General features: G+C 67.4%; 33 protein-coding genes and 1 pseudogene. 22 read left to right on the forward strand and 12 right to left on the reverse strand.

The window, feature by feature from the left end:
• Both KDJ86_RS04725 and KDJ86_RS04730 read right to left on the reverse strand, forming a co-directional pair.
• Positions 1-920, reverse strand: a 920-nt coding sequence (locus tag KDJ86_RS04725) for a thiamine pyrophosphate-binding protein (RefSeq protein ID WP_291743541.1), incomplete at its 3' end; no start/stop codon positions are given.
• 171 nt (positions 921-1,091) lie between these two features.
• Entirely contained in the window at positions 1,092-1,472 is a 381-nt protein-coding gene (locus KDJ86_RS04730; RefSeq protein WP_291743542.1) for a hypothetical protein, read from the reverse strand.
• A 115-nt stretch (positions 1,473-1,587) separates the two neighbouring features.
• Between KDJ86_RS04730 and KDJ86_RS04735 the strand changes: the two genes are divergently transcribed.
• From KDJ86_RS04735 to malQ, 6 genes are all read left to right on the forward strand, one after another.
• Complete coding sequence (locus KDJ86_RS04735) at positions 1,588-2,490, forward strand: hypothetical protein (RefSeq protein WP_291743543.1); 903 nt, start codon at positions 1,588-1,590, stop codon at positions 2,488-2,490.
• Between the two features lie 248 nt (positions 2,491-2,738).
• Complete coding sequence (locus KDJ86_RS04740; protein WP_291743544.1) at positions 2,739-4,763, forward strand: alpha-1,4-glucan--maltose-1-phosphate maltosyltransferase; 2,025 nt, start codon at positions 2,739-2,741, stop codon at positions 4,761-4,763.
• Positions 4,760-8,110 carry a maltose alpha-D-glucosyltransferase gene (gene treS, locus KDJ86_RS04745; RefSeq protein WP_291743546.1) on the forward strand — a complete coding sequence of 1,117 codons (3,351 nt, stop codon included), beginning with the start codon at positions 4,760-4,762 and terminating at the stop codon, positions 8,108-8,110. The genes KDJ86_RS04740 and treS overlap by 4 nt, the downstream gene beginning before the upstream one ends.
• Positions 8,100-10,319 carry a 1,4-alpha-glucan branching protein GlgB gene (gene glgB, locus KDJ86_RS04750; RefSeq protein ID WP_291743548.1) on the forward strand — a complete coding sequence of 740 codons (2,220 nt, stop codon included), beginning with the start codon at positions 8,100-8,102 and terminating at the stop codon, positions 10,317-10,319. The genes treS and glgB overlap by 11 nt, the downstream gene beginning before the upstream one ends.
• 18 nt (positions 10,320-10,337) lie before the next feature.
• Entirely contained in the window at positions 10,338-12,422 is a 2,085-nt protein-coding gene (glgX, locus tag KDJ86_RS04755) for a glycogen debranching protein GlgX (protein ID WP_291743550.1), read from the forward strand.
• Complete coding sequence (gene malQ / locus KDJ86_RS04760) at positions 12,419-14,308, forward strand: 4-alpha-glucanotransferase (protein WP_291743552.1); 1,890 nt, start codon at positions 12,419-12,421, stop codon at positions 14,306-14,308. Before glgX ends, malQ begins: the two co-directional genes overlap by 4 nt.
• 87 nt (positions 14,309-14,395) lie before the next feature.
• Here the strand turns inward: malQ and KDJ86_RS04765 are convergent, their stop codons facing one another.
• From KDJ86_RS04765 to KDJ86_RS04795, 7 genes are all read right to left on the reverse strand, one after another.
• Positions 14,396-14,710, reverse strand: coding sequence for an L-rhamnose mutarotase (locus KDJ86_RS04765; protein WP_291743554.1), 315 nt, complete (start codon positions 14,708-14,710; stop codon positions 14,396-14,398).
• Positions 14,707-15,498: an acetoacetate decarboxylase family protein gene (locus tag KDJ86_RS04770; protein WP_291743556.1), complete on the reverse strand. Its 792-nt coding sequence runs from the start codon at positions 15,496-15,498 to the stop codon at positions 14,707-14,709. Before KDJ86_RS04770 ends, KDJ86_RS04765 begins: the two co-directional genes overlap by 4 nt.
• Positions 15,495-16,535: a Gfo/Idh/MocA family protein gene (locus tag KDJ86_RS04775; RefSeq protein WP_291743557.1), complete on the reverse strand. Its 1,041-nt coding sequence runs from the start codon at positions 16,533-16,535 to the stop codon at positions 15,495-15,497. Before KDJ86_RS04775 ends, KDJ86_RS04770 begins: the two co-directional genes overlap by 4 nt.
• Positions 16,532-17,251: a FadR/GntR family transcriptional regulator gene (locus KDJ86_RS04780; protein ID WP_291743559.1), complete on the reverse strand. Its 720-nt coding sequence runs from the start codon at positions 17,249-17,251 to the stop codon at positions 16,532-16,534. The genes KDJ86_RS04775 and KDJ86_RS04780 overlap by 4 nt, the downstream gene beginning before the upstream one ends.
• A 202-nt stretch (positions 17,252-17,453) precedes the next feature.
• Entirely contained in the window at positions 17,454-18,458 is a 1,005-nt protein-coding gene (locus KDJ86_RS04785) for an ABC transporter permease (RefSeq protein ID WP_291743561.1), read from the reverse strand.
• Positions 18,459-18,471: 13 nt separating this feature from the next.
• The gene (locus KDJ86_RS04790; protein WP_291743562.1) at positions 18,472-20,013 is read right to left on the reverse strand and encodes a sugar ABC transporter ATP-binding protein; all 1,542 of its coding nucleotides are present in this window, start codon (positions 20,011-20,013) and stop codon (positions 18,472-18,474) included.
• A gap of 321 nt (positions 20,014-20,334) precedes the next feature.
• The gene (locus KDJ86_RS04795) at positions 20,335-21,516 is read right to left on the reverse strand and encodes a sugar ABC transporter substrate-binding protein (RefSeq protein WP_291743563.1); all 1,182 of its coding nucleotides are present in this window, start codon (positions 21,514-21,516) and stop codon (positions 20,335-20,337) included.
• A 124-nt stretch (positions 21,517-21,640) separates the two neighbouring features.
• Here KDJ86_RS04795 and KDJ86_RS04800 point away from each other — a divergent pair, with 124 nt between their 5' ends.
• The 14 genes from KDJ86_RS04800 (at position 21,641) to KDJ86_RS04865 (ending at position 36,780) form a co-directional block, all read left to right on the forward strand.
• On the forward strand, positions 21,641-22,288 hold the full coding sequence (locus KDJ86_RS04800) for an SGNH/GDSL hydrolase family protein (protein WP_291743564.1): 648 nt from the start codon (positions 21,641-21,643) through the stop codon (positions 22,286-22,288).
• 165 nt (positions 22,289-22,453) lie between these two features.
• Entirely contained in the window at positions 22,454-23,620 is a 1,167-nt protein-coding gene (locus KDJ86_RS04805; RefSeq protein WP_291743565.1) for an ABC transporter substrate-binding protein, read from the forward strand.
• Positions 23,617-24,465: an IclR family transcriptional regulator gene (locus tag KDJ86_RS04810; RefSeq protein ID WP_291743566.1), complete on the forward strand. Its 849-nt coding sequence runs from the start codon at positions 23,617-23,619 to the stop codon at positions 24,463-24,465. Before KDJ86_RS04805 ends, KDJ86_RS04810 begins: the two co-directional genes overlap by 4 nt.
• A 55-nt stretch (positions 24,466-24,520) precedes the next feature.
• On the forward strand, positions 24,521-25,552 hold the full coding sequence (locus KDJ86_RS04815) for a sugar ABC transporter substrate-binding protein (protein WP_291743567.1): 1,032 nt from the start codon (positions 24,521-24,523) through the stop codon (positions 25,550-25,552).
• A gap of 76 nt (positions 25,553-25,628) precedes the next feature.
• Positions 25,629-26,609, forward strand: coding sequence for an ABC transporter permease (locus KDJ86_RS04820; protein WP_521085257.1), 981 nt, complete (start codon positions 25,629-25,631; stop codon positions 26,607-26,609).
• On the forward strand, positions 26,599-28,122 hold the full coding sequence (locus KDJ86_RS04825) for a sugar ABC transporter ATP-binding protein (RefSeq protein ID WP_291743570.1): 1,524 nt from the start codon (positions 26,599-26,601) through the stop codon (positions 28,120-28,122). Before KDJ86_RS04820 ends, KDJ86_RS04825 begins: the two co-directional genes overlap by 11 nt.
• Entirely contained in the window at positions 28,106-29,104 is a 999-nt protein-coding gene (locus KDJ86_RS04830; protein WP_291743572.1) for an ABC transporter permease, read from the forward strand. The genes KDJ86_RS04825 and KDJ86_RS04830 overlap by 17 nt, the downstream gene beginning before the upstream one ends.
• Before the next feature lie 11 nt (positions 29,105-29,115).
• Complete coding sequence (locus tag KDJ86_RS04835; protein WP_291743574.1) at positions 29,116-29,901, forward strand: SDR family NAD(P)-dependent oxidoreductase; 786 nt, start codon at positions 29,116-29,118, stop codon at positions 29,899-29,901.
• 11 nt (positions 29,902-29,912) lie between these two features.
• Entirely contained in the window at positions 29,913-31,133 is a 1,221-nt protein-coding gene (locus tag KDJ86_RS04840; RefSeq protein ID WP_291743575.1) for a CaiB/BaiF CoA transferase family protein, read from the forward strand.
• Positions 31,134-31,140: 7 nt separating this feature from the next.
• Complete coding sequence (locus KDJ86_RS04845; protein WP_291743588.1) at positions 31,141-31,929, forward strand: enoyl-CoA hydratase/isomerase family protein; 789 nt, start codon at positions 31,141-31,143, stop codon at positions 31,927-31,929.
• Positions 31,930-31,943: 14 nt separating this feature from the next.
• Complete coding sequence (locus tag KDJ86_RS04850; protein WP_291743576.1) at positions 31,944-32,975, forward strand: aldose epimerase family protein; 1,032 nt, start codon at positions 31,944-31,946, stop codon at positions 32,973-32,975.
• Positions 32,975-34,771 carry a CoA-transferase gene (locus KDJ86_RS04855; RefSeq protein WP_291743577.1) on the forward strand — a complete coding sequence of 599 codons (1,797 nt, stop codon included), beginning with the start codon at positions 32,975-32,977 and terminating at the stop codon, positions 34,769-34,771. Before KDJ86_RS04850 ends, KDJ86_RS04855 begins: the two co-directional genes overlap by 1 nt.
• Positions 34,768-35,592 (forward strand): SMP-30/gluconolactonase/LRE family protein, encoded by an 825-nt coding sequence (locus KDJ86_RS04860; protein WP_291743578.1) that lies wholly within the window; start codon positions 34,768-34,770, stop codon positions 35,590-35,592. The genes KDJ86_RS04855 and KDJ86_RS04860 overlap by 4 nt, the downstream gene beginning before the upstream one ends.
• A 132-nt stretch (positions 35,593-35,724) precedes the next feature.
• Entirely contained in the window at positions 35,725-36,780 is a 1,056-nt protein-coding gene (locus KDJ86_RS04865) for a calcium-binding protein (protein WP_291743580.1), read from the forward strand.
• Positions 36,781-36,820: 40 nt separating this feature from the next.
• Here the strand turns inward: KDJ86_RS04865 and KDJ86_RS04870 are convergent, their stop codons facing one another.
• The 3 genes and pseudogenes from KDJ86_RS04870 to KDJ86_RS04880 form a co-directional block, all read right to left on the reverse strand.
• Entirely contained in the window at positions 36,821-38,059 is a 1,239-nt protein-coding gene (locus KDJ86_RS04870) for an enolase C-terminal domain-like protein (protein ID WP_291743582.1), read from the reverse strand.
• A gap of 270 nt (positions 38,060-38,329) precedes the next feature.
• Positions 38,330-39,124 (reverse strand): annotated as a pseudogene (locus KDJ86_RS04875) (SDR family NAD(P)-dependent oxidoreductase).
• On the reverse strand, positions 39,121-39,852 hold the full coding sequence (locus KDJ86_RS04880; protein ID WP_291743583.1) for a FadR/GntR family transcriptional regulator: 732 nt from the start codon (positions 39,850-39,852) through the stop codon (positions 39,121-39,123). The pseudogene KDJ86_RS04875 and the gene KDJ86_RS04880 overlap by 4 nt, the downstream one beginning before the upstream one ends.
• 269 nt (positions 39,853-40,121) lie before the next feature.
• Here KDJ86_RS04880 and KDJ86_RS04885 point away from each other — a divergent pair, with 269 nt between their 5' ends.
• The gene (locus KDJ86_RS04885) at positions 40,122-40,913 is read left to right on the forward strand and encodes an SDR family oxidoreductase (protein ID WP_291743585.1); all 792 of its coding nucleotides are present in this window, start codon (positions 40,122-40,124) and stop codon (positions 40,911-40,913) included.
• Positions 40,914-40,996: 83 nt separating this feature from the next.
• The coding region (locus KDJ86_RS04890; RefSeq protein ID WP_291743587.1) for a dihydroxyacetone kinase subunit DhaK at positions 40,997-41,199 on the forward strand (203 nt) is incomplete at its 3' end.

Consider the following 41,199-nt stretch of genomic DNA (forward strand, 5'->3'; position numbering starts at 1 on the left):
AGCTCCTCGGCGCCGGGATGGACATGGACGAGCGTCTGGCCGGGCTCGGGAATGTCGATATGGTGGTAGCCGCCGGAGGGTATCTCGCTCATCCGGCCGCCGACGAGGAGCAGGAGATCCGATTCCTTGAGCCGCTGGACGAGAGCCGGATTGAAGCCGAGGCCGAGGTCGCCGGCATAGTTCGGGTGCTCGTTGTCGAACAGCGCCTGGCGGCGGAAGGAGCAGGCGACCGGCAGACGGAATCGCTCGGCGAAGCGGCGCATCCCGGCGACGGCGGTCTCGCTCCAGCGCGATCCGCCGAGGATGACGAGGGGGCGCTTCGCCGCCCATAGCAGCTTCTGGAGCTGGGCCATCTGGGTGAGGCCGGGATAGGTCTCGACCTGGACCCAGGGCGCGGTGTCGGTGACCTCGGCGCGGTCGCGCAGCATGTCCTCCGGAAGCCCGAGCACCACCGGTCCCGGCCGGCCCGACGTCGCCTCGTGGAAGGCGCGGCTGAGGAATTCCGGTATCCGTTCGGCCCGGTCGATCTCGGCCGCCCATTTCGACACCTCGCCGAAGAACGACCGGAAGTTCATCTCCTGGAAGGCCTCGCGCTCGCGCATGTGGCGGGCGATCTGGCCGAGGAGGAGGATCACCGGCGTCGAATCCTGCCGCGCGATATGGAGGCCGGCCGAGGCGTTGGTGGCGCCGGGCCCGCGCGTCGCCATGACGATGCCGGGACGGCCGGTCAGCTTGCCCCAGGCATCGGCGGCCATCGCCGCGCCGCCCTCCTGGCGAAAGGTGGTGACCTTGATCGGCGTGTCATAGAGCGCGTCGAGCAGGGCGAGATAGCTCTCGCCGGGCACGCAGAAGGCGCGCTCGACGTCGTTGAGAACGAGGGCATCGGCCAGGATCTGGCCGCCGGTCCGGGTGGCGGTCATGGGGTCGATATATCCGGTTTCAGGCGGCGTTTCGAGAGCCGCGGGCCGGCAGGGAGAAAGTTATCGTACAAATCCCAGGTCCATGGACGGGCGCCAGGCGGTGACGCCGGCCCGGCCCCAATGGCGATGGTCTAGGGCCGGTTGGGGGCCTCTCCGGTGAGGAAGCGGCGATCAGGCGTCTTCGACCGTCACCACGGTGAAGGTGTGCAATTCGCCGTCATCGTCGCGGATGGAAAGATATTCGCCGGGCAGGAAGCTGTGGCTCGACAGCTTGAATCCGGATTCGTCGCCCTCGTCGCCGTCGATATCATAGGTGAAGCCCCATGAGCCGCCGGGCCGGTGTACGAGATGGCCGACATCGTCTTCCTCGCCGGCCCAGAAGCGGACGACGCGACAGCGGTCGCGATGCTTCTTCCAGCCCTCCGCGTCGAGATGGCCCTCGGCGTCGAGCGGCGCCGTGAAGCGATAGCCGTGGCGGTCGCTGCCATTCGGGAAATCCTTGGTCCGGGCGAGGTTGAGGCGGATCGTCTTCAGGGAATAAGGGTCGCTCATCATTCCTCCAATTTGCTTTGCGACAGCTTAGCAGACCGGCCGGGCCTTTCCACTTCGGGGTTTCCCGTAGCAGGTGGCGCGCATAGAGTATGATTCCGCCGATCGGAGGAAGGAATTGTCCGTCGCTGCGACGATCATCAGCGGGCTTGCCGGCCTGCTTCTGCCGCTCGGCATGGCCACGGGTGCCGCCGCGCAATCCGACTATGCCGAATATCCGACGACCGAATTCGCGGACGGTGCCGACACCGCCTCCGTGACGGTCGGTCCGGTGACGGCGACGATCACCCTCGAGCGGCGGCCGCGGGTCGACCCGGATTTCGACACCCCGGTGCTCACCGTATCGGTCGATGGCCGCGAGGCGCTGGAGGTCGTCGGCGTCGCCTCGGGCTTCGATTTCCCGGCAACGGAAGCGAGCATCGCCGACATCGACCCCGGCAACGGGACGCCGGAGGTGCTGTTCGCCAGCTATTCCGGCGGGGCGCATTGCTGCACCCAGGTGATCGTCGCATCCGAGGTCGACGGCCGCTGGGTGGCGATCCCGATCGGCGAATTCGACGGCGAGGGCGGCTATCTCCAGGACGCCAACGGCGACGGCGTCGCCGAGATCGTCACCTACGACAATCGCTTCCTCTACGAGTTCGGCTGCTATGCCTGCAGCGCGGCGCCGTTGATGATCATCGGGGTGCGCGACGGCCGGGCCTTCGACTTCTCGGCCGAGCCGGCCTTCCGCGCCGCCCATCGCGACTGGCTGCGCCAGCTCGAGGAGGGGGTCGACGCGGCCGATCGATGGACGTCGCCGGGCTTCCTTGCCGGATGGGTGGCGGCGAAGATCAGGGCCGGCGAGGGCGACGACGCCTGGCGGCAGTTGAATGCCAACTGGGACCTCGCTTCCGACCAGGGCGAGGAGGTCTGCCTCAAGCCAATGGATATCGAGGATTGCCCGAAGCCGAGCCGCGTGGTGCTCAGCTTCCCGGAACGTCTCAAGCTCTTCCTGAAGCGCACCCGGTATCTCTCCTGATCGTCTCCGGTCTCGCGGGGGCGCACGGCCTTTCGCCTATCGGCGCACCATGCCCGACATCCAGGGCGGCCACGGCGAGGCGAACCCGGCTCGTCGGCGGGCGAAGGTATCGCCGGGGAGTTCGATGGCCTTGCCTTTGGCCGCGATCGTTCCACCTTGAACGGCCATGCGGATTCAGCCAGCATGAGGTTATGGGCAGTGCTCCGAAGACCGCCAATGTCAGCAGGAAGAGGGACGCGGCATCGACCGTGAAGCGTCCCCGCCGCGCCCGTCCCGAAGCGCCCGCGGTCGACCTTGGTTTGGCGGAGCTCGCGGCCAATCGCGTCGCCATCGAGGCCGTTTCGCCCGAGATCGATGCCGGCCGCTTCCCCGCCAAGGCGGTCGCCGGCCACCCCTTCGTCGTCGAGGCCGACATCTTCTGCGACGGCCACGATTCGATCGCGGCCGCCCTGCTCATCCGCCGCGCCGACACCACCGGGTGGCGCGAAATCCCGATGAGTCCCATCCACAACGACCGCTGGCGCGGGACGACCGTCGTCGAGGACAACGCCCGCTACGTCTACACGGTCATCGCCTGGCGCGACCTGTTCGAAAGCTGGCGCGAGGAGGTCACCAAGAAGCACGCCGCCGGTGTCGATATCGCGCTGGAGCTGACCGAGGCGCGAAACCTGCTGGTCCACACCCGCGACGCGGGTGATCGCGGCAGCGCCGCCGACCGCGAGGGGCTCGAGGCCCTGATCGCGTCCATCGACGCCACCGACGGCAAGGCCGGGCGGCTCGATATCCTGCTGTCGGCGGAGGCCGCGGAGCTGATGCGCCGGGTGGCGATCAGGACCAACCTTTCCCGCCACGAGCGCGAGCTGCCGCTCACCGTCGATCGCGAGGCGGCGGCCTTCAGCGCGTGGTACGAGCTGTTTCCCCGCTCGATGTCCGACGATCCGGGGCGTCACGGCACCTTCGACGACGTCGTCGCCAAGCTCGCTTACGTCCGCGATATGGGCTTCGACGTGCTCTATTTCCCGCCGATCCATCCGATCGGCACCGCCTTCCGCAAGGGCAAGAACAATACGCTGGAGCCGGGGCCGGACGACCCCGGCAGCCCCTATGCCATCGGCTCGCCCGACGGTGGGCATGAGGCCATCCATCCCGAGCTCGGCAGCTTCGAGGATTTCACCCGGCTGATCGCCGCGGCCCGCGACCACGGGCTCGAGATCGCGCTCGACTTCGCCATCCAGTGCTCCCCCGACCATCCCTGGATCAGGCAACATCCCGAGTGGTTCGACTGGCGGCCGGACGGCACGATCAAATATGCTGAGAACCCGCCGAAGAAGTACCAGGACATCGTCAATGTCCACTTCTACCGGGAAGCCTTCCCCGCCGTCTGGTACGCGCTCCGCGACATCGTCCTCTTCTGGGCCGGACACGGCGTCCGTATCTTCCGCGTCGACAATCCGCACACCAAGCCGTTTCCATTCTGGGAGTGGATGATCGCCGACGTCCAGGCGAAGCATCCCGACGTGATCTTCCTCGCCGAGGCCTTCACCCGGCCGAAGGTGATGAAGCGGCTCGCCAAGATCGGCTTCACCCAGTCCTATTCCTACTTCACCTGGCGCAACACCAAGGCGGAGCTGACCGACTACCTGACCGAGCTGACCCGGACCGAATGCCGCCACTACATGCGGCCGAATTTCTTCGTCAACACGCCCGACATCAACCCGGTCTATCTGCAGACCAGCGGCCGGCCGGGCTTCCGGGTCAGGGCGGTGCTCGCCGCTGCGCTCGGCGGTAGCTACGGCGTCTACAGCGGCTTCGAGCTCTGCGAGGGGACGCCGATCCCGGGCAGGGAGGAATATCTCGATTCCGAGAAATACGAGATCAGGGCATGGGACTGGGACCGCCCCGGCAACATTCGCGCCGACATCGCGCTGCTGAACCGGCTGCGCCGCGAGAGCCCGGCGATGCGGGATTTCACCAACCTCGCCTTCCACAATGCCTGGAACGACAACATCCTCTATTTCGCGCGCTCGACGCCGGCGAAGGACGATTTCCTGCTCTTCGCCGTCAACCTCGACCCGCATAACGGACAGGGCGCCGATTTCGAGATCCCGCTGTGGGAGTTCGGCCTTCCCGACGAGGCCGCGATCGACGCGCGGAATCTCGTCACCGGCGAGGATTTCGTCTGGCATGGAAAGACCCAGCATATGTGGCTCGATCCGGATGCGTTTCCCTACCTGATCTGGCGCCTGCTGCCCTTCGACGGAGCGCGCGCATGAGCATCGGCAAGGCGGGCGCCGACCGCGCCGCGGCAGTCAGGCGGGGGGACGGTCGCATCGATCGGACCAGGAGCGACTGGTACAAGGACGCCGTCATCTACCAGCTCCACATCAAGGCCTTCTTCGATTCCAACGGCGACGGGGTTGGCGATTTCGGTGGCCTGATGCAGAAGCTCGACTATGTCGAGAGCCTCGGCGTCGACGTTATCTGGATCCTGCCCTTCTACCCGTCGCCGCTTCGTGACGACGGCTATGACATCGCCGATTATCGCTCGATCAACCCGACCTACGGGACGATGCGCGACTTCCGCCGCTTCGTCTCCGAAGCCCATCGCCGTGGCATTCGCGTCGTCACCGAGCTGGTCATCAACCACACCTCCGACCAGCATCCCTGGTTCCAGAAGGCGCGGCATTCCAGGCCCGGCTCGGCGGCGCGGGACTTCTACGTCTGGAGCGATACCGACGAGAAATACCAGGGTACCCGGATCATCTTCATCGACACCGAGAAGTCGAACTGGACCTGGGACTCGGAGGCCCAGGCCTTCTTCTGGCACCGCTTCTATTCCCACCAGCCCGATCTCAATTTCGACAACCCCAAGGTCCTCGCCGAGGTCAAGCGGCTGATGCATTACTGGCTCGACATGGGAGTCGACGGGCTGCGGCTCGACGCCATCCCCTATCTCGTCGAGCGGGAGGGCACCAACAACGAGAACCTGCCCGAGACCCATGCCGTCCTCAAGGAGATCAGGGCGGAGATGGACGCCCATTATCCCGATCGCATGCTGCTCGCCGAGGCCAACCAGTGGCCAGAGGATACCCGCCCCTATTTCGGCGAGGGCGACGAGTGCCACATGGGCTTCCACTTCCCGCTGATGCCGCGGATGTACATGGCCCTCGCCCAGGAGGACCGCCACCCGATCACCGACATCATCCGCCAGACCCCGGAGATTCCGGAATCCTGCCAGTGGGCCATCTTCCTGCGCAACCACGACGAGCTGACGCTGGAAATGGTGACGGCGGAGGAACGGGATTACCTCTGGCGCACCTATGCCCGCGATTCCCGCGCCCGCATCAATCTCGGCATCCGCCGCCGGCTGGCGCCGCTGCTCGACAACGACCGGCGCAAGATCGAGCTGATGAACGCGCTGCTCCTGTCGATGCCGGGCACGCCGGTGATCTATTACGGCGACGAGCTCGGCATGGGGGACAATTACTTCCTCGGTGATCGCGACGGCGTCCGCACGCCGATGCAATGGTCGGGCGACCGCAATGGCGGCTTCTCCCGCGCCAACCCGCAGCAGCTCTACCTGCCGCCGATCATGGACCCGGTCTATGGGTTCGAGGCGGTCAATGTCGAGGCGCAGCAGAACGAGGCGGCCTCCCTGCTCAACTGGATGCGGCGGCTGATCGCGGTTCGCAAGCAGCACAAGGCCTTTGGCCGCGGCACGCTGAACATCCTCTATCCGAGCAACCGCAAGGTCCTCGCCTATGTTCGCGAATATGACGGCGAGCGGATCCTGTGCGTCGCCAACCTCTCGCGACAGGCGCAGGCGGTCGAGCTCGACCTGTCCGCCTACAAGGGCTCCGTCCCGGTCGAATTGACCGGCGGGGCGCCTTTCCCGCCGGCCGGCGACCTCCACTACATGCTGACCCTGCCGGGCTTCGGCTTCTTCTGGTTCCTGCTAGCGGAGGAGGCCGACGCGCCGCGCTGGCATGTCCAGACCCCCGACCCGCTGCCGGAATTCATCACCCTGACGGCGCCCGCCGGCCGCCTCGCCAGGGCCCTGGAGGGGCGGGAACTGATCCAGCTCGAGCGCGACGCGCTTCCCGGTTTCGTGGAGCGCCAGCGGTGGTTCGCCGACAAGGGCGCCGCCGGCCGCCGCGTCGGGGCGACGCCGATCGGCAGCATTCCGGGTGAACAGAACCAGCTCGTCCTGCTCCACCCCGACAGCGATGGCGAGGAGGCGGCGACCTATTTCATGCCGCTGACCGTGCTGTGGGGCGAGGAGAACCTCCATTTCGGCGCGCCGAAGCTCTCCTACACGCTGGCCAAGCTTCGCTATGGTCCCAATCTCGGAGCGCTGCTCGACGGTGCTTTCGACGAACGCTTCCACCGCGACCTGCTTGCCGCCATCATTGCCGGCCGCGACATCGAGATGGAGGCCGGCCTGCTCCGCTTCAAACCGACGGAATCGTTGCGGCGGCTCGACCTGTCCGGCGAGCTGCGACCCGCCGGTGTCGAGCAGAGCAACGTCTCCTTCGTGGTCGGCGCCGAGGCGATCGTCAAGGTCTACCGCCGGCTGCGCGACGGCGAGCAACCGGAGATCGAGATCGGCCGCTTCCTGACCGAGATCGCCGGCTATGCGAACACGCCGGCCTTCCTCGGCGCCGCCGAGTTCGTTCCGGCCGACGACGGCAAGCCGATAACGCTCGCCTCGATCTTCGCTTTCGTCCGCAACCAGGGCGACGCCTGGAGCGTGACGATGGGGGCGCTCGACCGCGATCTCGAGGAATTCGGCCTGCAGCTTCGGGAGCCGGAGGAGGGGGTCGCGGCGGAGGAGCCGCCGCCTTTCCATCATCCGCTCGACCTCGGCGGCAAGCTCGGCCGCCGCACCGCGGAGCTTCACGCCGCCTTTGCCGTTCCGACCGGCAATCGCGCCTTCCGGGCCGAGGCCCTCTCTCCCGCCGACGTCAAGCGGTGGATCAAGGCGGCGACGACCGAGGCGAACCGCACCATCCAGGCGGTGGCAAAAGTGGCGCAGTCGCTTCAGGAGGAGAGGGATCGCGCCGCCGCCGCCGCCCTGCTCAGGGCGCGCAGGACCGTCATCGAGCGGATCAACGCGGTGCGCGACCTGCCGATCGACGGCCTGAAGACGCGCATCCACGGCGACTATCATCTCGGCCAGGTTCTCGTCGTCGAGGACGACCTGATGATCATCGACTTCGAGGGCGAGCCGCGTCGCGCCGTTTCCGAGCGGCGGCAGAAGACCTCCCCGCTTCGTGATGTCGCCGGAATGCTGCGGTCCTTCGACTATGCAGCGTCGTCGGCGATCGACAATGTCCGCCAGCGCACCAGCCGCGAGGATGAGACGATCGAAAAGCGGGCGACGGCCTGGCGCGACGAGGTGAGCCGCGACTTCCTGGCGGCATATTGGCGGGTGGCGGACACGATCGGCGTGCTGCCCTCGCAGCAGTCGACCCGCGATGGCCTTCTCGATCTCTTCCTGATCCAGAAGGCCGCCTACGAAATCCGCTACGAGGCGGCGACGCGCCCGTCGTGGATATCGATCCCGATCCGCGGATTGCTTGGCATCCTGACGAAGGAAACCGAGACCCATGGCACGTAAGGCTGCGAACCTCCCGACCTGGCGGCCCGATGACGCGACGATCGACGCGATCGTCCAGGGCCGGCATGGCGACCCCTTCGCCCTGCTCGGCATGCACACCCACACCAACGCGCCGGTATCCGTGCGGCTGTTCTCGCCGGGGGCCGAGGAGGCGAGGATCATCGACAAGGCGAGCGGCAAGGACGTCGCGACGCTGGAGAGGCTCCATCCCGACGGCTTTTTCGCCGGGCCGGTGCCGCGCCGCCGCAAGCCGTTCCCCTATCTCGTCGAATTCACCAATGCCGCGGCGAGCTGGCGCATCGAGGATCCCTACCGCTTCCCGTCCCTGCTCGGCGATATCGACGTCCATCTGATGGGCGAGGGGCGGCACCGCCGCATCTACGATCATCTCGGCGCCCACCAGCGAATCCTCGATGGTGTCGAAGGCGTCACCTTCGGCGTATGGGCGCCGAATGCACGGCGCGTCAGCGTTGTCGGCGATTTCAATTTCTGGGATGGCCGCCGCCACCCGATGCGCAAGCATCTCGGCATCGGCGTCTGGGAGATCTTCATCCCCGGCGTCGGGCCGGACGCCGTCTACAAATACGAGATCCTCGGCGCCGATGGCGTGTTGCGGCCGCTGAAGGCCGACCCGATCGCCTTCGCCCAGGAGAAGCCGCCGGCAACCGCCTCCCGCGTCGTTCCGCCGGCCGCCTATCAATGGTCGGATGAAGCCTGGCTCGCGGCGCGGCAGGAGCGCCAGGGCCTTGGCGCGCCGGTGTCCGTCTACGAGGTCCATCTTGGCTCGTGGCGGCGCAAGGAGGGTAACCAATACCTGAGCTACGCCGACCTCGCGGACCAGCTCGTCGCCTATGCGACCGACATGGGCTTCACCCATCTCGAACTGATGCCGGTGTCGGAATATCCCTTCGACGGCTCATGGGGCTATCAGCCGATCGGCCTCTTCGCGCCGACCAGCCGCTTCGGCCCGCCGGCCGAGTTCGCCCGTTTCGTCGATCGCTGCCATGGCGCCGGCCTCGGCGTCATCATCGACTGGGTACCCGCCCATTTCCCGACCGATGCCCACGGCCTGATGCGCTTCGACGGGACCGCGCTCTACGAGCACCAGGATCCGCGTCTCGGCTTCCACAGGGACTGGAACACCCTGATCTACAATTTCGGCCGCAACGAGGTCCGCAACTTCCTCATCGCCAACGCGCTCTTCTGGCTCGACCGCTTCCATATCGATGCGCTGCGCGTCGACGCCGTCGCCTCGATGCTCTATCTCGATTATTCGCGCAATCCCGGTGAATGGATCCCGAATGTCCATGGCGGCCGCGAGAACCTGGAGGCGATCGCCTTCCTTCGCGAGCTGAATACGGTGACCTTCGGCGACTATCCCGGCACCACCACCATCGCCGAGGAATCGACGTCATGGCCGCAGGTGTCGCGTCCGGTCGACGGCGGCGGGCTCGGCTTCGGCTACAAGTGGAACATGGGCTGGATGCACGACACGCTCGAATACATGAAGCACGAGCCGGTCCATCGGAGATACCACCACCACCAGATGACCTTCGGCATCCACTATGCCTATAGCGAGAATTTCGTCCTGCCGCTCAGCCACGACGAGGTGGTCCATGGCAAGGGCTCGCTGATCGGCAAGATGCCCGGCGACGCCTGGCAGAAATTCGCCAATCTCCGTGCCTATTTCGGCTTCATGTGGACCCACCCGGGCAAGAAGCTGCTCTTCATGGGCGGTGAATTCGCCCAGGAGCGGGAATGGAACCACGACCAGTCGCTCGACTGGCACCTGCTCGATCATGCGCCGCATCGCGAGGTCCAGGCGCTCGTCCGCGACCTCAACCACCTCTACCGGAGCCTGCCCGCCCTCCACGTCAGGGACGCCGACCCCGGCGGCTTCGAATGGGTGGAGGCCACCGACGCCGATAACAGCGTCTACGCCTATCTCCGCTTCGGCAACCAGGGCGATGCGCCGGTGCTGGTGGTCTGCAACTTCACCCCGGTCGTCCGCGAGGGCTACCGGCTCGGCGTTCCGCGGGACGGGCGGTGGGTCGAAAGGCTGAACACGGACGCCGCCGCCTATGGCGGTTCGAATGTCGGCAACGGCGGAGCGGTCGTCGCTGAATCCACACCTTGGCAGGGCAGGCCGGCCTCGCTATCTGTGACACTCCCTCCTTTGGCGACGGTGGTCCTTGAGCATTCCGCCTAGCCGCCTTCCGTGGAGATCATGACGATGCTGCGCCTCGAGCCCGGCCTGCCTCACCCCCGAGGCGCGACCTGGGATGGAGCGGGAGTGAATTTCGCGCTCTTCTCGGCCAACGCGACCAAGGTCGAGCTATGCCTTTTCGACGCCAATGGCCGGCGCGAGACGGACCGCATCGCCTTGCCCGAATACACCCACGAGGTCTGGCACGGCTACCTGCCGGACGTCCGTCCCGGGCAGCTTTACGGCTATCGCGTCCATGGCCCCTACGAGCCGTCGGCGGGCCACCGCTTCAATCCCAACAAGCTGCTGATCGACCCCTATGCCAAGGCGCTGCGCGGCGAGATCCGCTGGCACGATGCCTGTTTCGGATACCGGGTCGGCTCGCCGCGCGGCGACGTCCAGCCCGACCGCCGCGATTCGGCTTTCGTCGTGCCGAAATGCGTCGTCGTCGATACCGCCGCGACCTGGGGCCCGGACCGCCCGCCCGAACACAAATGGGCCGACACCATCGTCTACGAGGCCCATGTCGAGGGGATGACCGCGGCGCGCAAGGATATGCCCGAGCGGATTCGCGGCACCTTCGCCGGCCTCAGCGACCCCGGCGTCATCGACCATCTCGTCAAGCTCGGCGTCACGGCGCTCGAGCTGATGCCGATCCAGGCCTTCTTCGACGACCGCTACCTGGTCGAGAAGAAGCTGGTCAACTACTGGGGCTACAACACCGTCAACTATTTCTCGCTGGCGCCGCGCTACCTGTCGCCCGGCGCGGGCATCGACGAGTTCAAGGTCCTCGTCCGCCGGCTGCATGACGCCGGCATCGAGGTCATCCTCGATGTCGTCTACAACCACACCGCCGAGGGCAACCACCTCGGCCCGACGCTCTCCTTCCGCGGCATCGACAATGCCAGCTACTACATGCTGGCCGAGGACAAGCGCTATTATTTCGACGCCACCGGCTGCGGCAACACGGTCAACCTCCGCCATCCCCGCGTGCTGCAGATGGTGATGGATTCGCTGCGCTACTGGGTCGAGGAATACCACGTCGACGGCTTCCGCTTCGATCTCGCCACCTCGATGGGGCGCGAGCATGATCACTTCGATCCCAGCGCCGTCTTCTTCGACGCGGTGCGCCAGGACCCGGTGCTGCAGCGGGTGCGGTTGATCGCCGAACCCTGGGACGTCGGTCCGAACGGCTATCAGCTCGGCAATTTCCCGCCCGGCTGGGCTGAATGGAACGGACAGTATCGCGACAATATGCGGAGCTTCTGGAAGGGCGACGACGGCCGGATGCCGGCCTTCGCGGGCGCCATCCTCGGCTCCGCCGGTCGCTTCGATCACAAGGGGCGCAAATCCTGGGCGAGCGTCAATTTCGTCACCGCCCATGATGGTTTCACCCTCGCCGACCTGTGGTCCTATAACGAGAAGCACAACGAGGCGAACAAGGAGGATAACCGCGATGGCCACGACGACAATCGCAGCTGGAACTGCGGCGTCGAGGGGCCGACCGACGATCCCGCGATCCTCCGCCTTCGCGATCGCATGCGCCGCAACGTCATCGCCACGCTGCTCCTCTCGCAAGGCACGCCGATGCTGCTGATGGGCGACGAGGTCGGCCGCACCCAGAAAGGCAACAACAACGCCTACTGCCAGAACAACGAGATCGCCTGGTATGCCTGGAACGGTGTCGGCGAGCGCGAGGAAGCCTTCCAGGAATTCGTCCGCGGCATGATCGCCGTCCGCAAGCGCCACCCGGTGCTGCGCTCGCGCGCCTTCCTCCATGGCCACAGTCTCGACGACAACGGCACCCGCGACGCGGTCTGGTATCGGCCGGATGGCGCCGAGATGGACGCCGCCTCCTGGGGCGACGGCCGCGCCAAGGTCGTCGGCCTCCTCCTCAGCCAGCCGGGCGAGGAGCTGTTGATCATCGTCAATGCCTATCATGCGCCGATGCCCTTTGCCTTGCCGAATAGCAGGGCGGGGGGATGGCGGGTGACGGTCGATACGGCAACGGGTGAAATCGACCCGGCAGGCCGGCGGATCGCCGCCGAGGCGTCGATCGAGATCGGTGGCCGCTCGCTGCTCCTGCTTTGCGGGAAATGCGGATGAGCGCCGGGGACGATCTTCTCGAGCTCGCCGCCCGGGCCGGCATCGACCACGATTTCATTTCCAAGACCGGCCGGACGGTGACGGCGCCGGACGTCGTCATTCGCGCGATGCTCGCCCGGATGGGGATCGCCGCGGAGACCGAGGCCGATGTCGCGACCAGCCTCGCCATCGTCGCGCCGATGAAGGACGCGGCGCTCGAGACGCCGCCGGACGCCCTCTGCCATGTCCCCGGCTGGCTGCGGGACGGCCGCTGCTGGGGCATCGCCTGTCAGCTCTACAGCCTTCGCTCGGCCCGCAACTGGGGTATCGGCGATTTCGAGGACCTCGCCCGCATGGCCGAGGTCGCGGCCGCTGCGGGCGCCGACTTCCTCGGCGTCAATCCGCTCCATGCGCTGTTCATCGCCGCGCCCGAGCGGTGCAGTCCCTTCTTCCCGTCGAGCCGCCAGTTCCTTGACACGGTCTATATCGCTATCGACAGGGTGCCCGGCGCCGAAGCGCTCGGCGATGCGCTGGAAGCCCCCGGCGATCTCCGCTCGGGCGAGTTGATCGACTATGCCCGGATCGGGCCGGTCAAGCGCAAGGCGCTCGGTTTCCTGTTCCGGGTCTTCGAGGATCGCGCCGCGGAGGAGGATACGGCCGATTTCGCCGGCTTCGTCGCCGAGCGCGGCCGCTCGCTCTATCTCCACGCCCTGTTCGAGGCGTTGTCGGAGGAGATGGTCGAGCGCGGCCACGGGCCGACCTGGCATGGCTGGCCGGAGGCCTATCGCGACCCGGCTTCCGACACCGTCCGCGCCTTCGCCAATGATCATGCGGCGAAAGTCTCGTTCCATAGCTGGCTGCAATGGCTCGCCGACCGCCAGCTCGCCGCCGCCCAGGCGCGGGCGATCGCCGCCGGCATGCGGATCGGCCTCTATCTCGACCTCGCGGTCGCCGTCGCGCCGGACGGGTCGGACACCTGGGCCGATCGCGACCTCGTCGCGTCGGGCGTGCGGATCGGCGCGCCACCGGACTATTTCAACGCCGCCGGACAGGACTGGGGCCTGGCGCCGCTGTCGCCCGGCGGGTTGATCGCGCACGAGTTCAAGCCCTACCGGCAGGCGCTCGACACGGTGCTCCGCCACGCCGGCGCGCTGCGGATCGACCATGCCATGAGCCTCTACCGGCTCTACTGGATCGCCAACGGCTTCGCGGCGCCGGATGGCGTCTATGTCCACTATCCCTACCAGGCGATGGTCAGGACGCTCGCCGAGGTCTCGCGTCATCGCCGGACGATCGTCATCGGCGAGGATCTCGGCGTCGTCCCGCCGGGCTTCCGCGAGGCGATGCGCGCCGCCGAGATCCAGGGCTACAAGGTGCTCTTCTTCGAGAAGGAGGGAGACTTCTTCCTGCCGCCGGAGAATTATCCCCGCGAGGCGATGGCCTGCATCACCATCCACGACCTCCACACGCTGGCCGGCTGGTGGCAGGCCCGCGACCAGGTCGTCCTCGATGCGGCGGGGGTCCTGCAGGCGCACGATCTCGGCGATCTCTTCGAGCGGCGCGCCCATGAGCGGCGGCGCCTGCTCGGCCTGCTCCACGACAAGGACCTGCTGCCGGATTCGATGATCCCGGTGATGCGTGCCGAAGCCGAGCCGGCGCCTGAATTGCCGGCCGAGGTGGCGGTCGCGGTGCATCGGCTGGTCGCCCGCTCCCCCTGCCGGCTGGTCGTCGTCGCGGCGGAGGACCTTGCCGGCCAGGTCGAGCAGGTCAACGTGCCCGGCACCGTCGACGAGCACCCGAACTGGAAGCGCCGGTTGCCGGTCGCGATCGAGGATCTCGCCGGCTTCCCGATGTTCGATGCGCTCACCGCCGCAATGCGCGAGGAGCGGCCGCGGCCGGAAGGCTGAGCCGGACCCCGGGCAACGCCGGTACCCGGGCGCGGTCGGTCCCGGGCGTGGTCAGTCCCGCCGGGGCGGCCGGTCCCGGCGCGCGGGTCAGTCCATGTGCCACTGCAGCGGCAGCAGGAAGGGGAAGCCGCGCTGCTCGTCGACCTCGATCTTCATCACCGGCGCCATCCATTCGCTCCACCTGGCGTTGACCGGATCGTCGCGGAGCCTGGCGATCGTCGCGTCGAGGTCGTCGGTCTCGAAATAGCCGAAGAGCGTCAGGCCGTGCCGGAAGATCGAGTAGTTGCGGATTCCGGCCGCCGTCAGCGCCTCCAGCATTTCCGGCCAGATTTCGTCATGCCGCTTCTTGTATTCCTCTTCGTAGCCCGGCCGGACTTCGAGCACCCAGGCATATTGGCTCATCCCGTCTCTCCCAGATAGTCGTGAATGATGCGTCCCTCGACCAGGGTGAAGTCACCCCGCCAGTGGAAGCTGTCGAGCATGTCGACGACCGGCAGCCGGTGCACCGGCGCCTGGGCGTTCGGCCGGAGCTCGACGGTCGACGTTCCGCTCCAGCATTCGTGGACGGCGACGTCGGCGAGGCGCCGCGCGGTGAGCTGGCGGATTGCCGGTCGGCCGTCGATATGGTCGACCGCCTTGAGGTTGATGTTCTCGGCGAAGTCGAAATGGCGGCTGAGGCTGTCGAGGCTGTCGCGGCGCTGCTTGTAGGCCATGGTGCCGGTGATCACGTCGATGCCGTTCCGCGACACGGTGCCGACGACGAGGTCGCCGCGGTGTTCGATCCTCGGCTCGCCGAGCTTCTTCGGCTGGCCATGGACCTCGCGGCCATGGGCGACGCCGACATCCGAGGAAAGGAACAGATAGGGCGAATAGGAGCCGGCAATGCCGGTGCCGGGCAGCCGGCAGCCGACCGAGACGTTCGACTCGCCGTAGGGGCCTGTCCATTCGGTGTCGTTCATCCGGTAGATATGGGCGACGGCCACGTCGCTGGTCGCCTCGAGCGGTGGCGGCAGCAGGCGCGCGACCGCCGCCTCCGTCGTCCGCCACGCGAGCGACAACACCTCGACGTTCCGGAAGCTGAAGGGGAAGGGCGGGATCGTCGGCGCATCCCATGGCGTCGAGAAGCCCGGCGCGAGGATGTCCTCGACGGTCAGGCGGTCGATGCCGCCGTTGCGCAGATCCTTGCTCACACCGCTTCCATCCGGCCGCTCGCCGCCGAGCGATACATCGCGTCGAGCACCTCGATGGCCCGTAGTCCGACCAGTCCCGGCGCGCCATTGTCCGTCGGTCTTCCGAGGCACAGATCGACCAGCACGGCGAGCGGCTCCTCGCAGGAATAGGCGCCGTCGCCCGGCGACAGGGCAATCACCTCGTCGTTGCCGTCGCGGCGGCGCAGCTCCAGCCGCTCGCGTTCGATGTCGAGGACGAGCATGCCCCCGCTGCCGAAGATGCGGAGATCGATCTGCACCGGCCGGCCCTTGGGCAGCGTCGCGGCGCCGGAGAGCGATCCCGTCGCGCCACCGGCGAAGCGGACGGCCGCGGCGTCGTAATAGTCGACGTCGGCCGGCGACTGGCCGGTGATGGCGAAGACCTCCCTCGGCTCGAGGTCGACGACGCGGAACAGGAGCCCCAGCGCATGGACGAGCTGTCCCCAGCCGAAGCCGCCGGCCCGCTTCGGGTCGGCCCAGGTCGAGGGCGGCGGCCGGAACATCGCGCCCTCGGTTTCGAGCATCGGCTGGCCGGCGAAGAGGTCGTCGAGCGCGTTGGCCATCTGCAGGATGATGTGCTCGACCCTGCCGACCCCGGCGACCAGCCGCGCCGCTTCGGCCGCCATCGGCTTGAAGTTCCAGCCATAGGGGACGACGATCTCGCGTCCCGCTTCCTTCGCCGCGGCGACCAGCGTCCGGGCCTCTGCGGCTTTGGTGGTCAGCGGCTTCTCGACGAGGATGTGGCACCCCTTTTCGAGCGCCGCCATGGCATGCTCGAAATGCAGGATATGCGGCGAGGAGATCACGACACCGTCCATCTCGACCGTGTCGAGCATCTCCCGGTAATCCTCGAATCCCTGCGCGATGCCGAACTGCGTCTGCACCGCGGCGAGCTCCGGCGCGCCCAGCCGGTTGACGGCGACGACCTCGCAGTCGGGGTTGGTCTGGAGCAGCGGGATGTGGTTGACCACCGCCCACCATCCCGCGCCGATGACGCCGATCCGCGCCTTGTCGCTCATTCCCGGCCTCCCATCGCGTCGAGCGTGGTGAGATGGACATTCCGCAGATGCCGGATCATCGCCTTCTCCGCGGCGTCGGCGTCGCGGGCGGCGAAGGCGGCGACGAGCTCCTCGTGATCGGCCAGCGACCGCCGCAGCACGCCGGGCGTCTCCGACGCGGCGCGGCGATATTCCATGCCGAGCACATAGAGCGAATGGGAAACGCGAACCAGAAACGGATTGCCGGTCGATTCCATGATGGTCTGATGGAATTCCAGGTCCGAGACCCGGAAGCCGAGCGGATCGTTCACGAGATCGGCCTGAAGCTCGACCATCGACCGGAGCCGCGCCAGGTCCGCCGCCGAGAGCCTCTCCGCCGCCATCCGGGCGATGCCGCCGTCGACCAGGGTGCGGGATTCGTAGAGGGCGGGGGCGTTCTCGGTATTGAGCGTGATCAGGAATTGCAGCGGCGCCAGCAGGTCGGCCGCGTCCAGCGACGAGATGAAGGCGCCGCCGCCCTGCCGCGACTTGACCACCCCGAGGATCTGCAGGCCGCGCAATGCCTCGCGCAGGCTCGGCCGGCTGACCTGGAGCATCTGGGCGAGGTCGCGCTCCGGCGGCAGCTGGTCGCCGGGCTTGAGGTTCCCGGTCCGCACCAGGTCGAGGATCTTCTTGGCGACCTGGTCGGCGACGGAGTTCCGCTCGACGGGTGAAATGGCGGCGAGTGCGTCGGTCATGGCACCGGCCTCGATACGGCCCGCTTGGTGCGTCCTTCGAGGCGCGGGCTTTGCCCTCGCGCCTCGGGATGGCTCGGGAAGTGTTCGGCGTTGGCCGACGCATTCCGGGCGTCGCCCGACCTCGCCATCCTGAGGTGCTCGCTGCAAGGCGGCGAGCCTCGAAGGACGCAAGATGGTGTCATCGCCACGGCCCGGCCCATCGTCATTCCCCCAGGGCTCGCGTGCGGATCTGGTCGAGGCTGACCGCGAGCATCAGCACCACGCCCTTGGTCACGTCCTGCCAGAAGCTCGACACGTTGTTGAGGGTGAGGCCGTTATTGAGCGTCCCGAGGATCAGCACCGCGAGCAGCGTCCCCCAGACGCTGCCGCGGCCGCCATAGAGGCTGGTGCCGCCGAGGATGATCGCGGCGATGACGGTGAGGAGGTGTGGCGAGGCCGCGGCCGGGGCGGCGGCGCCGAGCATCGCGGCGAGCATCAGCCCGGCCACCGCCCCGGAGATGCCGGAGAGGATGTAGAGCGCCATCTGCACCCGCTCGACCGGCAGGCCGATCAGCCGGCTCGCTTCCGGGTTTCCGCCCACCGCGTAGACGAAGCGGCCGAAGCGGGTGCGGCGGAGCAGGATCGACAGGGCGATGAAGACGACGATCATCAGGATCGGCGGAAACGGGATATCGGCGATCCGCCCCTGGCCGATCCAGTTGAAGCCGGGGACCATCAGCGGCTTGGTCAGGCCGCCGGTGAGGATCAGCGCCGCCCCCGAGACGATGCTCATCATGCCGAGCGTGACGATCAGCGGGTTGAGCCGGAGCCGCGTCGTGAACAGCCCGTTGACCGCGCCGACGAAGGCGCCGAGCGCGATCGCGGCGACCGCCGCGAGCCAGATGTTCCAGCCATAGTCCCCGTGCAGCACCGCGATCAGGACGCCGACCAGGCCGGCGATCGCCGCGACCGACAGGTCGAGCCCGCCGGCGATGATCAGCGGCGTGCCGGCCGCCGCCATCAGGCCGATGAAGGCGATGTTGGAGCCGATCGCCATCATGTTGCGCACGGTCATGAAGAAGGGCGAGATCAGCGAGAAGACGAGGAGGAGGAGCAGGTAGAAGACGAGCAGCATCACCACGCCGGAGGACGGGCGGCCGAGGAAGGTCAGGAACGGACCGCGCGACGAGGCGGGGCTTGCGGCGGGGCGATCGGTGGTGGTGGTCATGGCGAGCGTCCGTTCATGCGGCGTTGAAGGCGGGATCGTTGGTGGTGGCGGCCATCAGCTCCGCCGGCAGCGCGCCCTTGTCGAAGCGGCCGACGATCCGGCCCCGGTCGAGCACCAGCGAGCGGTCGGAGATGCCGGCCACCTCCTCGACGTCCGACGAGAGGACGAGGACGGCGAGGCCGCGGTCGGCGAGCGCCCTGAGTTCCATGTAGATCTCGCGCCGTGCGCCGACGTCGACGCCGCGGGTCGGCTCCTCGAGGATCAACAGCTTGACGCTGTCGACCAGCCAGCGCGACACGCAGACCTTCTGCTGGTTGCCGCCCGACAGCGTCCGCATGGTCTGCTCCGGGCCCCGGGTGCGGATGCCGAGCAGGTCGATCCAGCGCTTCGCCTGCTCGGTCTCGGCGCTGCGCGAGACGAACAGGCCCTGGACGTAGCGGTCCTGGAAGGGGGCGACCATGTTCTCGCGCACCGTCAGGTCGCCGATGATGCCCTCCTGCTTGCGGTCGGCGGCGACGAAGCCGATGCCGCGCGCCTTGCCCCTGCCCGCCGATTCCGGCCGGTAGGCGGTGCCGGTCATCAGGATGGTCCCCCTGGTCGCCGGCCCGAGAGCACCATAGACCGCGCGGCCGAGCGTCTCGATGCCCGAGCCGATCAGCCCGAAGACGCCGACGATCTCGCCGGAGCGCACGGCCATGTCGATAGTGTCGAGCTTGCCCGGCACGCTGAGCCCGCTCGTCGTCAGCACCTCCTCGCCGGCGTTGCCGCCACCGGCGAAATCGTAGAGGTCGTCGGCGACCCGGCCGAGCATGGCGGCCAGCACCTCGCCGCGAGAGGCGGCGGCGGTGGTGAAGAGCCCGGCATTGCGTCCGTCGCGCAGCACCGCGATGCGATCGGATATCTCGAAGACCTCGTTGAGGTAATGCGAGATGTAGATCACCGCGACCTGCTGCTCCTTGAGGCTTTGTATGATGCGGAAGATCAGCTTCGCTTCCTGCTCGGTCAGGGCCGCGGTCGGTTCGTCCATGACCAGGACACGCGCCTGTCCGGCCAGCGCCCGGGCGATCTCGACGATCCGCTGCTCGGCGACCGACAGCCGCTTGACCAGCGCGTTGACGTCGATCGATGCGAAGCCGAGCTGGTCGAGAAGCGCGCGCGACTGCTTGTTCATCGCCCGGTCGTCGACCATAGGGAATCCCGGTCCGGCCCTGGTCGGCAGATCGGCGAGGGAGATATTCTCGGCGACCGTCATGTCGCCCATCACCGAGATTTCCTGGGGCAGCAGCCGCACGCCCGCGGCGACCGCGGCGCGCGGGTCGGCGAACACCACCGGCTCGCCGTCGACCTTCACGGTGCCGGCGTCGCGGGTGTAGACGCCGGTCAGGATCTTGACCAGCGTCGACTTGCCGGCGCCGTTGGAGCCGAGCAGCGCCATCACCTCGCCGGGCGCGACGGCCAGCTCGACGTCGGAGAGCACGGCGACGCCGCCGAACGACTTGCCGATGCCGCGCATCTCGAGGCGCGGCGGGGTGGTTCCGGGTGTTTGGTCAGCCATGAATCAATACCAGGAAACGGGAGCGCCCTCCTCTCCCGGAGGGGGTGAGGATAGCGAGACCTGTTTCGCGAAGCGAAGCCCGGTCGAGCTTGGTGAGGGATTATGGAAGCCACCAATCGAGGCGCTGTCGACCCGGTACCTCATTCTGGTCTCTCCCACAATCCCCCGCCAACTCCGCCTGGGGCCGGCTTCGCCGGTAAGGCTCCGTATCCTCTCCTCCTCCGGGAGAGCAGGGTGCCGCGCATAAGCTGCGACGACGCCGGGATATGCATGGTCGCGAGGGAGGGCCGGACCGGCCGGCCCTCCGTTCCGGGTCCGGGCCTATTCGGTCGGGATCAGCTCCAGCGCATCGGCCATCTCGGGCGACTGGCGAATCTCTTCCAGGTGCTTCTCGAAGGCCGCCTGCGGGAAGTCGATCGTCATGCCCGCGCCCTCGACGCAATCGAAGTCGGGGTAGAATTCGCAGACGTTGCCCTTGTCGACCATGACATGGGTCATCAGCACCGTCGGCGGCAATGCATTCCCGGCGAGCTCCGACAGCGCCATCGGGATCAGGAAGTTGCCGTAGCGCTCGGGGAAGTAGCCGACCGAAGCGACGAAGCTGGGCTCGGCCATCATCGTGGCGAGTTCGTCGGCGCCCATGCCGACCGCGATCAGGTCGTCTTCGCGGCCCGCCTGCTTCACGGCGCGGATCGTGCCGGTGGTGGCCTGGTCGTTGATCGCCGTGGTCATGATCGGCACGCCCTCGGGAATCCGGCCGAGCACGTTGTTGGTCTGCGCGAAGCTTTCCTCGAGTGTGTTCTTGGTGTCGATGGTGATGACGTGGTCTTCGGGGAAGCCTTCGACGGTGGCGAGGAAGCCGGCAAGCTGGCCGCCGGTCCGCATCGCCGGAACCGCGCCGGACTGCGGCAGGTCGCCGAGGATGAAGTAGCCTTCCCTGACCTTGTCGGCGCCGAACTTGGCGATCGCCGCCTGGCCCAGATAGACGCCGCCCATGTAACCCGATTTCGGGTTGTTGGCGCCGAAGAAGGTCGCGCCCGGCATCGGGATGTCGATGGCGATGACCTTGATCCCGGCATCCGCCATCTTCTGCATGATCGTCGCGCCGAAATTGGCGTCGGTCTGGAACTCGATGACGAAATCGACGTCGCGGTTGATGAAGCTCTCCGCGTTGGTCAGCGCGGTGGCGCCGTCGAGGTTGTTGTCGGCGACGACGACCTCGATCCCGGCCGCCTCGGCGTTCTCGAGGATGCCCTTCTCGACCTTCGAGCAGAAGGAGATGCCACGGTCGAGGTTGGCGAAGGCGATCACGTATTTGTCGCCGTTCTTCGGCGGGCTCTGCTTGATGGCGTCGACCACCATCGCGCCGAGCGCGTCGGCGGAGAGCATCTCGCCGGAGAATCCGGTCGGCGTGAAGCCGTGGAAATCCTGTGCCGGGGCGATCGCCGTGGTCAGCGCCAGGGCGGCGCCGGACAAAATCATGCGGACAGCGTGCAAGCGCATAGTATCTTCCTCCCAGGTAGGCTGACCTTGTTTGTAATTGGTCAGACCAGTTAAGTTCTCTGCATTGATAATCCGCGATCGGCGTTTTGCCAAGCGGCTTGCAACGCGAAGGAGGGGAACGCCGATGGCCACAATCGTCTGCTACGGGGATTCGAACACGTGGGGCGCGGTCCCGCTGCCGGAGCGCATGCTGCCCGAACGCTTCTCCCCGGCCGAGCGCTGGCCGGGCGTGCTGCGCGACAAGCTCGGCGCGGGCCATACGGTGATCGAGGAGGGCCTCAACGGGCGCACGACCTGCCTCGACGATCCGATCGAAGGCGTCCACAAGAACGGCCTGAAGCACCTGCCGGTCATCCTCGAGAGTCACGCGCCGATCGATCTGCTGATCATCAAGCTCGGCACCAACGACCTGAAATATCGCCTGTCGATGTCGGCCGGCGATATCGCCGACGGCGCCGGACTCCTGATCGACAAGGCAAGCAGCCTGGTCTGTCCGCCTCACGGCCGGGCGCCGGCCGTCCTGCTCATCTCGCCGGCGCCGCTCGCCAGGCTCACATGGCTCGCCGGCATGTTCGAGGGCGGTACGGAAAAGTCGCTGAAACTCGGCAGCGAAATGGCCCGGGTCGCGAAGGAGCGCGACGTTGCCTTCCTCGACGCCGGTACGGTGGTCACGTCGAGCCCCGTCGACGGCATCCATCTCGATCGTGACGGACAACGCATGCTCGGCGAGGCCGTCGCCGCCATCGTCCCGACGATCCTGCCGGGCGCCTGACAACCAGCCGCGGCGGACCATCGCGGCGACGCGTCCGTGGGCCGCGCCTGCTAAGTCGCGCGATCAGCAAGTAAAAAAATTACTTGCATATGTGAAAATGCCCTCATAGCCTGATGACACACCGGCGCAAGACCGGACGCGAAGACGTCTTGAGGGGGGATGTGCATGGGGGTTGCGCTCAAGGGACTGGCTTGGGACCACCGTCGTTGCTGGGGTCCTCTCGACGCGAGCATTCCCGCCTACACCGCCGCGCATCCCGACCTGACGATCGAGTGGGATCGACGCAGCCTCTACGAATTCGGCGAAGGCCGCATCGAGGACGTGGTGAAGACCCACGACCTCGTCGTTTTCGATCACCCCTTCATCGGCGAGATTGCCCGCGACGGGCTGCTGGTCCCCTTCGATCCCTGGCTCGATGCCGGGACGCGGCGCGCCTTCGAGGCCGATTCCGTCGGCCGGTCGTGGCAGTCCTACCAGGCCGAAGGACGGCAATGGGCGCTGCCGATCGACGCCGCGGCGCAGGTCGCCGCCTATCGTCCGGATCTTCTGACGGATTACGGCGATCGGGTGCCGAGGTCACACGAGGAGGTCCTGGCGCTGGGGCGGCGCCTGACGGCGAAGGGACAGTGGCTCGGCCTGCCGCTGGTTCCGACCGACGCCATGTGCCTGATCATCACAGGCGCCGAATCCGCCGGCCATCGCATCGGCGCGTCGCCGGACGTGTTTCTCGCTCCCGGCGCGGTCGCCGAGGTGGTCGATCGCCTTCGCGACCTCGCCGCCCTGTCGCATCCCGACTCCTGGTCGTGGAATCCGATCCGCTGCTTCGAGCACATGATCCACAACGACGACGTGGTCTATGTGCCCTTCGCCTTCGGCTATGTGAACTACGCGTCGCGGACCGAAGAGCCGTATCTGCTCTTCGCCGATATTCCGGCGGCCCCGCCGCACGGCGCGCTGCTCGGCGGCGCCGGCATCGGGGTCAGCAGCCTGTGCCGGCACCAGGACGAGGCGATCCGCTACGCGCTCCATCTCTGCGGCCCCGAATTCCAGCGCGGCGAATACGTCACCGCCGGCGGCCAGCCCGGCTCGCTCGCCGCCTGGACCGACCCGGAGGTCAACCGGGCGACCCGGAACTTCTTCGCCGATACGCTCGCCACCCTTCAGGGGTCCTACCTGCGCCCGACCCGTCCGGGCTTCCTGCCCTTCTTTCGCGAGTGCACCCACAAGGCGGTGGCGGCGATCAGGGGCGAGATACCGGCGGGCGAACTCGCCGACTGGCTGAACGCCCGCCATGCCGCGACCAGCGGCGCTCTCGACGGGAGCCCGGCATGAACGACGACGCCCGCATCCTGTCCCTTGAGGAGGGCGGGCCGGCAGCGGCGCGGAAGGGCCCCGCGCGCCCCGTCTACAAGGCGCCGGCGGCGGAGAAGGCGCTCGACATCCTCGAATTCATGGCCGACCGCCCGGACGGCGTCACCCAGACCGAGATTTCGCTCGGCCTCGGCCGGTCGATCCACGAGCTCTACCGGATCATCCAGCTCCTCGAGAAGCGCGGCTATCTGGTCCGCGCCCCGAAGTCGGACCGCTATCGCCTCTCGCTGAAGCTCTTCGAGCTCGCCCACAAGCATCCGCCGGTCAACCGCCTGGTCGACGCGGCGCTGCCGGTGATGCGCGGGCTCGCCCAGGATTCGGACCAGAGCTGCCACCTGGTCGTGCTCAACGGCCTGCAGGTGCTGATCGTCGTCCAGGTCGAATCGCCCCTGCCGATGCGCTATTCGGTCGCCCTCGGTTCGCAGTTCCCGGTGCTTGAGACCTCGTCCGGGGCGGTGCTTCTCGCCAGCCGCCCGCAGCCCGACCGCGACCAGTTGATCGAGCGGCTGCTGGCGGTCGATCCGCGGGCCGGCGGCGCCGACCTCGGCGAGCGCCTCGCCGCGATCGACGGGCAGGGCTACGAGATGCGCGCCTCGCTCGCCGTCGAAGGCTGCACCAATATCGCGCTGCCCGTCCGCGACCATACCGGCCGGACCGTGGCGGCGCTCACCGTACCCTATCTGCCGCAGACCCATGCGCGCTTCGACCGCCAGACGGTCCTCAGGCTGGCGCAGGCCGCGGCGATCGAAATCTCGCGCGCCCTCGGCGCTCCCGACAACACCGGCGGATCCGCCGATGGACCTTGAGAGCGGCCGCCCTTTCAACCCCCCTCGCAGGCGCGAGACAACAGGGAGGAAGACCATGCAGAAAATACTCTTCGCAATGCTGGCGGCCGGTACCGCGCTGGTCGCGGTCTCGGCCGTGCCGGCCAGCGCCCAGGACACGCCGAAGCGCATCGGCTACGTCGTCAACTACGCGACGCATGAGTGGTACCAGAATGTCATCAAGGGCATGAAGGACCACGCCGCCGAGATCGGCGCCACGGTCGAGGTCAAGGATGCCAATCTCGACGTCGCCAAGCAGGTTTCGGCCGCCGAGGACTTCATCGCCCAGGGCGTCGACGTTCTCATCCTGACCCCGGTCAACGAGGAAGGCGTCGTGCCGCTGCTGCGTCGCGCCAAGGCCGCCGGCATGCCGGTGGTGCTGGAAGGCAACCCGGTCAAGGGCATGACCACCATGGTCGCGATCTGCGACTATGACACCGGCTACGACGCCGGCGTCGCGGCCGGCAAATACGCCAAGGAGAATCTCGGCGGCGTCGCCAAGGTGATGAATGTCGGCCTGCCGCTGCTCTCGGCCACCGTGCTGCGCTCGCAGGGCTTCATGGACGGCATCCAGACCGAGATCCCGGACGCGGTGATGGTCCATGACCTCGATGGCGGCGGCAACCCCGACCGTGCGCTCGAGGTCTCGACCGCCGCGCTTGCCCAGAACGATGACATCAACATCATCTACGGCATCAACGACTCGTCGTCGCTGGGCGGTCTCCAGGCCTGGAAGGCGGCCGGCAAGTCGCAGGACGGCCTGCTCGTCGTCGGCACCGGCGGCGAGGGCCTCGCCTTCATCAACGCGATGGAGAACGAGCCGTCCTACCGCATCGAGGCCGCGATGTTCCCGGAAAAGAACGGCTACACCGCCATCGACGCCGCGGTTAAGGTCTTCAACAATGAGGAAGTGCCGCCGCACATCGTCAGCCCGACCGCGCCGATGATCGGCGACGAGTGGTCCAAGTATTACGACTATGACGGCACCACCCGGTCGATCAAATGGGACGCGGTCAACGCGCTCGTTCCGCCGGCGAAGTGCACCAAGACCGCGGCCGACCTGAAGTAGCGTCCGCGAGGAGCAACACCGCCCGGGGCCCCGTCGTGGCTCCGGGTGAAGTCCGGAAGATGGCGAAGCATCGATGGTGAGCGAAGTCTCGGCCCCTCCGAAGTCGGCAAGCCTTGTCGGCGCCCTGGTCGGCAACAACCAGATCGTCCTGGTTGCGGCGCTGGTCGTCATCTGCGTCGGCATCTCGCTGGCCGTCCCGCAATTCTATTCGAGCGCCAACATCATCGCGATCCTGCGTCAGGTGGCGATGGTGCTGATCGTCGCCTGCGGCATGACGATGCTGCTGATCACGGCGGAGGTCGACCTCTCGGTCGGCGCCTCGCTCGCCTTCGTCGGCGTCGTCGCCATGGACGTCATCAACGTCACCGACAGCGTCTTTCTCGGCGCGCTCGCCGGCATCGCCTTCGGCGCCCTGGTCGGCCTGGTCAACGGCCTCATCGTCACCCGCCTCAAGGTCAATTCGCTGATCGCCACCATCGGCACGATGATGATCCTCCAGGGCGGCGTCTTCCTCTACAGCCGCGAGGCGATCCAGAACCATCACCACCTGCCGTCCTTCGTCGATATCGGCGCCGGCTATGTCGGCCCGGTGCCGATCCCGGTCATCGTCGCCGCGGTGATCTTCATCGCTTCCTATGTCGTGCTGAGGCATACGACCCTCGGCCGCTACCTCTTCGCGGTCGGCGCCAACGAGAAGACCGCCCGGCTCTCCGGTCTCCGCACCACCTGGCTCAAGCTCTTCGCCTTCGTCCTGACCGGCGCGCTGGTCGGCGTCGCCGGGCTGATCCTCGGCTCGCTGATGAATGCCGGCCAGCCGACCGCCGGCCGCGGCTTCGAGCTCACCGTCATCGCCGCCGTGATCCTCGGCGGCACCAGCCTGTCGGGCGGCCGCGGCACGCTGATCGGCACGCTGCTCGGCGTCTTCGTCCTCAAGGTCATCGACGACGGCATCATCGTCCTGCAATGGAACCAGGACCTGCAGATGATCGTGCCGGGCGTCGTCCTGATCGCCGCGATCTATCTCGACATCCTGCGGAGGCGCGCCGATGCCCGCTGAAGCCGCGACCGCCGCCGTTGCCGAAACCGCCGCCCCGCTGCCGCTGGAAATGACCGGCATCGGCAAGCATTTTCCCGGCGTCATCGCGCTCGACAATGTCGATCTCAGCCTCGAGGCCGGCAAGGTCCATGCCCTGATGGGCGAGAATGGCGCCGGCAAGTCGACGCTGATCAAGATCCTCGCCGGCGTCTATGGCAAGGATACCGGCACCATCCGCATCGCCGGCCGCGAGACCTCGATCGCCAGCCCCGGCGACGCCCTGCGCCAGGGCATCAAGGTGGTCTTCCAGGAGATCGCGCTGATCTCCGAATTCACCGTCGCCGAGAATATCTTCCTCGAGCAATACCCGACCGGCCGATCCGGCTCGATCAACTGGAAGAAGATCAGGCAGGATGCCAGGGCGCTCTTCGAGCGCATCGGCTTCGACGTCGACACCAATGCCCGCACCGGTGCGCTGCCGATCAGCCAGCAGCAGATGGTCGAGATCGCCCGCGCGCTTGCCCATGAAGCCCGCATCGTCGTCATGGATGAGCCGACCTCGTCGCTGACCCCGGCCGAGGTGGCGCTGCTCTTCACCGTCATCCGGCGGCTCACCGCCCTCGGCATCGCCGTCATCTATGTCAGCCACAAGCTCGACGAGGTCTTCGAGATCGCCGACACGGTCACGGTGCTTCGCGACGGCCGCCACATCTCGACCAGGCCGATCGGCGAGCACACCCACGACACGCTGATCCAGGACATGATCGGCCGCCAGATCGACGACCTCTTTCCGCGCAGCCGCGGCCAGGCCTCCGGCAAGGTCGCGCTGTCGGTGAAGGGCGTGGCGACCGAAAAGCTCCGGGACGTCACCTTCGATGTCTATGCCGGCGAGGTGCTCGGCTTCTTCGGCCTGATGGGCGCCGGCCGTACCGAGCTCGCCAAGGCGATCGTCGGCTTCGATCCGATCGACAAGGGGACGATCGAGATCGGCGGCAGGCCGCTCCATCCCCACGACACCCGCACCGCCGTCTCGCTCGGCATCGGCCTCCTCACCGAGGACCGCAAGGGCGAGGGCCTGATGCTCGACCTGCCGGTGGTCTACAATCTCAGCCTCGCCGCCCTCGGCAGCTTCGCCCGTGGCGGCTTCATCGACGAGACCGCCGAGCGCGAGGCGGCGCAGGGCTATGTCGACCGCTTCCGGATTCGCACGCCGAGCCTTTTCCAGGAGATCAAGAATCTCTCCGGCGGCAACCAGCAGAAGGTGCTGCTCGCCCGCTGGCTCCTGAGGGGGCTCAGCGTCATCGTCGTCGACGAGCCGACCCGCGGCATCGACGTCGGCGCCAAGCAGGAAATCTTCGCGCTGATCGACCAGCTTGCCGCCGACGGCCATGCCATCGTGATGATGACCTCGGAAATGCCGGAGCTGCTCGGGCTCAGCGATCGCGTCATGGTCATGGGCGAGGGGCGGATCACCGGCTCCTTCTCGCGCGACGAGGCGACACAGGAGAAGATCCTCAATGCCGCAATCGTCTAGCATCGCCGCGCGCTCCGGTTCGCAGGTCACCGACACCTTCGCCACCCTTGGCCGGCGTCAGGAGATCGCGCTCGTCCTGTCGATCTTCGCGCTGATCGCCTTCTTCTCCTTCACCTCGGACTATTTCTTCACTGTCCGCAACCTGACCAACGTCCTCGGCCAGGGGTCGCTGGTGATGATCGCCGGCATCGGCGTCGCCATCGTCTTCATGTCGGGTGAGGTCGATATCTCGGTCGGTTCGCTGCAGGCGGCGGTCGCCATCCCGCTGATCGAGGTCATGAACGCCACCGGCAACCTGTGGCTCGGCCTTGCCGCCGCGCTTCTGCTCGGCCTGATCGTCGGCGTGATCAACGGCTATCTCTCGGCCTATGTCGGGATCAACTCGCTGATCGTCACCCTCGGCATGCTCTTCATCCTGCGCGGTGGCGTCTATCTCTATACCGGCAAGACGGCGATACCCGACGACGCCTATCTCGAGAGCTTCTTCGTGATCGGCAACGAGCGCTTCCTCGGCGTCGTGCCCTATCCGGCGCTGATCGCCCTCATCCTGCTGCTCGGCTTCATGTATGTGATGAGCCATCGCCCCTTCGGGCGAAAGGTCTATGCCGTCGGTGGCAATGCCGAGGTCGCCCGGCTCGCCGGCTTCCCGGTCAAGCGGGTCAAGTTCACCTGCTTCATCATCTCGAGCGTGATGGCGACGATCTCGGGCATCCTGCTCGCCTCGCGGCTCGGCTCGGCGGTCCATCTCGCCGGCATCGGCTTCGAGTTCCAGGTGGTCGCGGCGGTCGTGCTCGGCGGCGTCAGCCTCTCCGGCGGCGTCGGCTCGCTGCTCGGCATGGCGCTCGGCGTGCTGATCCTGGCATTCATGTCCAACGGGCTCGGGATGCTCGACCTGCCGACCGAATGGCAGCTCGTCATCACCGGCATCATCATCATCATCGCGGTGGCCTTCGACGAGATGAAGCGCCGCCGCGCAGGGTAGGAGGCGGATCAATGGATCGTTTGCAGGGCAAGGTCGCGGTCATCACCGGTGGCGCCGATGGTATCGGAAACGCCATCGCCAACGGCATGGCGCATGAGGGCGCCCACGTTTTCATCGGCGACATCTCGGACAAGAAGGGCGAGGCTTTCGCCAGGTCGCTGCGCGACGAGGGGCTGAAGGCGGACTTCGTCCACTGCGATGTCGCCGAGGACGGGGACATCAGGAACCTGATCGAGACCGCGATCGACAAGGGCGGCCGCCTCGACATCCTCGTCAACAACGCCGCGATAGCGATTGGCGGCTTCCCGATCCACGACATGACCGACGAGCAGTGGACCCGGCTGATGACCGTCAACCTCACCAGCGTCTTCCGTGGCTGCAAATATGCGTTGCCGCAGATGATCGAGCAGGGTGGCGGCGCGATCATCAACATGGCCTCGGCCCAGGGCCATGTCGGCCTCGACGGCTGGACCGCCTATGCCGGCGCCAAGGGCGCGGTGATGTCGATGACCCGCCAGATGGCGGTCGAGTTCGGGCCGCGGAACATCCGCGTCAATTCGATCTCGCCCGGCACGATCAACACGCCGATGAACGAGAAGGTGATCGCCGATCTTGGCGACCACGTCGCGCGCGCCTGGGTGAAGATGCATCCGATTGGCCGCATCGGCGAGCCGCGCGAAATCGCCGAGGCGGCGATCTACCTCGCCAGCGATGCGGCGGGCTTCACCACGGGCATTGATCTTCGCGTCGACGGCGGGCTGACCGCCGCGCCGCGCTATGTGCCGGATCTCGTCTGAGGGAGGGCGTGATGAACGACATGCCGACGATCCAGCGTGCGCTCGAGGGCGTCACCGTTCTCGATTTCAGCCACCTGCTGCAGGGTCCCTTCGCCACCCAGCTTCTCGGCGACATGGGCGCCGACATCATCAAGATCGAGCGGGCCGGCTCCGGCGACATGTTCCGCTCGATGACCTTCTTCGCCAAATGGGTGGGCGGTTCGGAAAGCCCGAATTTCCTCGCCTGGAACCGCAACAAGCGGTCGATCGCCCTCAATCTCAAGAGCCCCAGGGTCCATGACCTGATCATGGAGATGGCGAAGAAGGCCGACGTCGTCGTCCAGAATTTCCGCCCCGGCGTCCTCGATCGCCTTGGTTACGGCTACGAGGACTTCAAGGCCGCCAACCCGCGCATCATCTATTGCTCGGGCTCCGGCTATGGCGAGGACGGCCCCTATGTCGACCGCCCCGGCCAGGACATGCTGATCCAGGGGCTCGCCGGCCTCATCTCCAATACCGGTCGCGGCGACCAGGCGCCGGTGCCGGCCGGCGCCGGCCTCGCCGACCAGATCGGCGCGATGAACATGGTCTATGGCATCCTCGGCGCGCTCTACTGGCGGGAGAAGACCGGCAAGGGCCAGAAGATCGAGGTCAACCTGCTCGCCGGCATGCTCGCCCACCTCGCCCAGGAATATGTCGCCGTCCTCAATCTCGGCGAGGATCTCGAACGTCCCAATTCCGGCATCGGCCATCCCGGCATGCAGGCGCCCTTCGGCATCTACCGGACGAAGGATGGCGGCTATGTCTCGATCGCCATGAGTCCCTTCAAGACGCTCTACGAGACGCTCGAGGCGCCGGAGCTGGCGGTCTATGACGACCTGACCACGCTTTACGACAAGCGCGACGAGGTCTGGGAGAAGGTCGATGCCGAGACCCGCAAATACGGCACGGAAGAGCTGCTCGAGCGGATGCTCGCCGCCGATATCTGGTGCGCCGAGGTCAAGGATATCCGCAAGGCGGCCGAGGACCCGCAGGTCACCCATATGAAGATGATCACCACCTACCAGCATCCCAAGGGCGGCACGGTCAAGGTTGTCGCCCCGGCGATCCGGATGAGCGAGACCCAGCCGGTGATCGAGCGCCCGGCGCCGATGATCGGCGAGCACGGACGCGAGATCCTGGCCGAATTTGGCGTTCCCGAGGCGGCGATCGAAGACCTCGTCTCGTCCGGCGACATGACCATCGAGACCTGACGTGGCCATGTCTGCGCCCGCGACGCTTTCGGTCGAACGCCACGGCGCGGTGGCGGTGGTCACCTTCCGCCGTCCCGACCAGCTCAACGCCATCAACACGCCGATGCAGGGCGAGATCACCGACACCTTCCTCGCGCTCGGCCGTGATCCCGGCGTCAACGTCATCGTCGTCACCGGCGAGGGCAGGGGCTTCATGGCCGGCGCCGACATCAAGGAATATGCCGGCGAGGCGGACGACGCCTTCGACGCCTTCCAGAAGCGCGGCGGCGCGATGTATGCGGCGATCGAGGACAACCCCAAGCCGGTCATCGCCGCGGTCAACGGCTACGCCCTCGGCGGCGGTTTCGAGCTGGTTCTGTGCTGCGACCTGGTTGTCGCCTCCAGTGCGGCGAAGATGGGCCTGCCCGAGGTCAAGCTCGGCCTCGTGCCGGGCGGCGGCGGCACCCAGCGTGGCGTCCGCAAGCTCGGCGCCAATCGCGCCGCCTACCTGCTGATGACCGGTGCCATGCTGCCGGCCGCGGCCTTCGAGCAATACGGCCTCGTCACCCTCGTCACCGAGCCGGGCGAGCTGATGCCGCGGGCGCTGGCGCTCGCCGGCGAGATCGCCACGGCCTCGCCGGATTCGATCCGTGCGCTGAAGGCGCTGGTGCGTGTTGCGACGGAGAGCGATCTCGCCACCGGCCTCGACCGCGAGCGCGATGCGGTCTGCTCGCTGTTCCGCACCGGTTTCGCCAGGGACCGTGTCCGTGAATTCGCCGAGAAGAGCGCCGCCCGCGAGCGCGGGAAGCGAGGCTGAATCCGAAGAGGGGGATGACGATGGCCGACCCGATGAATGACGCCCCTTATCGAGGCCTCGGCTGGGCGCATGGCTGCCTGACCGTCCAGCGGCTCGGCGCGATGCTCGCGCCCGTCACCTTCCTGCTTCCCGATGGCCGCCAGGTCAGCCCGATGCAGGTCGCGCCATGGGCCGGCGAGCCGGGAACGGAGGAGCTGCCCGGCATCCTCCGGCGTCTGCGCGGCGAATGGCCTTGCGTTCCGTTCGGCTATTCCGTGCCGCCGGACGGCTTCACGCCGGCCTGGGCGGCCGCCATGCGGCCCGCCGAGCCGGACGAGGAGCTCCATGGCCATTCGTCCAACGTCGACTGGGACTGGCAGGAGGCGGAGGCCGGGACGCTGAAGCTTTCCGTCGCCTATCCCGAAACCAGCAAGGTCGCCCGGGTCGAACGGACGATCACCCCGGATCCGGACTCGCCGGCCGTCGACATCACCTTCCGCATCGAGGTGCGCGAGGATTGCCGGCTGCCGATCGGCCTCCACCCGACCTTCCGCCTGCCGCTGGTGCTCGGCGGAGCGCGGCTCGAACCCGGCCGCTTCGATCACGGCCTGACCTACCCGTCGACGGTCGAGCCCGAGGCGCCGCTCTTCGCCATCGACGCGCGCTTCGACGACCTCGCCGCGGTTCCCGGCCGCTTCGGCACCGTCGTCGACGCGAGCCGCCTGCCGCTCGCCAACGACGCCGAGGAGCTCCTCCAGCTCAACGGCGTCGACGGCACCGCGGCGCTCGCCAGCGAGACGGAAGGCTATCGCATGCGGCTCACCTGGCAGCCGGAGCATTTTCCGAGCCTCCTCCTCTGGTACAGCAACCAGGGCCGCAAGATGGCGCCATGGAGCGGCCGCCACCTCGCCATCGGCATCGAGCCGGTCTGCTCGCCCTTCGGCCTCGGCCCCGCGACCGCGCGCGCCGACAATCCGATCGCCGCCTCCGGCACCCCGACGGCGCTTGCCTTCAGCGCCGGCGAGCCCTTCGTCACCCGCTACCGCATCGCGGTGGAACCGCTCTGATGGACGCGGCCCTTCACCAAAGCCTGGTGAAGCCCAACCGGCCGATATTCACCGATCTCGCCGGCCTCGCCGCGATGGTCGCCGACGGCGATGTCTTCGGTGTCGGCGGCCACCATTTCGCCCGCCTGCCGGTCGCCCTCCTCAATGCCGTCGCCGCCCGCGGCGTCGGCGGCCTTCGCTACGTCTCCTGGGCGGGCGGCCTGCCGCTCGAGATGCTGCTCGAGGCGGAGGCGGTCGCGAGCATCGATCTCTGCTTTTCCAGCCTCGACATCTTCGGCCTGCCGCCGCGCTTCCGCGCCGTTGCCGAGGCCGGCGCGGTGCCGGTCAGCGACTGGACGGCGCTCGGCATGATCCAGGCGCTCCGCGCCGCCGAGCAGAACCTGCCGTCGCTGCCGTTCCAGTTGCCCGAAGGCTCCGACATGATGGCCCGCATGCCGGGCGCGGCGACGGTCGACGATCCCGCGAGCGGCGAGGCGGTCGGCGTCGTGCCGCCGCTCCGCCTCGATACGGTCGTCCTCCATGCCCCCCGTGCCGACGCGCTCGGCAATGTCGCGATCGTCGGCGCCCGCGCGCTCGACTGGCCGATGGCCGCGGCGGCCCGCAAGGTGCTGGTCACTGTCGAGGAGATCGTGCCGGCCGGCGAGATCGCGCGGGACGACCGCCATATGGTGCTGACCCGCAACCGCGTCACCGCGATCGCCAGGGTCGAGGGCGGCGCCTGGCCGGCCTCCTGCCTGCCCCGCTACGTCACCGACTATGCGGCGCTGAATGCCGCCTTCGCCTCCGGCGCGCCGCTGGCGGAGACGCTGCGCCTGCCGGCGGCCGGCGTCCCGCCGACCCTGCGCACGGCCGCGCATCTGCCCGCCGCCGGCGCCGCCGGCCGGCGCTTCCCGACGGTCATCAACCGAGGCAACCCGGCGGCCACCACCGACGAGGCGATGGCGATCCGTATCGCCGCCGAGCTCGACAATGACAGCTTCGCCAGCGCCGGTGCCGTCTCGCCGCTCGCCAATGTCGCCTACCGCCTCGCCAAGGCGACCCACGCCCCGGACATGTTCGTCGCGACCATGACCTGCGGCCATCTCGACATCACGCCGAGCCCGCTGAGCCTCAGCCTGATCGAGCCCTTCGACGCCGAGACGGCGGCGGCCCATGCCGGCGGCGACGACACCTATTCGGCCTACTACCAGGGCGGCGCCGTGACCCACGAGATCATCGCCGCCGCCCAGGTCGATGCCCGCGCCCGGGTCAACAACATCGCCATAGCCAGGAAGGACGGCGGCACGATCCGCCTGCCCGGCCAGGGCGGCATGGCCGACGTCGCCAACATGCACGGCAACTACGTCATCTACGTTACCCGCCACGCGCCGCTGTCGCTGGTCGCGGCGGTCGATATCGCGAGCTGCGGCCGCGCCTATCTGACTCCCGAGGAGCGCGAGGCGCGGGGCTATCGCCCCGGCGCGGTCAAGCTCATCACCGACCTCTGCGTCTTCGAGCTTGACGAGGTAAGCCGCGAGCTTGTCGTCACCGAGATGTTCCCCGGCGTCACCCGCGACCAGGTGGCCGGGGCGACCGGCTTCCCGGCCGTCTTCGCGGCCGATTGCTGCGAGGTTCCGCCGCCCGGGCCGGAAATTCTGGAGGTGCTTCGCGAGCGGATCGATCCGCTGGGTCTCCGCAGGCTCGAATTCGTCGGCTCGCGCCAGCGCGGCGGGCTGCTCGACGAGGTCATCGCGCTCGATCGCGAGCTCGTCGCCTTCCTCGCCGACGGCGTTGAAACTGAAAGGAAAGCCGGATGAAGCCGCTCCTCGACATCACCGCCGCCCGGGTCTTCTTCGACGGCATCTTCTCGGACCCGCGGGTCGCCCATCCCGAGGGCGTCGCCGTCCATGCCGACGGCTCGATCTGGTGCGGCAACGAGGTCGGGGAGCTTCTCCGCATCGACGCCGGGGGCACGGCGGTCGAGCGGATGGGGACGACGGGCGGTTTCCTGCTCGGCATCGCCTTCGACAGCGCCGGCAACTGCTATGCCTGCGACCTGAGGCATTCCGCGATCTTCCGCTACGAGGCGGCGACCGGCAGGATGGAGCGTTTCGCCGACGCCGGCATCAAGGTACCGAACTATCCGGTCGTCGACGCGGCGCGCGGCTGCCTCTACGTCTCCGACAGCGCCGGCGACCCCGGCATCGGCATCTACCGCTACGATCTTGGCTCGGGCGAGGGCGGCGTCTGGCATGAGGGGCCGACCCGCTTCGCCAACGGCATGGCGATGGCGCCGGGCGGCGACGCGCTCTATGTCGTCGAGAGCTTCGCCCCGGCGGTCAGCAGGGTGCCGATCGCCACTGACGGTTCCGCCGGGGCGCTGGAGCGCGTTGTCTCGGATGTGCGCAACGTTCCCGACGGCCTCGCCTTCGCCCCGGATGGTTCGCTCTTCATCTCCTGCTACGAGCCGAGCCGCATCTACCGCTGGCGCGATGGCGGCCCGCTGGAGGTCCTGATCGAGGACCCGCACGCCACCACCATCGCCCATCCGACCAACGTCGCGCTGAAGGGCGCGAAGATGTACACGGCCAATCTCGGCCGCTGGCACATCACCGAGATCGACCTGTCGTCGCTTTGAGCGCCCTGGCGCTGATCGGCCGAGCCGGGCTGTACATCCTGGGATTGCAAATACGCTCCAGGTGAGCGACGGTATCACATGAAGCCTCGGCCGGCGTGGCTTTGCAGGCGACGCAGGCCGGGAGGGACGACCATGGTCGTCAAGATCGAGAGCTTCGAGGGAGTCACGACGACTCCGAATTCACCGAACTACGAACACGAAGACAATGATTTCTGGCACCAGCCGGGATATCTGGACGAATACACTTTCGCATCCGGCCTGAAGCTGCTGGGGCCGATTCCAAACAGGGAAAACGGAGGTGTGTGGACCGGCGATTTCAGTCAGGGAACGGCTGACGATTGGTTCAATGACACCGACGATATTCTCAACGCCGGCGATGTGCCGGACGGGAATGCCTATATCGGCGCCTATGACGACCACGGCTTCATCCTCTTCGGCCTCGGGGCAGCCTATACCGTCAGTGCGCTGGTCACTGGCTACGACGGCGCCCCGAACGCGCTCGTCGCCTATGACGAGAACCAGAAGCTGATCACCGGCGCGTCGATCAAAAGCGTGGCGGTCGACGATTGGGGCCACAATATCATTCAGGTGACGAGCAAGAAGCCGATCGCCTACGTGGTCTTTGCCGGCGACTATATCGTCGTCGACAGGTTGCAGTTCGACACCTCGAAGCCGGACGTCATCAAGGGCGACAAGGACGGCGGCAAGGTCAGGGGTACCAATTCCGATGACCTGATGCTCGGCAAGAAAGCCAACGACAAGTTCATCGCCAAGGACGGCGACGACACCCTCTACGGCAAGAAGGGCAACGACAAGCTCCACGGCAAGGACGGCAACGACACGCTGATCGGCGGCAAGGACAAGGACAAGCTTTGGGGCGAAGACGGCCAGGACACCTTCGTCTTCGATACGGTCGCGACCCAGGACAAGCTCAAGGATTTCAATCCGGACGACGACACCATCCTGTTGTCGCGGGCGGCCTTCACCGAGATCAACACCGGCCTGCTGGATTCTGGAGCATTCGTCCTCGGCAGCGCCTCTGTCGATGCCGGCAGTCGCATCCTTTACGATCCGGCGACCGGCCGGCTCTATTACGACGAGGATGGCACCGGCAGCATCGCTCCGGTCGAGGTCGCAAGGCTGCCCGCCGGCCTTGCCGTGAGCCATGAGGATTTCTTCGTCGCTTGAGCCTCCGGCCAGGCTGTGAGGCGAAGCACGACGCCTCGCCTCACCACGGCATGACGGCGCCGGCCTTGGGGTCGGCGTAGCGCTGCTCGGGCGCGATCGAATACCAGTCCGGCCGCGCCGGGTCGCGGTCGTAGGCATAGCCACCGAGCTCGCGATAGAGCTCGGCATATTCGGCGACCTTGTCGCGGTCGAGCTCGACCCCGAGGCCGGGGCCCTTCGGCAGGGCGATCCTGCCGTCCCTGTATGGCATCTTGCCGCCCTTGATCACGTCGTCGGTCAGGTGGTGGTAGTGGGCGTCGGCGGCGAAGGCGAGGTTGGGCAGCGCCGCGCCGAGGTGCAGCATGGTGGCAAGCTGGACGCCGAGCTCGCCCGAGGAATGGACGCTCGCCCCCCACTGGAAGGTCTCCAGCACCTGGCCGGCCTTGTAGGCCTGGCGCAGGCCGCCCCAGAAGGTCGTGTCGAGCAGGATGACGTCGACCGCCTCGAGGCGGATGCAGGCGGCGAGTTGTTCGAAATTGACCACCACCGTGTTGGTCGCGGTCGGCATGTCGATGGCGTTGCGCACCCGGCGCATGCCTTCAAGGCCCCAGGCCGGGTCCTCGAGATACTCGTTGTTGAGATTGCCGATCGCCTTGGCGACCCGGATGCTCTCCTCGACCGACCAGGCGCTGTTCGGGTCGAGCCTGAGCCCGTCGCCGGGGAAGGCGGCGCCCAGCGCCTGCATCACCTCGATGTCGTGGTCGGGCGGGAAGACGCCACCCTTCAGCTTGTGGGTCTTGAAGCCATGGCGGGCAACCAGGTCCCTGGTATGGGCGACCATCTCGTCGGGCGTGATCTCGCCGCCGGCCGAGCCGTCCTTGCTGCGGTAGCGATAGAAGAGATAGGTGGCGAAGGGCACCTCCTCGCGCACCGCGCCGCCGATCAGGTCGCAGGCGCGGATGTTGAGGAACTTGCCGGCGACGTCCATGCAGGCGAACTCGATCGCCGCATGGAGCTGCATCCGGTTGTTGTAGAGCGAGGCGACCGGGTTCATGATCTTCCAGCGAAGCTGCTCGAGCTGCAGCGGATCGTGGCCGAGGAGATAGGGCTTCAGGCCGGCGATCGCCCTTTCGGCGGATTCCCCGCCGCCGCCCATCTCGCCGACCCCGGTCAGTCCCTCGTCGGTCTCGATCTCGATGAGCGTGCGGACGAAGCGCCCCCAGTGGGCGCCGTTGGAATGGCGCAGCGGCGCCTCGAGCGGGACGGTGACCGTCGTCGCCTTGATGTCGGTGATCTTCATTGCAGGACTTCCTTGTGAGCGATCTTTGCCGCGAACGCCCTTTCCCCCCTTGTGGGGGAGAAGGCGGAGCTTCGGTCGGCGAAGCCGGCCGTTGGCGCAGCCAGAGAGGGGTAAGGGACAGCGCCGTCTGAATACCCCTCTCCCGGATTTCCCACGCCGATTTGGCACGTCAAATCGGGGAAATCCGGCCTCCCCCGCAAGGGGGGAGGCAAAGGCGTTGCGACGACCTTTCGCAGTTCCTGGATCGCAGGGAGCCTCATCGCCCCTTCTTCACTCCTTGGGTGCGCCGCTGATCGGCAGCAGCAGGCCGCCGTCGGCGACGAGCGTCGAGCCGGTGACGAACGAGGCTTTGGGCGAGGCGAGGAAGACGACCGTCTCGGCAATCTCCACTGGCTCGGCAATGCGGCCGAGCGGATGCATGTTGCGGATCGTCTCGGTCAGCCCCTCCGGATCGTCGTCGAGCGAGATCGCCCAGCGCAGCATCGGCGTGTTGACGCTGCCGGGCGCCACCGCGTTCACCCGCACGCCTTAGCCGGCGAAGTCGAGCGCCATCGACCGGGTCAGGCCGATCAGCGCGTGCTTGCCGGTGGTGTAGGCGGCCACGCCGCGCTGGGTCGCGAAGGATTGCACCGACGCCATGTTGACGATCGCGCCGCGGGTCTTCCTGAGATGCGGGATGGCGTGGTGGCAGACGAGGTAGACGCTCTTCAGGTTGATGTCGATGACCTCGTCCCATTCGCTCTCGGTGGTCGTCTCGACCGTTCCATAGCGCTGGATGCCGGCATTGTTGGAGACGATGTCGATCCGCCCCCAGGCGTCGACCACCTCGGCGATGCAGGCGGCGACCTGAGCGCCGGACGATACGTCGGTGGCGATCGCCCGAACCTCGAATCCGCGCGCCGAGAGCGTGTCGGCGACCTCCTTCGCCGGAACCTCGTCGCGGTCGACGATCGCGACTTTCGCCCCGCGCTCGGCGAGGAGCTCGGCGACCGCCTGGCCGATGCCCATCGCGGCGCCGGTGACGATCGCCACCTTGCCGGAGAATTCCTTGTCGCCGTGGTTCATGCGCCCCTCGTCCGCTCCGCTGTCAGCTTCGCCTGGATGACCTCGATCACGTCGGTCAGATGCTCGTGCATCATCGCGCGCGCGGCGTCGGCGTCATGCGCCTTGAGCGCGTCGAGGATCAGCTTGTGCTGCTCGTGGTCGCGGCGCCGGTTGTTGTAGAGGTCGAGCACCGCCATCTGCTCCTTGATGTGTACCTCGGTCAGGCTGAAGACGACGTCGGCGAGGACGGTGTTGGCCGATCCCTCGGCGATCGCGCGGTGGAAGCGCATGTTGACGATGCCGAGCACCGCGTCCTCGCTGTCGCCGCCGGAAAGATGCGCCTCGGCTTCGGCGAGCAGGTCGGTCAGGTCGTCGATATGCTTCTCGGTGGCGTGGATCGCCGCGAGCTCGGCGACCGCCGGCTCGATCAGGAGACGCGCCTGCAGCAGGTCGAGGATCGTCCCCGTTCCCAGCGTCCCGGTATAGGGGTTGGTCACCATCAGCCGAGGCTCGGCGCGGGTGACGTAGATCCCCGAGCCGTGACGGATGTCGAGGTTGCCCGCCATCTGCAAGAGGCGGAGCGCCTCGCGCATGGTCGGGGTCGCGACCGAGAAGCGCTCGGCCAGCTCCTTGACGCTCGGCAGCCGGTCGCCGGGCTGGAGTCCTTCCTCGAGGATCAGCGACAGCACCTGCCGGGTGAGGTGGCTCGACAGGGAGACGGGCGCGCCCGTCCGCTCGACGATATTCAACCGGCTTCCTCCATTTGCCGATCTCAGTAACTCAATAACTCACTCAATGTCCAGAGACAGTCCGGGACGTGTAGCGCCCGTTGCCGGCCGGTGCCGTTCCGGGCCCGATTCGGCGTGTGCCCGGGCCCGTCGCGGGGACGCCCTTGTGCGGACCGGCGCGCCTCCATAAGACTCCTCCACCTTCCGCGAGGCATTCGCCATCGGCGGGAGCGGTGGCTGCGGGCCTCTGTGCCGTTGCCTGGCAAGCAGACGACAAGGGGAGGCGCGGCATGGAAGCACGGCTCGACGGCAAGGTCGTCCTGGTCACCGGAGCGACGCAGGGGATCGGCGAAGCCATCGCCGATGTCGCGGCGCATAGCGGCGCGTCCGGTCTCATGCTCACTGGCCTCGAGGCCGACCAGGGGGAGAGCGTCGCCCGGCGACTCGGGGAGACTGGCGTCGAGACGCAATTCCTCGCCGCCGATCTCAGGGACGCGGACGCGCCGGAGAGGCTCGTGTCCGCATGCCTGTCACGCTTCGGCCGCATCGACGGGCTGGTCAACGTCGCGGCGCTGACCGATCGCTCGTCGTTGCTGGACGCCGATATCGGTCTCTGGACCGAGCAATTCGACGTCAATGCGCGGGCGCCTTTCTTCCTGATGCAGCATGCGGTCAGGGCGATGCGCGAGCGCGGCGAGGGCGGGGCGATCGTCAACATCCTGTCGATGAACGCCCATGGCGGCACGCCGGACCTGACGGTCTACTCGGCGACCAAGGCGGCCCTTGCGCTGCTCACCAGGAACGCCGCCGATGCCCATCGCTGGGACCGCATCCGGATCAACGGCATCAATGTCGGCTGGGCGCTGACCCCGAGGGAGAGGGTCATGCAGGCGGAAACCCTCGGCCGCGGCGAGGGCTGGGTCGCGGAAGCCGAGAGTTCCATGCCGTTCGGACGACTGCTCGTCCCTGCCGATGTCGCCAATCTCGCGGTCTTCCTCCTCAGCGAGGCCGGCGGCCCGATGACCGGCGCCCTGGTCGATCAGGAACAGTGGGTGCTCGGCGCCAATCGGGGAGTGGCGTGAGGCAATAGGCATCGGCCGGCGGCGATGCTAAGGAACGGTAACCGCCGCTTCCGGGCGCACAAGAAGAATGATGGAGGAAACCGATGAAGAAGCTCCTGAACGATCCCTATGCCTATGCGTCCGAGACGCTTGAGGGGCTTTGCCGGGCCCATCCCCAGAATTACCGCTTCAGCGATGGGAGCCGGCAGGTGGTGGTCAGGCCGGACAGTTCGGTCAGCGGCAAGGTCGGCATCGTCACCGGCGGCGGATCGGGCCACTTGCCGGTCTTTGTCGGCTATGTCGGCCG

The sequence above is a fragment of the Bauldia sp. genome (genome assembly GCF_020442045.1).
Classification (GTDB): domain Bacteria; phylum Pseudomonadota; class Alphaproteobacteria; order Rhizobiales; family Kaistiaceae; genus Bauldia.

Excerpts from the sequence above, each read along its gene's own strand:
- KDJ86_RS04785 (WP_291743561.1), bottom strand. The coding sequence starts at position 18,458 with ATGACCACCACCACCGATCGCCCCGCCGCAAGCCCCGCCTCGTCGCGC.
- KDJ86_RS04850 (WP_291743576.1), top strand. The coding sequence starts at position 31,944 with ATGACGATGGCCGACCCGATGAATGACGCCCCTTATCGAGGCCTCGGC.
- KDJ86_RS04865 (WP_291743580.1), top strand. The coding sequence starts at position 35,725 with ATGGTCGTCAAGATCGAGAGCTTCGAGGGAGTCACGACGACTCCGAAT.
- KDJ86_RS04835 (WP_291743574.1), top strand. The coding sequence starts at position 29,116 with ATGGATCGTTTGCAGGGCAAGGTCGCGGTCATCACCGGTGGCGCCGAT.
- KDJ86_RS04730 (WP_291743542.1), bottom strand. The coding sequence starts at position 1,472 with ATGAGCGACCCTTATTCCCTGAAGACGATCCGCCTCAACCTCGCCCGG.
- KDJ86_RS04765 (WP_291743554.1), bottom strand. The coding sequence starts at position 14,710 with ATGAGCCAATATGCCTGGGTGCTCGAAGTCCGGCCGGGCTACGAAGAG.
- KDJ86_RS04815 (WP_291743567.1), top strand. The coding sequence starts at position 24,521 with ATGCAGAAAATACTCTTCGCAATGCTGGCGGCCGGTACCGCGCTGGTC.
- KDJ86_RS04825 (WP_291743570.1), top strand. The coding sequence starts at position 26,599 with ATGCCCGCTGAAGCCGCGACCGCCGCCGTTGCCGAAACCGCCGCCCCG.
- glgB (WP_291743548.1), top strand. The coding sequence starts at position 8,100 with ATGGCACGTAAGGCTGCGAACCTCCCGACCTGGCGGCCCGATGACGCG.
- KDJ86_RS04780 (WP_291743559.1), bottom strand. The coding sequence starts at position 17,251 with ATGACCGACGCACTCGCCGCCATTTCACCCGTCGAGCGGAACTCCGTC.
- KDJ86_RS04845 (WP_291743588.1), top strand. The coding sequence starts at position 31,141 with ATGTCTGCGCCCGCGACGCTTTCGGTCGAACGCCACGGCGCGGTGGCG.
- KDJ86_RS04790 (WP_291743562.1), bottom strand. The coding sequence starts at position 20,013 with ATGGCTGACCAAACACCCGGAACCACCCCGCCGCGCCTCGAGATGCGC.
- treS (WP_291743546.1), top strand. The coding sequence starts at position 4,760 with ATGAGCATCGGCAAGGCGGGCGCCGACCGCGCCGCGGCAGTCAGGCGG.
- KDJ86_RS04840 (WP_291743575.1), top strand. The coding sequence starts at position 29,913 with ATGAACGACATGCCGACGATCCAGCGTGCGCTCGAGGGCGTCACCGTT.
- KDJ86_RS04855 (WP_291743577.1), top strand. The coding sequence starts at position 32,975 with ATGGACGCGGCCCTTCACCAAAGCCTGGTGAAGCCCAACCGGCCGATA.
- KDJ86_RS04860 (WP_291743578.1), top strand. The coding sequence starts at position 34,768 with ATGAAGCCGCTCCTCGACATCACCGCCGCCCGGGTCTTCTTCGACGGC.
- KDJ86_RS04810 (WP_291743566.1), top strand. The coding sequence starts at position 23,617 with ATGAACGACGACGCCCGCATCCTGTCCCTTGAGGAGGGCGGGCCGGCA.
- KDJ86_RS04870 (WP_291743582.1), bottom strand. The coding sequence starts at position 38,059 with ATGAAGATCACCGACATCAAGGCGACGACGGTCACCGTCCCGCTCGAG.
- KDJ86_RS04830 (WP_291743572.1), top strand. The coding sequence starts at position 28,106 with ATGCCGCAATCGTCTAGCATCGCCGCGCGCTCCGGTTCGCAGGTCACC.
- glgX (WP_291743550.1), top strand. The coding sequence starts at position 10,338 with ATGACGATGCTGCGCCTCGAGCCCGGCCTGCCTCACCCCCGAGGCGCG.
- KDJ86_RS04885 (WP_291743585.1), top strand. The coding sequence starts at position 40,122 with ATGGAAGCACGGCTCGACGGCAAGGTCGTCCTGGTCACCGGAGCGACG.
- KDJ86_RS04775 (WP_291743557.1), bottom strand. The coding sequence starts at position 16,535 with ATGAGCGACAAGGCGCGGATCGGCGTCATCGGCGCGGGATGGTGGGCG.
- KDJ86_RS04795 (WP_291743563.1), bottom strand. The coding sequence starts at position 21,516 with ATGCGCTTGCACGCTGTCCGCATGATTTTGTCCGGCGCCGCCCTGGCG.
- KDJ86_RS04800 (WP_291743564.1), top strand. The coding sequence starts at position 21,641 with ATGGCCACAATCGTCTGCTACGGGGATTCGAACACGTGGGGCGCGGTC.
- KDJ86_RS04805 (WP_291743565.1), top strand. The coding sequence starts at position 22,454 with ATGGGGGTTGCGCTCAAGGGACTGGCTTGGGACCACCGTCGTTGCTGG.
- malQ (WP_291743552.1), top strand. The coding sequence starts at position 12,419 with ATGAGCGCCGGGGACGATCTTCTCGAGCTCGCCGCCCGGGCCGGCATC.